56 protein-coding genes (2 of these 56 running past the window's edge) are annotated in these 57,671 nt (G+C 40.0%); 18 read left to right on the top strand and 38 right to left on the bottom strand.

Features of this window, described 5'->3' with window-relative positions:
* On the bottom strand, nt 1-874 hold the 5' portion of the coding sequence (locus tag HUX68_RS14920; RefSeq protein WP_174615553.1) for a LysM peptidoglycan-binding domain-containing protein. It extends 533 nt beyond the left edge of the window; 874 of the gene's 1,407 nt are visible here — the first part of the coding sequence; its start codon is at nt 872-874; the stop codon falls past the left edge of the window.
* Nucleotides 875-956: 82 nt separating this feature from the next.
* Complete coding sequence (gene cypC / locus HUX68_RS14915) at nt 957-2,216, bottom strand: CYP152 family fatty-acid peroxygenase CypC (RefSeq protein WP_281355756.1); 1,260 nt, start codon at nt 2,214-2,216, stop codon at nt 957-959.
* Between the two features lie 181 nt (nt 2,217-2,397).
* Between cypC and HUX68_RS14910 the strand changes: the two genes are divergently transcribed.
* Both HUX68_RS14910 and HUX68_RS14905 read left to right on the top strand, forming a co-directional pair.
* A complete protein-coding gene (locus HUX68_RS14910) occupies nt 2,398-3,537 on the top strand; it encodes a conserved virulence factor C family protein (RefSeq protein ID WP_174615552.1) in 1,140 nt (379 codons plus the stop codon).
* 243 nt (nt 3,538-3,780) lie between these two features.
* Complete coding sequence (locus HUX68_RS14905; protein WP_174615551.1) at nt 3,781-4,335, top strand: hypothetical protein; 555 nt, start codon at nt 3,781-3,783, stop codon at nt 4,333-4,335.
* 16 nt (nt 4,336-4,351) lie between these two features.
* Here the strand turns inward: HUX68_RS14905 and HUX68_RS14900 are convergent, their stop codons facing one another.
* Nucleotides 4,352-4,588 (bottom strand): group-specific protein, encoded by a 237-nt coding sequence (locus HUX68_RS14900; RefSeq protein ID WP_174615550.1) that lies wholly within the window; start codon nt 4,586-4,588, stop codon nt 4,352-4,354.
* Between the two features lie 213 nt (nt 4,589-4,801).
* Here HUX68_RS14900 and HUX68_RS14895 point away from each other — a divergent pair, with 213 nt between their 5' ends.
* Complete coding sequence (locus tag HUX68_RS14895; protein WP_174615549.1) at nt 4,802-5,230, top strand: MarR family winged helix-turn-helix transcriptional regulator; 429 nt, start codon at nt 4,802-4,804, stop codon at nt 5,228-5,230.
* Nucleotides 5,231-5,250: 20 nt separating this feature from the next.
* Nucleotides 5,251-5,850, top strand: coding sequence for an alpha/beta hydrolase (locus HUX68_RS14890; protein WP_174615548.1), 600 nt, complete (start codon nt 5,251-5,253; stop codon nt 5,848-5,850).
* Between the two features lie 440 nt (nt 5,851-6,290).
* On the opposite strand, the gene pseI is transcribed toward HUX68_RS14890, so the two are convergent.
* From pseI to HUX68_RS14810, 16 genes are all read right to left on the bottom strand, one after another.
* Nucleotides 6,291-7,340: a pseudaminic acid synthase gene (gene pseI / locus HUX68_RS14885; RefSeq protein WP_174615547.1), complete on the bottom strand. Its 1,050-nt coding sequence runs from the start codon at nt 7,338-7,340 to the stop codon at nt 6,291-6,293.
* A gap of 68 nt (nt 7,341-7,408) precedes the next feature.
* Nucleotides 7,409-7,966, bottom strand: coding sequence for a UDP-4-amino-4,6-dideoxy-N-acetyl-beta-L-altrosamine N-acetyltransferase (gene pseH / locus HUX68_RS14880; protein ID WP_174615546.1), 558 nt, complete (start codon nt 7,964-7,966; stop codon nt 7,409-7,411).
* Nucleotides 7,963-9,072: a UDP-2,4-diacetamido-2,4,6-trideoxy-beta-L-altropyranose hydrolase gene (gene pseG, locus HUX68_RS14875; protein ID WP_174615545.1), complete on the bottom strand. Its 1,110-nt coding sequence runs from the start codon at nt 9,070-9,072 to the stop codon at nt 7,963-7,965. Before pseG ends, pseH begins: the two co-directional genes overlap by 4 nt.
* 9 nt (nt 9,073-9,081) lie before the next feature.
* Nucleotides 9,082-9,819, bottom strand: a complete 738-nt coding sequence (locus HUX68_RS14870; RefSeq protein ID WP_174615544.1) for a cytidylyltransferase domain-containing protein — start codon at nt 9,817-9,819, stop codon at nt 9,082-9,084.
* Between the two features lie 111 nt (nt 9,820-9,930).
* Nucleotides 9,931-10,716: an SDR family oxidoreductase gene (locus HUX68_RS14865; RefSeq protein WP_174615543.1), complete on the bottom strand. Its 786-nt coding sequence runs from the start codon at nt 10,714-10,716 to the stop codon at nt 9,931-9,933.
* Nucleotides 10,717-10,802: 86 nt separating this feature from the next.
* A complete protein-coding gene (locus HUX68_RS14860) occupies nt 10,803-12,545 on the bottom strand; it encodes an N-acetylneuraminate synthase family protein (RefSeq protein ID WP_174615542.1) in 1,743 nt (580 codons plus the stop codon).
* A 45-nt stretch (nt 12,546-12,590) separates the two neighbouring features.
* Nucleotides 12,591-13,793 carry a UDP-4-amino-4,6-dideoxy-N-acetyl-beta-L-altrosamine transaminase gene (gene pseC, locus HUX68_RS14855; protein ID WP_174615541.1) on the bottom strand — a complete coding sequence of 401 codons (1,203 nt, stop codon included), beginning with the start codon at nt 13,791-13,793 and terminating at the stop codon, nt 12,591-12,593.
* A 14-nt stretch (nt 13,794-13,807) separates the two neighbouring features.
* Nucleotides 13,808-14,752 carry a dTDP-glucose 4,6-dehydratase gene (locus HUX68_RS14850; RefSeq protein WP_174615540.1) on the bottom strand — a complete coding sequence of 315 codons (945 nt, stop codon included), beginning with the start codon at nt 14,750-14,752 and terminating at the stop codon, nt 13,808-13,810.
* Between the two features lie 110 nt (nt 14,753-14,862).
* On the bottom strand, nt 14,863-16,302 hold the full coding sequence (locus tag HUX68_RS14845; protein ID WP_174615539.1) for a hypothetical protein: 1,440 nt from the start codon (nt 16,300-16,302) through the stop codon (nt 14,863-14,865).
* Nucleotides 16,303-16,345: 43 nt separating this feature from the next.
* Nucleotides 16,346-17,242, bottom strand: coding sequence for an aldo/keto reductase (locus HUX68_RS14840; RefSeq protein WP_174615538.1), 897 nt, complete (start codon nt 17,240-17,242; stop codon nt 16,346-16,348).
* An 82-nt stretch (nt 17,243-17,324) separates the two neighbouring features.
* The gene (locus HUX68_RS14835; RefSeq protein ID WP_174615537.1) at nt 17,325-18,908 is read right to left on the bottom strand and encodes a hypothetical protein; all 1,584 of its coding nucleotides are present in this window, start codon (nt 18,906-18,908) and stop codon (nt 17,325-17,327) included.
* 26 nt (nt 18,909-18,934) lie between these two features.
* Nucleotides 18,935-19,933, bottom strand: a complete 999-nt coding sequence (locus tag HUX68_RS14830; RefSeq protein WP_174615536.1) for an SDR family NAD(P)-dependent oxidoreductase — start codon at nt 19,931-19,933, stop codon at nt 18,935-18,937.
* A 220-nt stretch (nt 19,934-20,153) separates the two neighbouring features.
* Nucleotides 20,154-21,407, bottom strand: coding sequence for a surface carbohydrate biosynthesis protein (locus tag HUX68_RS14825; RefSeq protein ID WP_174615535.1), 1,254 nt, complete (start codon nt 21,405-21,407; stop codon nt 20,154-20,156).
* A gap of 48 nt (nt 21,408-21,455) precedes the next feature.
* Nucleotides 21,456-21,773 carry a hypothetical protein gene (locus tag HUX68_RS14820; protein WP_174615534.1) on the bottom strand — a complete coding sequence of 106 codons (318 nt, stop codon included), beginning with the start codon at nt 21,771-21,773 and terminating at the stop codon, nt 21,456-21,458.
* Nucleotides 21,766-22,332, bottom strand: a complete 567-nt coding sequence (locus HUX68_RS14815) for a hypothetical protein (protein ID WP_246206692.1) — start codon at nt 22,330-22,332, stop codon at nt 21,766-21,768. The genes HUX68_RS14820 and HUX68_RS14815 overlap by 8 nt, the downstream gene beginning before the upstream one ends.
* A gap of 68 nt (nt 22,333-22,400) precedes the next feature.
* Nucleotides 22,401-23,078 (bottom strand): BMQ_0737 family morphogenetic spore coat protein, encoded by a 678-nt coding sequence (locus HUX68_RS14810; protein ID WP_174615533.1) that lies wholly within the window; start codon nt 23,076-23,078, stop codon nt 22,401-22,403.
* A 290-nt stretch (nt 23,079-23,368) separates the two neighbouring features.
* On the opposite strand from HUX68_RS14810, the gene HUX68_RS14805 reads away from it, so the two are divergent.
* The 4 genes from HUX68_RS14805 to HUX68_RS14790 all read left to right on the top strand — a co-directional run bounded on the left by HUX68_RS14805 (nt 23,369) and on the right by HUX68_RS14790 (nt 26,295).
* Nucleotides 23,369-24,454: a hypothetical protein gene (locus HUX68_RS14805; RefSeq protein WP_174615532.1), complete on the top strand. Its 1,086-nt coding sequence runs from the start codon at nt 23,369-23,371 to the stop codon at nt 24,452-24,454.
* A gap of 3 nt (nt 24,455-24,457) precedes the next feature.
* Nucleotides 24,458-24,871, top strand: coding sequence for a M67 family metallopeptidase (locus HUX68_RS14800; protein ID WP_174615531.1), 414 nt, complete (start codon nt 24,458-24,460; stop codon nt 24,869-24,871).
* 57 nt (nt 24,872-24,928) lie between these two features.
* Nucleotides 24,929-25,084 (top strand): hypothetical protein, encoded by a 156-nt coding sequence (locus HUX68_RS14795; RefSeq protein ID WP_174615530.1) that lies wholly within the window; start codon nt 24,929-24,931, stop codon nt 25,082-25,084.
* Between the two features lie 404 nt (nt 25,085-25,488).
* On the top strand, nt 25,489-26,295 hold the full coding sequence (locus HUX68_RS14790; protein WP_174615529.1) for a CsxC family protein: 807 nt from the start codon (nt 25,489-25,491) through the stop codon (nt 26,293-26,295).
* 216 nt (nt 26,296-26,511) lie between these two features.
* On the opposite strand, the gene HUX68_RS14785 is transcribed toward HUX68_RS14790, so the two are convergent.
* From HUX68_RS14785 to HUX68_RS14775, 3 genes are all read right to left on the bottom strand, one after another.
* Nucleotides 26,512-27,906, bottom strand: a complete 1,395-nt coding sequence (locus tag HUX68_RS14785; protein WP_174615528.1) for a hypothetical protein — start codon at nt 27,904-27,906, stop codon at nt 26,512-26,514.
* 52 nt (nt 27,907-27,958) lie between these two features.
* The gene (locus tag HUX68_RS14780) at nt 27,959-28,774 is read right to left on the bottom strand and encodes a CsxC family protein (protein WP_174615527.1); all 816 of its coding nucleotides are present in this window, start codon (nt 28,772-28,774) and stop codon (nt 27,959-27,961) included.
* Nucleotides 28,775-29,051: 277 nt separating this feature from the next.
* Complete coding sequence (locus tag HUX68_RS14775) at nt 29,052-29,819, bottom strand: CsxC family protein (protein ID WP_174615526.1); 768 nt, start codon at nt 29,817-29,819, stop codon at nt 29,052-29,054.
* A gap of 192 nt (nt 29,820-30,011) precedes the next feature.
* Between HUX68_RS14775 and HUX68_RS14770 the strand changes: the two genes are divergently transcribed.
* Both HUX68_RS14770 and HUX68_RS14765 read left to right on the top strand, forming a co-directional pair.
* Nucleotides 30,012-31,205 carry a ParM/StbA family protein gene (locus HUX68_RS14770; protein ID WP_174615525.1) on the top strand — a complete coding sequence of 398 codons (1,194 nt, stop codon included), beginning with the start codon at nt 30,012-30,014 and terminating at the stop codon, nt 31,203-31,205.
* 12 nt (nt 31,206-31,217) lie between these two features.
* Nucleotides 31,218-31,592, top strand: a complete 375-nt coding sequence (locus HUX68_RS14765) for a hypothetical protein (RefSeq protein WP_174615524.1) — start codon at nt 31,218-31,220, stop codon at nt 31,590-31,592.
* Between the two features lie 63 nt (nt 31,593-31,655).
* Here the strand turns inward: HUX68_RS14765 and HUX68_RS14760 are convergent, their stop codons facing one another.
* The 5 genes from HUX68_RS14760 to HUX68_RS14740 form a co-directional block, all read right to left on the bottom strand.
* Entirely contained in the window at nt 31,656-32,219 is a 564-nt protein-coding gene (locus HUX68_RS14760) for a CotY/CotZ family spore coat protein (protein ID WP_174615523.1), read from the bottom strand.
* Between the two features lie 306 nt (nt 32,220-32,525).
* A complete protein-coding gene (locus HUX68_RS14755; RefSeq protein ID WP_174615522.1) occupies nt 32,526-33,209 on the bottom strand; it encodes a BMQ_0737 family morphogenetic spore coat protein in 684 nt (227 codons plus the stop codon).
* Between the two features lie 198 nt (nt 33,210-33,407).
* Nucleotides 33,408-34,262: a VOC family protein gene (locus HUX68_RS14750; RefSeq protein WP_174615521.1), complete on the bottom strand. Its 855-nt coding sequence runs from the start codon at nt 34,260-34,262 to the stop codon at nt 33,408-33,410.
* Between the two features lie 138 nt (nt 34,263-34,400).
* On the bottom strand, nt 34,401-35,831 hold the full coding sequence (locus HUX68_RS14745; RefSeq protein WP_174615520.1) for an aldehyde dehydrogenase family protein: 1,431 nt from the start codon (nt 35,829-35,831) through the stop codon (nt 34,401-34,403).
* Nucleotides 35,832-35,843: 12 nt separating this feature from the next.
* Nucleotides 35,844-37,478: an acetolactate synthase large subunit gene (locus HUX68_RS14740; RefSeq protein ID WP_174615519.1), complete on the bottom strand. Its 1,635-nt coding sequence runs from the start codon at nt 37,476-37,478 to the stop codon at nt 35,844-35,846.
* 145 nt (nt 37,479-37,623) lie between these two features.
* Between HUX68_RS14740 and HUX68_RS14735 the strand changes: the two genes are divergently transcribed.
* Together HUX68_RS14735 and HUX68_RS14730 are read left to right on the top strand one after the other, a co-directional pair.
* Nucleotides 37,624-38,385, top strand: a complete 762-nt coding sequence (locus HUX68_RS14735; protein WP_174615518.1) for a DUF3891 family protein — start codon at nt 37,624-37,626, stop codon at nt 38,383-38,385.
* Nucleotides 38,386-38,691: 306 nt separating this feature from the next.
* Nucleotides 38,692-39,471 carry a TerC family protein gene (locus HUX68_RS14730; protein WP_174615517.1) on the top strand — a complete coding sequence of 260 codons (780 nt, stop codon included), beginning with the start codon at nt 38,692-38,694 and terminating at the stop codon, nt 39,469-39,471.
* A 157-nt stretch (nt 39,472-39,628) separates the two neighbouring features.
* Here HUX68_RS14730 and HUX68_RS14725 read toward each other — a convergent pair whose 3' ends face one another.
* From HUX68_RS14725 to HUX68_RS14715, 3 genes are all read right to left on the bottom strand, one after another.
* A complete protein-coding gene (locus HUX68_RS14725) occupies nt 39,629-40,540 on the bottom strand; it encodes an ABC transporter ATP-binding protein (RefSeq protein ID WP_174615516.1) in 912 nt (303 codons plus the stop codon).
* A 14-nt stretch (nt 40,541-40,554) separates the two neighbouring features.
* Nucleotides 40,555-41,118: a TetR/AcrR family transcriptional regulator gene (locus HUX68_RS14720; RefSeq protein WP_246206776.1), complete on the bottom strand. Its 564-nt coding sequence runs from the start codon at nt 41,116-41,118 to the stop codon at nt 40,555-40,557.
* Nucleotides 41,119-41,594: 476 nt separating this feature from the next.
* Nucleotides 41,595-42,233, bottom strand: a complete 639-nt coding sequence (locus HUX68_RS14715) for an endonuclease III domain-containing protein (protein ID WP_174615515.1) — start codon at nt 42,231-42,233, stop codon at nt 41,595-41,597.
* Nucleotides 42,234-42,532: 299 nt separating this feature from the next.
* On the opposite strand from HUX68_RS14715, the gene pdxK reads away from it, so the two are divergent.
* Nucleotides 42,533-43,342: a pyridoxine/pyridoxal/pyridoxamine kinase gene (gene pdxK, locus HUX68_RS14710; protein ID WP_174615514.1), complete on the top strand. Its 810-nt coding sequence runs from the start codon at nt 42,533-42,535 to the stop codon at nt 43,340-43,342.
* 40 nt (nt 43,343-43,382) lie between these two features.
* Here pdxK and HUX68_RS14705 read toward each other — a convergent pair whose 3' ends face one another.
* Entirely contained in the window at nt 43,383-44,054 is a 672-nt protein-coding gene (locus HUX68_RS14705; protein ID WP_174615513.1) for an RluA family pseudouridine synthase, read from the bottom strand.
* A 150-nt stretch (nt 44,055-44,204) separates the two neighbouring features.
* Between HUX68_RS14705 and HUX68_RS14700 the strand changes: the two genes are divergently transcribed.
* Nucleotides 44,205-46,442: a bifunctional 2',3'-cyclic-nucleotide 2'-phosphodiesterase/3'-nucleotidase gene (locus HUX68_RS14700; protein WP_246206691.1), complete on the top strand. Its 2,238-nt coding sequence runs from the start codon at nt 44,205-44,207 to the stop codon at nt 46,440-46,442.
* A 285-nt stretch (nt 46,443-46,727) separates the two neighbouring features.
* On the opposite strand, the gene ytxJ is transcribed toward HUX68_RS14700, so the two are convergent.
* Nucleotides 46,728-47,027 (bottom strand): bacillithiol system redox-active protein YtxJ, encoded by a 300-nt coding sequence (gene ytxJ, locus HUX68_RS14695; protein ID WP_174615512.1) that lies wholly within the window; start codon nt 47,025-47,027, stop codon nt 46,728-46,730.
* A 223-nt stretch (nt 47,028-47,250) separates the two neighbouring features.
* Between ytxJ and HUX68_RS14690 the strand changes: the two genes are divergently transcribed.
* Nucleotides 47,251-48,370 (top strand): IS3 family transposase gene (locus HUX68_RS14690; protein ID WP_174613712.1). Its coding sequence is split into 2 segments (ribosomal slippage): nt 47,251-47,519 and nt 47,518-48,370, totalling 1,122 coding nucleotides; the frame shifts between segments, so codons are not numbered across the junction.
* 142 nt (nt 48,371-48,512) lie between these two features.
* Here HUX68_RS14690 and HUX68_RS14685 read toward each other — a convergent pair.
* From HUX68_RS14685 to HUX68_RS14665, 5 genes are all read right to left on the bottom strand, one after another.
* Nucleotides 48,513-49,124 (bottom strand): NADPH-dependent FMN reductase, encoded by a 612-nt coding sequence (locus HUX68_RS14685; RefSeq protein ID WP_174615511.1) that lies wholly within the window; start codon nt 49,122-49,124, stop codon nt 48,513-48,515.
* A gap of 126 nt (nt 49,125-49,250) precedes the next feature.
* Nucleotides 49,251-50,234, bottom strand: coding sequence for a ring-cleaving dioxygenase (locus HUX68_RS14680; protein WP_174615510.1), 984 nt, complete (start codon nt 50,232-50,234; stop codon nt 49,251-49,253).
* A gap of 222 nt (nt 50,235-50,456) precedes the next feature.
* Nucleotides 50,457-51,932, bottom strand: a complete 1,476-nt coding sequence (locus HUX68_RS14675; protein ID WP_174615509.1) for a spore germination protein — start codon at nt 51,930-51,932, stop codon at nt 50,457-50,459.
* Nucleotides 51,933-51,993: 61 nt separating this feature from the next.
* Entirely contained in the window at nt 51,994-52,524 is a 531-nt protein-coding gene (locus HUX68_RS14670) for a GNAT family N-acetyltransferase (RefSeq protein ID WP_174615508.1), read from the bottom strand.
* 11 nt (nt 52,525-52,535) lie between these two features.
* Nucleotides 52,536-53,204, bottom strand: a complete 669-nt coding sequence (locus tag HUX68_RS14665) for a Type 1 glutamine amidotransferase-like domain-containing protein (protein ID WP_174615507.1) — start codon at nt 53,202-53,204, stop codon at nt 52,536-52,538.
* A 124-nt stretch (nt 53,205-53,328) separates the two neighbouring features.
* Here HUX68_RS14665 and HUX68_RS14660 point away from each other — a divergent pair, with 124 nt between their 5' ends.
* The 3 genes from HUX68_RS14660 (at nt 53,329) to HUX68_RS14650 (ending at nt 56,407) form a co-directional block, all read left to right on the top strand.
* Nucleotides 53,329-53,697, top strand: coding sequence for a thiol-disulfide oxidoreductase DCC family protein (locus HUX68_RS14660; protein ID WP_174615506.1), 369 nt, complete (start codon nt 53,329-53,331; stop codon nt 53,695-53,697).
* Nucleotides 53,698-53,987: 290 nt separating this feature from the next.
* Nucleotides 53,988-55,592 (top strand): ABC transporter permease, encoded by a 1,605-nt coding sequence (locus HUX68_RS14655; RefSeq protein ID WP_246206690.1) that lies wholly within the window; start codon nt 53,988-53,990, stop codon nt 55,590-55,592.
* Nucleotides 55,593-55,618: 26 nt separating this feature from the next.
* Nucleotides 55,619-56,407, top strand: coding sequence for an ABC transporter ATP-binding protein (locus HUX68_RS14650; RefSeq protein WP_174615505.1), 789 nt, complete (start codon nt 55,619-55,621; stop codon nt 56,405-56,407).
* Nucleotides 56,408-56,564: 157 nt separating this feature from the next.
* On the opposite strand, the gene HUX68_RS14645 is transcribed toward HUX68_RS14650, so the two are convergent.
* On the bottom strand, nt 56,565-57,671 hold the 3' portion of the coding sequence (locus HUX68_RS14645) for a PAS domain S-box protein (RefSeq protein WP_174615504.1). Its footprint extends 333 nt past the window's final position; only the last 1,107 of its 1,440 coding nucleotides appear in the window; the start codon falls outside the window, past its right edge; its stop codon occupies nt 56,565-56,567.

The raw sequence follows: 57,671 nt of genomic DNA, 5'->3' as shown, positions 1-57,671 counted from the left end.
GTGCCAGGGCAGTGGAAACCAGATATTCCGGATGCAGGCGTTCAACAACTCTTCGTAAAAAATTATTATAATTCTCCCGGTCTTCCGGATACACATACTCGAAGTCAAAATTAACCCCTGCATATCCTTTTGAGTTCATAATTTCCAGTAAATTAGTGATTAACGTATCCTGCACATCCGGATTCCGTAAAATTGCTGCGGCCAGGTCGGAACTGAACTCTCCTTCCATGAAGTTCGTCACCACAAGCAATGGCGCTGTATTCGTTTCATGTGCCGCTTCCAGAGCTGGTGTCTCCTGTATTGCCTGAAGTGTGCCATCTGCATTTACGTGGTACGAAAATGGTGACAAGTAGGTGAAATTCCGCCCCAGAGCAAGTATAGTTGGCCTGCTTTGTTCACCAAACTGTGTCGTATATGCATTGACCTCGGTTATTGGCCGATCGGGTGCCGGGATTCGGATATTCTGGCCTGGATAAATCAGTCCAGGCTCTGCCATATCATTTGCTTGAAATATCGCGTCAACAGAAGTACCATAACGTTGAGCAATCGACCAAATTGTTTCACCCGGATTAACTGTATGCATAAAATAAGGAAGCTCCAGCATCTGACCGACATAAATAATTCCGGAAGTTATGTTGTTTGCTTCAGCAAGTTCCTGAACGGTCACATCAAACATTGCCGCAATTCGTACTAACGTATCACCGCTCTGAACGACATATTCACGGCCGGGTTCGGGAATAACCAGAGACTGACCGACTACAAGCTGATTGGGATTATCCAAATCATTCGCCAGCGAAACCTGGTTGATGTCCACACCAAACCTTTGGGCAATCAACCAAAGTGTATCACCACTTTTCACTACATATATTTCCATCATTTCTCCTCCAATTTGCATTTCTACATACCATCCTATTCATTGGGTGATTGTCCTAGTAACAAATTGTGGAGAAAAACTTTTACTTTTCATTTATATTTTCTATTATGACTCTGCTTTTGGGAATCGGTGGCATACGTACCCGGCTCAAACTCAAATTTTGCTCAGGTACACGATATGTCATGTGATTCGCCATAAAATCCAGACTCACTTTCATCACTTCGACTGTAATCCATTCCCCGGCACAGCGATGGCCAATATGATAATCACCGCCTCCCTGGGGGATGAAATCAAACGGGTTTCCTTTCCATTCTTTAAAGCGATCAGGCGAAAAGGCAGATGGATTTTTCCAAAGTTCCGGGTCATGATTCGTTCCGTAAATATCAAGCAGTACAAGGGTGCCTTTTTGAAAAAGATGTCCCTGCCAGCTGAAATTATCCCGTACACGCGCACCCAAAAATGGGCCAAATGGATAATATCTGCGGACCTCCTGCACAAAATATTGACGGTAAAGATCACCTGACTGCAGTTCCTCGGCTGATTCCGGGAATTCATGCATTGCCATAGCACCAAACGTTACATACCTGGCTATTGCCACAATTGGACGCAAAATATTAATCAGTTCGACCGCAGCCATCTGTGTGCTCATACGTTTTCCGTTCAGGTTACGGTGCCATGCCATTGCATACAGCGCTGTATCTTCTGAAGGATGCAACTCACCGCTGCGGACCTGTTTAATTATCTTTCGAATCCATTGTTCCGAACGATTTCGTGCAATTCTTCCCTTCCAGTGCCTCGGACCAACAGCACCAAACGCATCAATCATCGCGGAAAGATCCGCTGTCCGCATTTCAAGTTCGTTCGCCCATAATGGAACTCCTGCCCAATTACAGGCTGTCCGGCACATGATCTTCCTCGCTTCATCAAACAACCTGATGTTATCTTTTTGCATCCAATCTTCCAACGCTGCTTCCCATTGCTTTTCTGTTATTGCAATCAAATCCTGAATCCGCTCGCGTGTCATCAAACCCATAAACAACGCTTTTCGGTGCTTATGCATCGCACCATCCATCGTCTGCACACCATTTTTTCCGAACAATGACTGCTGAATCCGGCGCGGTGCCGCACCTTTCCGTTGAAATTTTTCATTATCATAGAAAAGTGCAGCTGCTTCTTCCCCGCCAATACAGATAACCTTTTGTCCCAACAGCCGGGTCCGGAAAATATCCGAGTGAAAACGCCGGCGCCGATTTGGAATATAATGATAACCTTCTTTTAAAAGAGCAAGTGAATTATCCAGTCCTTTTTCATACGGGATACTCATAAAATCAAAACCCTCCATCCGAATATGTCCTCCATATTTCTATTTCCGAAATACCGCTAATTTATTCCTACAATATATAGAATGATTGCGACCTTTTTCAAACATGCACACGTAATTTTAACCGGCGCTTTTCATCCTGCAAAAATACACGGATATGTTAAAATCATCATAACGGAATCCGTTGAAGGAGGAGAGCATAATGAAAATTACGTCTATCGAGCCGACACCCAGTCCATATTCGATGAAAATCAACGTGGATGAACAATTGCCTGACGGAGAAACAGAAAATTATAAAGCTGATGACGAACTGACTACCGCTCCACTATACGTACAAAATCTTTTTAACATAAACGGCGTGAAAGGTCTTTACCGTGTAATTGACTTTCTTGCACTTGAACGTAATCCACGTGTACCATGGGAAGATATTTTACCGGAAGTTCGCCAAGTGCTGGGTTCTGCTGAGAAATCAGTAGATGAAGGTCTAAAGCCGTCTGGTGAAACCAATGACCATTTCGGTGAAATAAAGGTCTTTATTCAAATGTTCCGGAATATCCCGATGCAAGTTAAACTGGAAGATGGAAATCAAGAGCACCGCTTCGGGCTTCCCGACAGATTCATGAACGCCGTAATGGATGCTTCCACTGCTTCAGAGAATATGCTGATGGAGCGCAAATGGGTTGAACAAGGTCCGCGTTATGGGGATGTACAGGAAATTGGTCAGGACGTGGTCAATGAAATCGATGCAAGCTATGACTCAGACCGGATTGCCGAGCTGGTAAAGCTGGCTAAAAACAATACAGCCCTTGATGAACAAAATCCTTCACCATGGAGAAAGGTTACATTGGAAATGTTGGATGCGCCCGACTGGAAGGACCGATACGCCGCATTGGACCGGATGGCCCCGACGATGGAAGACCTGCCTGTATTGGATAAAGCACTTGACGATACAAAGGGATCTGTTCGCAGACTGGCAACTGCGTATTTGGGAATGATTGAAGAAAAGGAAGTACTTCCATATTTATATAAAGCGATGAAAGATAAAGCGGTTAATGTCAGACGTACAGCAGGAGATTGCCTGTCAGATCTAGGCTTTACGGAGGCAATACCGGAAATGATCAGTGCATTAGCGGACAAAAACCGGCTCGTCCGCTGGCGGGCAGCGATGTATTTGTATGAAGTCGGCGACAATACTGCCATCCCAGCGCTTCGCAAAGCATTGAATGACCCTGAATTTGAGGTCCGCATGCAGGTAAAAATGGCGCTTGCCCGTATCGAAGAAGGAGAAGAAGCAAAGGGTTCCATTTGGCATCAGATGACCCAGGCCGCAAAACAAAAATAAACAGATGCTGCCATTTGAATAAATTATTCAGATGGCAGTATTTTTTCGGCATTAGAAACTTGGTTGTCGCCGATCCTTTCAGTGACAACCATAGTTCACCTATGGAGGCAGAAAGGATTTTATGCTTTTATTAAGTGCGCTAAGCCTCAAGACCTATCTGCAAATATTACTCTGGCTGCTTACACTACAGGCAAAACATGCTTATTATGAATATACTAACAAAAAGGCCAGGGGAGATTCATGATGGGAAACAAGAAAATATATTTGCTGCTGACAGACACAGGCACACTATTTACAAGAACAATCAAGCTATACACTCGAAAGCCATATAATCATGCATCTATTGCATTTGACGATAACCTGACAGAGTTGTACAGTTTTGGAAGAAAGGATATACGCAATCCTTTTGCCGGCGGGTTTGTAAAAGAAAATATCCGTGAAGGATTGTTAAGGGAAGCAGATTGCGCGGTCTACAGCCGAACAATTTCCACTGAGCAGTGTAATAGAATAAATGAATACATCCAAAATATCAAAGAACGGGAAGACCAATATCGTTACAATCTGCTTGGATTGTTTGCCGTTATCCTGAGAATTAAATTCAGCAGAGCGAATGCCTTTTTCTGTTCGGAATTCATTGCTAATGTTCTGGCGGAATGTGGGGTTACAACATTCCAAAAGCCGCCATCACTTATAACACCGCATGAGCTGCAGCAAGCTGCGGGATTTCAATTAGTTTACCGGGGCCGGGTGGAAGAATTCTGTACACACTCCAGCCAGAACAATACCGCATTGGTTTAGAGCCCACTGCAGTGCTTTATTCACTCGCACCGATCAGAGCTTTCATTTTTTCATTCCTGTTTCCCTGCTCATTTTCAGATGATAAATCATATTTTTTCAGCAGATGAAATAATTCATTTAACGTATCCTGTGCATGCTCCTTCGTCAAAAAGCTTTGGATTTCGCTGGTTAACCAACTGGGCAGATATGCTTCCTGACTGTTGAGTTTGTTCACGACATCCTCATGTGTATGATCAATATTACATTGTCCCATTACAATCACTCTCCTGGAAAAATTAATCTTATTACCCTCAAAGTACCTGAAGAAATCACGCAAATCAAGCTGCACACTAAAATGTTTTTGACAAAATCCAAGTAGTGCACCAGACATCTGTTAAATAAGGGAGACACTTCTCTTGACTCATTGCATCAAATTTATTATCATTATTTTGAATTCAAAATAATTAACTGAACCGGGGATGGTGCTATGCATGAAAATTTATCGTTGAAGGCTTTTGTTGTACTGATGAAGGCTTCAAAATCAGTTGAAGAAATGATCAGGCAGGATATTAAAAGCTATGGTGTAAGTATAACAGAATTCTCTATTTTAGAGGCTCTTTACCATAAAGGAAGACTGACTGTTAATCAGATTTGTGAGGCTGTGCTTATTAAAAGCGGATCGATGACGTACGTGATTAAAAAACTTGAGGAAAAAGGATTACTTAATCGCAAAGCCTGTGCGGAGGACCGCAGAGTAATTCATGTGTATTTGACAAGTGAAGGGGAAAAGCTGATGGACGATATATTCCCGAAACATCAAAAGGTAATTGAAAATATATTCGGGGTAATTGATTCTGACGAGAAACAATCCATTATCAGCAGCCTGAAACGCGTCGGTCTGCAGGACAAGGACTAATCAAAAGGAGAATGCTAAACATGAAACATATTTTTAAAACAGGTAATGATTCAACTAAACCTACATTTCTGCTGCTTCACGGCACGGGTGGAACCGAAGAGGATTTGTTGCCGCTTGCTGAAGCAATCGACAAAGATGCAAATGTCTTAAGTGTTCGCGGAAATGTTTCGGAAAATGGAATGCCCCGTTTTTTCAAAAGACTGGCAGAAGGTGTATTTGACGAAGAGGATTTAGTCGCACGCACAAAAGAATTACATGCGTTTCTGGACGAAGCTGCTGAAGAATACGACTTTAACCGGAACAATATAGTGGCAATCGGTTATTCCAATGGCGCCAATATTGCGGCAAGCCTGATGTTCCATTATCAGGATGCATTAAAAGGGGCTATTTTGCACCATCCGATGGTTCCGCGCCGTGGTATAGACCTGCCTGATTTATCCGATAAAAATGTCTTTATTGGTGCAGGTACAAACGACCCTATTTGTTCTGCACAGGAATCAGAGGATCTTAAATCGCTTTTGGAAAATGCAGGCGCCAATGTTGAACTGCACTGGGAAAGCAGAGGGCACCAATTGACCCCAGGCGAGGTACAAGCAGCTGCACAATGGTACATGCAATAAAGCAAATACTGCCGTATTATGAGTAGGGGATTGGGACAAAAGTGTTTGGTTAAAAGAAAAAACGAATTAAAAGGTGGACTCAACCGCTCCGGAAATATACTTCGCTTTCACTTTCGAGCATAAGTGCGACATCAGCTTAAGAAAATCACTTTCGCTGTGTCTTCTTTACCGCGGGCGGCTGTTGAGCCCTCCTCGTGCTTACGCACTGCGGGGTCTCACCTAGACCTTTTCTCCCGCAGGAGTCTACGTATATTTCCTCCGCTAGACTCTAAAATTGTTCGTTTTTTAAATTACTTTTTTGATTTGTCCCAACCTCTTTTTGCTTAAACAAACATTTGATCAATCAGATAGGCCCGTAGATGCCGGCATCCAATACGGCAACATGTATAACTCCTTATCTAAAATAATACAAACCAACACCATAATTTATATGCTTATTTTCAAATTATATCCCATGTAACAGGCGTGCCTTTTTCCACATCACAAGCTACTTTTTTGCCCAACAGTATATCATAATATTTTGGAGCAAGCCCGTACCCAGGCCTGATTGCCCGCAAATTTTCTTTCGATAATATATCGCCCGCTTTCATATTTTGCGTTACGTATAAAGAGCGGCGATACTTTTTTGACGATTTCTCCGCATTTGTCACACCATAGTGTACCCCGCCAAGCGATTGCCAGGCACGTTTTGTTTCCGTCACCAGGGCTTCCATTTCGTTTGGTTCCAAAGAAAAACTTGCATCGACCCCGCCATCCGCGCGGGAAAGCGTAAAATGTTTCTCCACAACTGTTCCACCCAATGCAACACTAGCAACCGCTGCACCATTACCCATCGTATGATCTGACAAACCAGCCTGACATTGGAATAGTTCCTTCATATGGGGGATTGTATTAATATTTGTATCAGCCGGAGATGCAGGATACGTACTGGTGCATTTGAGCAGTATCAACTCTTCGCACCCGGCCTCCCTGACAGCATTCACCGATTCTTCTATTTCACTGGCAGTGCACATCCCAGTTGAAATGATAATCGGTTTTTTGGTTTGTGCCACTCTTCTTAATAAGGGCAAATCTGTACATTCAAATGAAGCGATTTTATAAAAGGGGATGTTTAGGGATTCCAGGAAATCGACTGAGGATTCATCAAATGGCGTACTGAATCCGATCATACCTAATTGTCTGCAGCGGTCAAAGATCGGCTGATGCCATTCCCAGGGTGTATATGCTTCTTTGTACAGTTCATACAGCGACTTGCCTCCCCAGCTGCTCTCCGGATCTTTAATAACAAAATCATCCTCGGCTTTATTCAACGTCATCGTATCTGCGGTATACGTTTGTATTTTCAGCGCATGTGCTCCTGCTTCAGCTGCCGCATCCACAATTTTTAATGCACGTTCCAATGATTGATTATGATTCCCGGACATTTCAGCAATGATAAATGGAGGGTGGTTTAATCCAACCGGCCTCCCTCCAAGTTTAATTTCTCTCATGTTCATTCTCCTTTCGCATGCTTATTTAACCTTTCATGAAATTGTATATACAGGTCATTTAGATACAATTAATTCAATTTAATTCCTTTATCTGACAATCCCTTTAAGATAAAAGGTCTGTGCAGTTCATACCAATCTTTTTTAAAAAGACCATAGCTGAAAACATCGTAAAAATTTTCACCTTTTCTAACATGACTCCTGAAATAACCTTCTTCTTTAAACCCTAATTTTTCGTGATACTTTCTGCTGGGCAGATTGTAATCTAATACCTCACCATAAATCTTATTCAATTGTAATGTGTAAAAAGCATGGTCAAACGCAAGTAAGGCCATTAACGTACCTGTTCCCACCTCGGTGTTTTCCTCACCAATATAGAAGCCCCACCTACAATGAGCATGCTGGCGGGTAATGTCATTAAAACAAACTAAACCAACTGGGGTTTCATTGAAAAAATACAACAGATAATGGTCTTTTTCTGATTGCCTTATCTTTTCAAACCAATTTTGATGCTCTTCCATTGTTATAATTTTTTCATTGTACATGTTTTTTCTGATTCGATCCGAATTACGCCAAGAAAGAACTTTACTCAAATACTCTGTAGTTAAATACTCCAGTCTGCCTTTCATTTTTTGTTAACCCTTTCACCTATTTTTTCAACTAATAATCGAATATTGTTTTGTTTACTTTCCATTAGTTCCCTGGATAATTTCTCCATTCGTTTTAGCTGCGCCGAATCATTCAACACGGATTCCAATCCTGACACAACCATACTCTCTGTAACTTGTTCCTTTGTACCCAAATAACGAATAACATGATGTTTATAGAGGGCTTCCGCAATTAATTCCTGGTTTTCTGCTATTGAAATTAATATCGTTGGCAATCCGACAGCACAACGTTCCCATGTAGTCGTTCCTCCTGCACCAATACAGAGATCTGCCTGGTTCATGAGTTCAGCCATATTATTCACTTGACAATGGTACATAAAGTTATCGAATTTGCTGCAGATGGCTTTTATTTCACCTTTGTATGGATTATTACTGCCTGCTATCACATCTGTTACAATATCTGATCTATGAAGACGGCGTATCGCATTCATTGTTTTCATAGTTTCATTGGTTGAATCTACACCGCCAAAAAAGACCAATATTCGTCTAACCTGACCATCCCTGTCTCTTAAACAACTTTTGATATCCTGAAATTCCTTTCGCAACAGGGCATACCTGGGCCCCAAAAACTGCTTGCAATCACTTGGAACTAAAAAAGCATAGCGTCCTTTTAAATGGTTATGAAAATTTTGATCCAATAACAGGTCACAATCATGGTATCTGTCTGCTAAATCATCGATAACCATAATACTGCCGGCATATGAGGATAATTCTCTTTCCCATTCAGCATCAATGCCATAATGATCAATGATCAGCAAATCCACTTGCTCATGTTTTATTCGCTTAATTGTTTGGCTCGCATCTAGCTGCTGAGAAGCTTTTAGCCAATGAGAATGCCTTAACTTACCCATATTACACATTTTGTGTTCATGCAGTTCATCAATGACGGGGAGTCTGATTACCTGGTGACCTCTGGATTCAATATACGCACAAAGGTGACCCGGATGTTCCCGGCATACAAATGTAATGGTTGATTGTTTCGTCAGATAATCAGCTAATGTAAGGCATCTCATAACATGACCTGTTCCTATTTCAGTTGAAGCATCCACACGAAAAACGATATTCATTTGAAACAATCATCCCTTAAACTTTTTTTGTTCGACATGAGCATTTATTGCTAACCAATCTTTTCTTTTTTCCAGTAAACGGATAATATCTTCTAATTCGAAGTCAGGTTTTTGGGGATAAAGTGTTTCCAATATGTTGGCAATAAGCTGAAAATCTTCCTTTGTATCGACCGTCAGACGAAAATTGCTGTGATCCTGTGTATGTTTGACATTTGCTGTTATAAATTTATTTGGATGTGTATACATATATGCTGTAACATGTTCACGATGTAAATCTTTCTTTCCTTCCCTGGACGCCGTTTCCAAACATTCCATTGAAAATACTTCCGTATCCAAACCAAGCGGATACGTTCTTTCGATTGTATTGGATACATAGTCGTACTTAGGTGTAAGCAGTAAAAACTGACTAATTATGTTGTCAATAACATGAGGAGAAATTAATGGACAGTCTGCCGTCAGCCGAACGATAGCATCGGCATCTGATTCTGTGGCCGCTTCGTAAAATCGCGATAATACATCGTTTTCCGAACCGCGATAATAATCAACAGATAGCCGATCACATAAATCAATAATCGGCTGTTCCTGTTGCTTGACTGTTGTGGCAATAATGATTTTATTGATTAATTTTGATCTTTTTACCCTTTCAATCTGATACTCAAGCAATGGTTTCCCCGAGACTTTTTTCATAATTTTTTCCGGCAGTCTTGTTGAGCCCATCCTAGCTTGGATAATCGCTACTATATTCAAGAAATCACCTCACATACTTAGAATTTATTCACTCATTACCAATCAGAGTAGAAGTTTTTTGTAAATAAAAAGCTGGATTTTACTAGACTATCAAAATGATAAATTTCTGCTTTACCATGAAGTCCAACCGCCATCCACCGAAAGATTATGCCCCGTTACATAGCTGGAAGAATCCGAAGCCAAATAGATTATTGCCCCTTGCAGCTCTTCCGGCTTTCCTATCCTGCCAAGCGGAACTTTTTCATTTAATCTTGTTATAAACGCTTTATTTTGCTGCGTATCTTTATTTGGGAATGGACCCGGTGAAATGGAGTTAGCCCGGATACCCCTCCTGCCATAATGGCAGGCCAAGTATCGGGTGAATTGAATCACACCAGCTTTCCCCGCCCCATAATTCGGTGGATTTCCGAAATCGGAATCCCCATATACAGCCGGATCCGGTGAAACAGTTCCATACATAGAAGAAATGTTAATAATGTTGCCACGGCCATATTTCACCATATGCGGTAATATCCATTTTGAGCAAAGAAATACGCTGTTTAAGGTGCCATCAATTCCAAATTTCCATTCATTTGTTGTCATTCGTTCAACACTGCCTGCAACACTAAAATGAGCATTATTAATTAAAACATCTATTGTATTAAATCTGTCAAACAGTTTTTTATATAATTGCTGAATGGACTGTTCATCCGACACATCCACATAGTCCGCAATAATTTCTCCACTGTATTTTTGATTTAATGCTTGTGCCAGTGGTTTACTTTGATTGAGATTCCTGCTTGCGATAACAACATTTGCCCCTTGCTTTGCAAGCCCTTCTGACATAGATGCACCTAAATGCCCGGCACCACCTGTTATAATGATTGTCTTATTTCCCAAGCTGAATAAATCATCCATAAAATCATCCTAATCAAAATTTTTCTAATTAAAAAAGGCATAGTACTCCCGATAATCGACCATGCAGTAGTTCAACTGTTGATAGGTTACAGTTTGAATATTGCTGTATTAGTCTCTGAACCCCACTTCACCTGAACACCGGAGTTAATAGAAGTGATGGATGGATTATTAATTAAATGACTTCGAATTTTATCAAAATATAAAGGCTCCTCCTTAATATTCATTTCCGTGTAGATTCTTTCAAACAGCTCATAATCTTTTGTTTCATCCATCGTTAATCTCCAATTTGGATACCGATATATTTCCGGCAATTCAATTTCATCTGTCTTAAATAAATGCGGGTTATTTTTAAAGTATAAAGAGAGATATTCGGAATACGTTAATGACGGGTCTATTGATATTAACTTTTTCAATGCATTAACGTCATAAACATCTGCTCCGGTCCCGATTGCATGATTACTATTTGGCAACGTTAAATCTGCCCCATTTTGACCGTGTTTATTAATCAAATAATCTATTATTTCGGGAGAAACAGCCGGATTATCTCCAGTTACACGTAATATAATATCTGCGTTGGTTATTTCCGCCACTTTCAACATTCTTTGACCGACATTATCCGGATCGCCTTTAACAACGGATACATTGCCTTCCATATTTATCTCTGTCAAAGGAAGATCCTCTTTTAAATCCGATGTTGCCAGAACTACTCCGTCAGCTTTTGTTGCTGCCAGACAATTCATTAAACACCGTTTTACAGATGGTATTCCATTTATCGGTAATAGAGCTTTTCTTTTTAAACGGGTAGATTTCAACCTGGCAATTACAGCAATAATTATTTTAGGTTTTTTAGAATTCTTCTCACTTAACGGTTCATTTTTACAAATGCCTGTATTTGCCATAAAAGGCAAACCTTTTTCAAATTCATTAGGCATAAAACCCTCTGTTAAATCCGCCCGTTTGTATGAAACCTTATCAAGTGTGATTAATTCATCTGCGGGAATATCCTGCCTGGCAACTACACGTAATGCATCATTTAAATATCTTCTTTGGGTGTCATTGACGGTATGATCACCGTATATAATATCCGCCGACCTTATTTTATCGACCATTTCCTTGAATTCGTGCGGCTCTAACGAAGAATAGTAATCGTGACCCTTTTCTGATCGATTCAACGTAATGTGCTTTTCTATTACATCCGCTCCTAAAAAGCGAGCATACACAGGTATATCGACAGCTGATTTTTTATGGCCATCTTCATGATCGGCAAATCCTATCTTGCAGTTATATTTATTTTTCAGATGTGACAATCTTGCAAGATTAACATCTTCCATTTGCGTCGGGTATCCCTGAAAACCGTACATCAGCATAATAGGCTGTTTTGTTTGCGTTCTAATAAATGCAAGTGCTTCATCGATCTCAGTATCATACCAACCTCCAACACCTAATATAATCGGCTTTTCCAGTTTGCCAATTTCCCTGATTATTAATTTCGACTGAATAATTGATGGCGGAAGTTTTAAACCAGTAATATCTGATTCATATTTTTTTGCAAGACTCATTCCCCAGTCATCAAAAATGTCCGCCCATATATGCATTCCCTGCTTTTTGGCAAGACTGATAACAGAACTCCAATCACTTTCCTTAATAAACAAATCACGATAAGCTTCATACCATTTGTAATCCGGTATGGCCAAATGATTATATTTGAACCATTGGAATTTAATTGCATCTGCTCCTGCTTTGGCTGCTTCCAGAACCAGCTTTTTTAAAATCGACGGGTCACCTTGATGTGCATTAGCAATTTCTGCAATTATTTTAGTATTGGGCATTTGCTTTCCCCCTCTCACTAGTCATCTGAGAAATCACAAGAATTTTCACTCTGAATAATGGCTTATAACTTTTTTCACTGCATTGACTACATCCATTACATCGTTCCCCGTCATAGCAGGAAAAAGAGGTAATGTTATAATCTCTTCATACAGTTTTTCAGAAACAGGGCATATACCTTTGTTATATCCAATCCGCTGATAGTATGGATGGAAATAAACTGGTATATAATGGACGTTCACGCCAATGTTTTCCTTCTGTAGTGCTGCAAAGATTTCCTTACGTCCTGCTGTTAATTTCTCCAAATTCAATCGTATGACAAACAGATGCCAGCTTGAACTGCAATTTCCTTGCCGGTAAGGCACGGTGATCTCTGGAACACCTTGAAAGCCTTTATAATATAAATCCACATATTTTCGTCTTTTCTCAATAAATTGATTCACTTTTCGTAATTGGTTTAGTCCAAGTGCAGCCTGAATATCTGTCATCCGGTAGTTAAATCCAAGTTCTTGCATTTCGTAATACCAGGGACCTTCCGTTTTACCAAGTTTCTGTGGGTCCCTGGTTATTCCATGGCTTCTGAACTGTATTAACTTTTCGTAATATCTTTGATTATTTGTTGTGATCATGCCGCCTTCACCTGTCGTAATATGTTTGACAGGATGAAAACTGAACATGGTCATATCACAAATGGAACCAACATAGTTTTCTTTATAAACAGCACCCAGCGAATGTGCGGCATCACCAATTACGGTAAGTCCATTTTGTTTTGCCAAGGACATAATTTCATCATATGCAGCAGGCCGGCCGGTATAATCTACAGAAATGATTGCTTTTGTTTTTGCAGTCATAAGGGGTTTGATGGATGCAGGGGAAATAGTGTATGTGTTGGGATCTATATCTGCAAACACCGGGGTGCCGCCAACATATAAAACACAATTGGACGTCGCGGCAAAAGTCATTGGAGAAGTAATCACTTCATCATCTTGTTCAATTCCGGCAGCATAACAAGCGGCATGCAATGCAGCGGTTCCACTGGAAAATGCTACAGCGTATTTCGCTCCAACAAAATCTGCAACCGCGTCTTCAAATCGTTTGATGGTTGGTCCAGTCGTAATATAATCGCTTTTTAACACATTCATGACAGCGTTCATGTCGTCATCATTAATCCACTGCTTTCCGTATGGCAAATAGGTTTCTCTTACCGGTTCACCACCATGAAGTGCCAGCAAACCATTCTTTTTTTTCATTCCGTTCCTTCCCTTTATATAAGATTAGTAGATTTTATCCATTCCTCTGTTTTTTGGACCCCCTCCTCCAAACTGTATTTTGGCTCCCATCCCAAAAGATTTTTTGCTTTACTGTAATCACACAGTAATTTAGGTATTTCACTTTGCGGATGAATATGCGTAATGTGTTCAATACGATCTTCATCCCCAGCTGCAAGCTTTGCCAAATCGTTAATACTGATATCGGAACCGAGTCCTGCATTAATAATCTCGCCATTTGTTTTATCTGAATAACCTGATTCAATAATAAAGCGCGCACAATCTTCGACATAAAGCAAATCACGTGTCTGCTTTCCATCTCCATATATTTGCAGTGACTTATCTGCAAGCTTATTTTTTAAAAAGATGGCAACAACTCCCCCCTCACCGCCTGTTTTCTGATATGGTCCATACGTATTAAACGGACGGATGACAGTAACGGGCAGGTTATAGGCGTGAAAGTATGACATCACCATATTTTCTGCAGCCAGTTTTGAACCAGCATATGGGGAAGCCGGTTTAACCGGATTTGTTTCATTAATACCTTCCGCACTCCAGGCACGTTCATATACCATGCATGTACTCATGAATACGAGTTTTACATTATTTTTTCTGCATTGTTCCAAAACATGAAATGTACCAACTACATCGTTATTAAACGTGACCTCAGGATGATCGATACTATCCTGAACATTAATACTTGCTGCAAGATGATAACAAATATCAAATTTTTTGGTGAACAAATGATTCAATATGCGTCTGTCTTTTATATCGCCGGTGATAAACTGCATAAAGTTTTTTTGTTTTTTCAGATCATCCAGATTTTCCTTTCTTCCGTTTGAAAGATCATCCAGCACCCAAACCTGATGTCCATCCTTCAAAAGGCGGTCAACTGTCCACCTTCCAATAAAGCCTGCACCGCCTGTTACAAGAACTTTCATACCATACACCCTTTCAATATTCTGCACAAAATATTTTATTTCCGCCGGCGGAAAATGTTCATACAGAAAAACAAATGAAACAACTTTGCCTTAAAATCCTCATGGCCACCTTAATTACCTGTAAGCGTATTAATTAATTTCTTTAACCGTGCTCCGGACTTACTGAAATCAGGATAAGCATATCTGAGGAAAGCTTCCCTTTTGGTCTTGACATAGTTTTCCCAGACAGGATCATTAAAATATTTAATTATCAATTTCCCTAATTTCTGTGGATCACTTTGAATTAATTTATCCAGACTGTAATAATAATCTGTAGCACCGGGAAGCTTTTTGTGCGTGTTCATAATAAATACAGGTTTATCTGCCAGCATAGCCTCCAGTCCTACTGTTGATGGATACGAAACAACAGCATCCACATTTGGGAATATATCGTATAGATTATAATCCCTGTTGGAATGAACAAATGAAAATTCTTTTGTCAGATCATGGGGACCATTAATTCCTGGACGATCTTTAATCACTATATTTAAAGGTAGTTTCTTTGAAATTGTTTCAATCAACATTCTCCACTTATGAATACTCTCATTTTGAAAAAGAACAATCATCAGTGTTTTTTTTCTCATATCCAGTCCTAATCGTTTATTAAATTGCGATCGCGTAATCTTTGATTGTTCAAATGCCTGATCAAATCTTGGATGACCAATAATTTTAAGGGAATTGTCGGGGATCCCCAACTTTTTATACCAATCTTTTTCATAATTGCCATATACAGCCTCAATGGCTGCAACTTTAGGAAGATAAGCAAACTCACCGCCAATCGTTCCATGCTGCATCGAAATTACGGGAATCCCCTTTTCAGCACCAATTATAGATAATATACGGGGGATACTCCGGTAAGTGTTAGACAATACAATACAAGAGACGGAAACACGGGATAACAAGCGTCTTACTTGTTCCATCCGATGTATCACTTCAATTACTGTTAACACCAAGGCACTTCTGAATTTTTCATTTTTATATACTGGATGCTGCTTATGAACATTTAGAATCTCTGATATCTTTTTTCTTATTTGTATGATTGCTTTTGGAGAAGCGACTGGGTAATTACTTAAAAAATCAGTCGGGATCTTCGTATTCATGTTCATACCCGATCCAGTCTTTTTGTTTTTTCTCCAAGTCTTGGCACCCTCCTGTATTATGATTGATTTTGAAGGTTCGAAATACGCATCGAATGTCTGTTTCGGAAACCGAAATCCACCATTCCAAAAAAACAGCACTCTTCCTTGTTTATTTTTGATCAGAGGTTTTTTAGTATGTGACGCTACTAACTTATCAAATACCTGTTGCACCTGTTTTTGATCCTTTATTTTGTGTTTTAATTGCCGAATAAATGTTGGATCGTGTAACATTTTCCCAATTTCAGCATTTTTCCTTAGAAGCTTATGAAACTGACAAAGGTAAGGTAAAGAAAATCCGTCATATTTCAAATCTCTAAAATCATGAAGAAAATCAAGATATAACGACCAATAATTTCTCACAAACGTTTCCATATTATCCTCCTTTTAACTACTTTAGCGCTCTTATTTGTTCCATTTACCATTTCCGCGGATCTATAATATTTAGATTATTAACCTGAAAATCATGGAAATTGATAGTTTTCTCGCAAAGATTATTAAAAGCTTCAATAAATTCCGTTATATGATTAAGATTATTGATACCAACTACCATTGAATCCAGTTGTTTAATTTGCGATATGAACTTTAAAGCACCTTCCAATTTCGTTAATCCATGGTGGTAAAGAAACGATTCTAATTTTTGGTGGACGGGTTCCAGCGATTTAAGATTGCCGGGCAAAGCTTCAGAACTCGACAATAATACACCTTGCAGGAAAATCGATCTTGCATGAATTTCTATATTTCTTCTTTTCATCTTGTTTAATATATTGGAATGAATTAATCGTTGATCATAAATATTAATTGGTATCTGAAAAACATCAATGTCATAATTTCCCATCAATTTGTTTATTTGATTTTCATCATAAACCGAAACACCTATTTTTTTTATTAAACCCGTATTTTTCCAATCCATTAATAATTGAAACAATCTATTACTGTTTTTCACCAGCAGATCATTGGCATTATGAACAAAAATACCTTTTATATGATTCACTTTAAATTTATTCAATGTTTGACGAAACGTTTTATCAACTAGGTTTAATTCTCTGTTGGTTATTGTGCCGGTATTTAAATAGGGTGTCTTGGAATAAATGGAAAAGAATGAATCTGTAATTAATTCTCCAACTATTTCTTCGCTTTCCCCATAACTGGCTGCAGTATCAATGGTATGAATATTGTGTTGCCTGCAGTATCTTAATATCTTTACTACCTCGTCTTTCGTTGTTCTTCCGTGTCGGTTTGTTACCCCATAATCCATTCCAAATTGTGCCGTACCTATAATAATATTTGAGATACTGGTTAGAATTTTAATCACCTCTTTATCCTTTTCTGCATAAAACACAGCAATTGTTTGATATCAACTGGAAAAGCGGGGCGTTTTCACCCAGGTTACAAAACTAGCTTGTCAGCCTATTAATCAACCTGTTCAATCGCTTTCCGGACATTTCGAAATCAGGATATGCATTTGAAAGAAAGTTATCTCTTGTCTTTTTGGCATAACCAATCCAATTGTTATCACTCAAATAATTTATGATTAATTTACCTAATTTTATAGGGTCGCTTTGAACCAGTTCGTTCAGACCATTATAATAACCTGAATAACCGGGATCACCAATTAAAGATCTATTGGAATAAAAATCCTCAAGCCACTTTTTGATATCTTTTTTACCTGAAATCTGCTCACATAAAATAAATGCCGGTTTATCCGCCAGCATCGCTTCTAAACCCACTGTGGAAGGGTAAGAGGCAACTGCGTCAACATTGGGAAGAACATCATAAAGATGAAGGTCTTTTGTTGAATGGACAAATGGAAACTCTTTCAAAAGCGGGCTATTTCTTCTACCCGGGTAGTCTTTAATCAAAATGTTTACGTCACATCTGTTTGCAATATATTTAATTAACCTTCGCCATTTCTCCAAATCATAATTTTCCCTTACAGCCAGCATCAATGTTTTTTTGTTTGTATCCAGTCCCAATTTTTTGTTAAATACTGAACGTGACTTTATGGGGCCTTTAAATATCTGATCGAATTTTGGGTGACCAATTATTTTCACAGCGTTTTTATGAGCCCCATTTTTTATGAACCAATCTCTCTCAAACTTTCCATATACAGCATCAATTGTGGCAACCTGTGGAAAATATCCTAACTGACTATTGATAACTCCGTGCTGCATACAGATTGTTGGGATTCCGTTTTCCGCTGCAACTATAGCCAGGACTCGATTGATGGAATGGCCGTGGGATATAACGATACAGGAGACGGGTACTTTTTTCAGAAAGTTCTTCACCCGCTCAATATGATCTACTATTTGGTGAATTTGTGTTAAAAAATTGCGTTGAAAATGTTTATTACTGTAAAGTGGGTGCTTAGGATAAGAACGGAACATTATTTTTGCTTTATTTTGAACCTTTTTTACAGCCTTTTCTGTATTAGTGGAATAATTATAAAGATAGTCAATCGGAATATTTTGTGGTCTTTTCGTTTTCTTGGCCTTCATCTGCTGCTTTTCTTTGAAGGACTTCCCTTTTACAGAGATTGTATTTTTCAATCGAACACTGGCTTTTTTCTTCTTTTTCTTTACCGGATGATTTTTGTTCTGTTGGGTATTGATTTTAGCGTTACTTAACAACATTGTTTTCGATGGGTTAAAATAATTATTTAATGCCTCCTTGGGAAAGCGCAAGTGTGAGTCTGTATGCAGCACGACCTTCCCGTGCTTATTTTTATCTAACGGTTTTTTTCGGTGACCGTGAATATATTTATATAATTTCGCTTGAACTTGTTTTTTATCATTCACCTGATTTTTTGACTGACGAATCAACTTTTCATTATATAGATTTTTCCAAACCGCTGGCGCACTATGAATTATGCTAAAACATACACAAAAATATGGTATGGAATAACCGTCATATGTCAGTCCTTTAAAGTCATCTAAAAAATCCAGATAGAATGACCAATAATTTTTTTCAAAATTGTTCATTTCTTCCTCATCCTCTATACTTCTTTTTAAATCAAAGCTGTTTCCTTCAATAATGCACGCAGTTCTTTAAGGTTCATTGACTTTTGACTTTTTGAACTGTATTCTCCCGGAGTTGCTTTCCGGGCATTGCTGTACGATTGATGTCTGCCAGCAATTCCGGATATCACATACATATCGGAAAACTCCCAAGCGACGCGCGATTCATCAGCTGTCATTAACTCTTCATACATCTTTTCGCCGGGTCTCAGGCCTATTACCTCTATCTCTATTTCCTTATGATTCAAATCATAATTTTTACATGTTTCTTCGATGATGGCACCCGCCAGGTCACCGAGTTTTATGACAGGCATTTTAAGCACAAATACCTCTCCGCCCTTTGCCTCTTTTAAGGCTTTTATGGTCAATTGCGAGGCCTGATCGGCTGTCATCATAAATCGGGTCATATTGGTATCAGTAACAGCAATTTTTTTGTTTTTCAAAATCCGTTCTTTAAAAAGGGGGATAACCGATCCTCTTGACCCCATTACATTGCCAAACCGGACACTTGCAAATACCGTTTGTCCTTCTGCTTTGTTATACTCAGCCTGTGAAATTAACCTCTCTGCAATCAGTTTTGTTGCACCATACGTATTCGTAGGCGAGATTGCCTTATCCGAACTGGTAAATACTACTTTTTTTACATTTTGGGAAATAGCAGCTTTAATTACATTATTTGTACCATATACATTTGTCTTAATTGCTTCGTAAGGATTACTCTCACACAAATCAACATGCTTCATTGCAGCCAGAAGAAATACATAGTCAACGTCCTGCATAGCGGACAGCAAACTATCATAATCACGGATATCTCCAATAATGGTATGCAAATTTTCACCGGATTCCAGTCGTAATTGATGCTGTTTATATTCATCACGGCTATATACCTTAATAAGTTCCGGATTTTCTTCCATGATAGATTGGATGATACGTTTCCCTATGGTTCCTGTACCTCCAATGACTAAAATTTTTTTTCCTTTAAAATACACATTAGTTCCTTCCTTCCATACAAAACAATCTGATTTGTTTATTATCAATTAGTTCATCACTTTCTGAGATAGTATATATATATTCAGAAAGAAGTACCCAGTTAAAGACGGCAACCCACGAACCCCTTCTTTAATGCAAATATGCTAAAACAACACAAAAAAAACGAGCTGAAACAGCTCAGTTCAAATCATATTTTATTCAGTTTACGGTTTCTGTTGTTCAATCCATTTCCCTTTCGATCTTAAACAGATTTTTTCCCAGTTTCTTAATATATATTGGACTGACTTCATCTTCTATTTCATCCAGTTTTCCAAAAAAGTTGTATATTTCTTCCTCAGTCAGCGAGAAGCGGCGTTTGCGTTGTTTTTTGTTTTTTATGCTGAATGTTTTCTGGGGCAATGAGAATACTCCAGGTGATTCCGGCAATGAAATTGTACTGCATAAACGCAAAATGGTTTCATACGAATATGTGTCTGCCGACCATTCACAGAAATCGTATAAATCCTTTTCGTAATGATTAAATGATTCCTTATTATCATTTTTTAAAACGGCGGATAAACCGGCAGCAACTTCAGCATTACTGGCAGCTTTCATCCCCAGTTGATTCGGCAGGTTCATTCCCTTTTTCTTGGAGGAAATAGGAACATAGGAGATTAAAGGTTTCCCAAGCAAAAAAGTTTCAATACCGGATGTACATCCGTTGTGTATTACAACCTCAGCAGCCATAAGCCACTTTATAATGTTTCCTTCATGGATAATATAGACATTTTTGTAGTGGGCAAACTCCTTCTGATAGGAGTTGAAATCCTCGCCAGGATGCGGCCTGATAATAAAATTCATTCTCGGATATTTTACAGACATTTCTTTAACGAGCGCCAGAAAATGATAATATAATGCTTTTATATCCTGGAAATAAACATTTTCCTGCTTACCTTTTGGGGTATTATATCGGGTAAATCTCGTGTTGATTAAAACAAACTTTCCATATTTATGAATGATCCCTTCCGCTTCCTTCTGATAGATTCTGCTGAATTTCGGCTTGAGGAGATCGAACCGCAGATTCCCTGTAACAAAGCACTTTTGTTCAAAATCAGGATTGACATCATGAATAACCTTTTTTTGATAATTTCCCCAACAATACTCCTGTTTTACTAGTTGCAGCATATCCCTTCGCATTCGATCCCTTATATATTGTTTCGGTTTTATTAATAACCCTTCTTCATCCAGTTCAACTATTGTATGACCATAATGTTCAGCATTTGTAATAACTCTTTTTCTGACCCCATGAGAATAACCTTTTGAGAAAAAAATGCCCTTTGGATACACTTCCGATGCCATTTCAACCATCACATGGTCTCCCGTCACAACCCGATAGCCTTCTTTAGCTGCATAGTATGCCAAAAGCAGCTTGGCATCTGTTTCCCTAACTTTTACTTCTATGGGCAGATATAACCATCCCTTACTTTTTTTCATTGCATTCAGCCCTTCTCATACGTCTGTGTTTTCGCAGCCTTCACTTTACTAACGTTTTTCTTTTAACGTATTAATAATGTCTTCAAAGGCTGCTTTATTTTGTTCCATTATTGAATCCAGCTCAGGTAAAAAGTCCTCCAATTCGGAGTTTTCCGGTGCCTCATTTCCTTTATTATAAAAATTAGTATTTGAATTCATCAGGATGTGGGCAATTATCATATGAAGTGTATTCCCATCTAAAAATAAGAAACTATTATTTTTCTCATTGCTTGTATCCATTAAGTCCTTCATATTTTCTTCCAGATAATCTTTTAGCAATTGATTAATCAACACATTCTGTTCAAAATCATGTTTACTATTATCCATTTTCCCCCTCCTCACCCAGGGTCCCGCCAATATTTATCTGGTTAAGGGAGCTGATTCCCTCTTCCATCTCATCACCATAGGCAAACCCCATTATACTGCCTGCGTAGGAAGATTCCGGAATCCATTTCACCTGAAAATTTGAAAATGAAAGTGTTTCGTTTGCCTCAAGGATATGTTTATTATTTGGCCTTAGCCAAAATTCCTGCCTGTCCGTATGCTCATTAATTCTCTCCCACCCATTTGTTAGGTTACCTTTACTGGAGTCTTTATATTGATATTTCCCTGAAAAGTTAAAAGGCGAATCTGCTGACAATTTGATACATATATAAGGGTTAACAAGCGGGGTTCCCCCTAAATTCTGTATATGAAAAGAACCAAGTACAAAATTCTCAAAGTCTTTAACATGACGAATATTTAAGGAATATGTAAAATAACTAATAACTTTAAAATCCTGTGATAAATTCATTTCTGATACCAATGTTTTAATCGATTGCAGGTAAGAGGCATTCATTTGCTGTAAACTTGCAATTTTTTCATGTGCATCATTTATTTTTGTCATGAAATAATTCACCTCCAAATAAAATAAAGAGAGGAACAAATTCCTCTCTTTATACCTATGCTGGAAACTTATCCATTATCACCAGTTCCATTATTCGGGAAAACCACTGGGCATTGAGGTGGAATGGTAGGTGCAGGACATGGTGGTATTGGCAATTCCTCTCTTGGCTCACAGAAGTCTGCTACAATCTCAAGGGTCACCTCAAAAACGGATTGTATGCTTTGGCACAAGCGAACTGAGACTGTGACATCAAGTTCATCAGGTTCAGTTGTTGTAGTTCCGTCACAAGCGGCTGTACATACAAAGCACTCTAAATCTGTGTAGGATACTTCAATATCTGTCCCTTCAGGAGCACAAAGAATCACTTGTTCACAGCGAGTAAAGTCAGCACTGCCGATTTCAACAGTTCCTCCGCCAAGCTCCGGAATTACATCTGCAAAAACAGTAACTTCAAAGTTTTTACGGATATTTACCAGCTGCAATGTCACCTGTGTTCCATCGATAACAAATTGCTGATCCGTCCGGTCCAAAATATCAAAAGGATTAGTTTCATCCGGCGCCACCGTACATGTAACGGAATCAAGCACAATATCGCCACACTCTAATGGGGTTCCATCTGGCCCAACCGGCAATACCAAGTCATCCAGAGCAAGATCGAAGGATGCTTCGTTAATAATCCAGTCATACACCTTCTCTGTGTTGATACATAGGAGTTCCTGACCTCCTGTTAAATTTTCTGCTTGCATATCTGCAAACACCTCCGAATAAGATTAATTCTTTCAATGTTAGCCTATGAAAAGATGCATGAAGCCGTATAATGATTTAGCGGAATTATTATGATATTTATTATTTTAGGCAAAATCATTAGCATGCCGCCTCGTGCGATCTAAACATCAAACGCTTTCTTATGCCTAAATTTAATTAACAACGCATATATTGAAGCGAGGTAAAAATTAGTTGTATAGTCCTTGCGCATCTGTCACGAATTGATGTTTCACAAATAGTATATTAATGTGCTGTAAAAGGGTGAATATTAATGTATCAGTACAAACTTTATAACTCGGGAGAAATTACGAGGCTGGAACAGGAATTGGACGTCTACAAGCATATACTGGAAACAATAAAATTGGGCGACATGGTGGAAAATTACCTTAAAACGAACAGCGAGTTTTATGAGTTAAAGTTCGAGTTTCATAAACTAAAAGGAGAAATGAAGTCAATGGAAAAAAATTATCAGGAAACAGTGGAAGAGTATGGCCGGGAAGAACAGGATCTTTCCGAGAGTATTAAAACCATTAATGATTCATTAAGTGAACTAAAACGGGATATGGATACAGTTATGAATTTAGTCGCACAAATACGTTTTGCTGAACTTAGTGAAAAAGTAGACAAAGTTATCCATAAATTGGATAGTGGTTTAACAGACAAGAATGAAATGAAAGGTCTGCAAGAAGAAGTTTCACGGTTAACAGATCAACTTAAACCAGAAACTGCGGAAGCCGATACGCAACAGCAACAATCTGCTGCCCCGAAAAAATCAGAATTCAGACGATTGCAAAGCATGCTTCGGTCACCCCAAAACATCGAGCAGGCATCAAACAAAAAAAAAAATAACATGACACCAATCCAAAATTTTGGAAAACCCGTATCAGGAAGCAAACGAAGATCCACCCAAACAAATTCATTTAATCAGAATGAAAGTAACATCCAGAATATTAATGGAAGAAAAGTGTATCAAAACCCCCAATATGAAATAAATAAAAATATCATTACATCAAAAAATAAACAACAGAAAAACAATGCAGAGGCAAATGAAGGTACATCCGTAAATTCCAGGAACAATAACCCAAATTCCTCCAATAAAAATACGTCATTTGAAACAGAAGAAACCGAAACAAATAATACAGAGAAAGAACATGAAAACAGCATGGAAAACCCCAATACACAAGAAAACCATCAGGAATTCCAGCCACAATCTGAAACGGAGACTGAAAACAGGAATATAGCAGCTGATGTCACAAATAATAATAATGAAGAGGAAAAACATAGCAGTGAAGAGGATAACCAATCAGGCAGCAAAAATGAATCAAACTCTTTCTTTTCCTTTTTCAGGAAAGGTTAATATGTGCTAAAAAAAATAGTTATTCCGCAGACTATCTACAATGAAATGCTGGAACATGGACGCTGGAATTTGCCGAATGAAGCTTGTGGGTTATTAGCGGGAAATGATCATCATGTGCATTCTATCTGGCAGTTAAAGAATGAATGGAAGTCTGTAAAACGTTTTTTTGTAAGTAAAGACAATGTTGATGAAACGATTAAAAAGATTGAATACCGGAAGGAACAAGTCATAGCTGTCTATCATACCCACCCTGTTTCAGCACCTGTTCCTTCTTTTTATGATATCGCTCATCATCCTGATGCAAATATAAAAATGATGATTATCTCTTATAAAAAAAACCCCCCTTCAGCAAAATGCTATACTATCCAAAATTCGGACTGTGAGGAATGCCCCTTTTCAATAGAAACTCTACCATAGCCCAACCCTTTTTACGTATTTCACATTATAATAAACAGTGAAAGGAGTTGAATCTTTTTGAAGGCAAGAAATAATAAAACACAAATAAGTAGGCAAAGGCAGATAAAACCAACTGCAAAACCTGTCGTTATAGATTCATCCAATGTTAAAAGAATAAAGGTAAAACCGGGCGGCTGCAGCGGTGGCTGTGGAAAAGTTGGCAAAATAAAATAGATGAAAACCTCCTATATCCTCCAAATAGGATGCAAGAACGGTCCCGAATCAAAACTATTTCAATGTATGCTGGTATAGACTGTCCGAAATAATGATCGTGTAACAAGCAGATTAATATAACAGTTACTATATATAGTTCTCCTGTTAATCGAGATCTCCATATAATATGTATAAGACCGGGTGAGCGCAGCCCGGTCTTTTCATGCACTTGAGTATTTATAAGCATTCCGGTAATCGGGCTTAACGGCTGTGAGATAATTATACCAGTTTATAGTAATTTATGTTGAAGCCCACGACACAAGTCCACTACATTTAAATTGTTCCAACATAAAGTATATTGAGTCGAAAGAAACTTGTCTTGAATGTAGCTTTTGACTGACAAACCAATTAAGGAGTGGAAATATATGAGGAAGAATACTGGCTGCGGGAACGGACATAAACATTGTCCTCCACTACCAGCTAATGACAAAGTAAAGTCAAAAAGCTTGTTTACGGCCTCTGAGCAGTTTGCTCCCCCTAATACCGAAGAAGCAACAGCTATTCTTGGTGATGTGTTCATTCAAACGTTGACCGAGGCTGATATTTATTTGCCCACGTATGCTAGAGCAGTCAAAAACATTGAGAAAAACGTTTCCTTAACACAATGTAAAGCAATTCCTGTTGTTGGAAATCCAACCAGTGCGAAAATTTTAATAGATGGGATAGTCCACAATAATATTCAATACGTTGAAGATGCCTATGGAGTAGTGAAAGATTATAGTGTTGATGTTCCATTTTCAGCATTTGATCAAATAGACCTCGCTGATGATGTTGATGATCCTTTTGGAATAAACTTCAGTATCAAAGACAATATATTACAACGCAGAGAACTCGCTGACAACGGAATGGCTGCCGATCGTTGTGAATTCGGATCCGTTACGTTTGAAATTAATAATGAACCAATAAGGTGCAAACTGCTGGCATCTCTGGTTAATGAGCTGGATTTGCTCAAACACTTTGATAACTGGGGACGCTTCAACAAAATAACAGAAAAACTGGATATTAACCTTGTCATTAAACTAACTCAAAAACAACAAATTTGGCCAACACCTGCAAATGGAAATAATTGTACTTCGGATAGCGCTGATGGATCATCAGCATCTGACGCGCAAACACCTGCAAATAACTGGGAATCAGTATACAGCAAGTTTAGAAGAATGACTGGTTATTAAAAACGAAGTCTATTAAGCACGTGAAGATAATGCTTAGCAAAAATGAATGTTTTCCAGAAAATAAAATGAAAGGTGTCTCTTGTAACGGAGACATCCTTTCATTTTTTTAACTAAAAATTTTAATGAACGCAGCCCAGGAGCGCCCATAGATGAATAGTTATTTTCGCCGTGCACGTAAGAGGCTTCCATTTCATGCGAAGCTAAGTGGTGAGTAATTCACTGTATACAAACATATTGCTGCTGTAATAGATTTGCCGAAACGTGAGCACTGCCCTCAATATTCAATTCAGCCGCCTCCCCATGGCTATTCGGATCAGTATGCCACACAAATGTAACACCGCACAATTGCTCCTTAACTTTATCCGCAAATGACTGTGAAAACTCATTATGGGTGATAACCTCCTGATCAGAAGATTTAAACGTAAATTCTTTCCTGAAACTGCTGCCAATTTCAGGATTAACCAACCAATCTACGTCAACTGTTTTCTTCCAATCAATAAAAAGCTTCATAGTCTGAAGTTTGGTTGTTTTTTCACTCACATATTCAACATCGGCAATGAGTTTTCCCTTAAAGAAAACAGTATTGGATGGAAGCAGTGCACGGACGTCCAATGATTTTAGTGACCAGTTTACCCTTGATACATTAGCAGCCGGGCATACGAAATCATACGATTCGATAATATCAATATCAAAGTTCACCTCGGCAAGCAGCACGGGAAGTTTTACAACAGTACCTCTTTCCATGACAGTACCATTTTCTTTATCTGAACCAGAATGTTGATTATCGCTTTCATCATTACCTTGTTCAGATGTTAAACGTCTTTCTTGAGAAGAATCAGTCGCTGCATTTGATACGTCCTCTTCAGTTAAAGAGGTCCCATTGCTGTCAATTAGTCCTCCATTGTCATGACTTCCCTCTATAATTGTAGATGATTCGCTTTCCAGAATTGAAATAAACTCATCTGCTAAAGAGCTTTCTTCCTCTTGGTCTGATTCAGAATTATACGCTGCAAAGTTTTCATCCGCATTATCGGACATTTCTTCAGCGATAGAATGACCAGCCCCCGAATCTGATTCTTGATTATTTTCACGTTTTAATACCCCACCGTTTTCAGATGAAGGTGACACCTCATCGTCCGGTAAAGTATATTCGTTTAGCATCGAAGTAAACTCATCTGTAAGCGAACGTTTTTTTTGATTACCGGATAATGTATTATCCTCGGTTAAAGGTTGTGCGGCGGCTGGAGAATCTTGTTTGTCCCCGGGCATCGATGACTTCCCATCTTTATTCTTTTGTTTGCTTCTTGAAGTTTTTCTTCTAGACGAAGAATATCTTTTTCGGCTTTTATTTAACTCACTGGAAGGATTCTTCTCTTCCCCGGATTTTCGTCTCTTCTTTGTTCTTCTTTCAGTATGATTTGTATTCTTTTGAACCCTTTTGTGAGTACCATCAAAACGTTTCATCGATATATCATCCACTTTACGATCAGCTACCTTTGGCGGAGGAAAAAATACAGGCTTATCACGTTTATCGCTAAAGCCGGGAGTATACATTCCTTTTTTGTTTCTGCTCCTGATATTACTGCCGGAAGAATGTCTGTCATATTTCATTACTACTAAAACTCCCCTCCATTAATTGCAATAGTCAATTTACAACAAGCATTTATTCCAGTTCAGATGCAAAGTCGGGTGTACAATCTGCTTCGCCATTATCACCGCACGGCTCATTATGATGATCATTTGTAGTCGAGCATACACGGATTTGCTGAGATTGCAGGACCTTCAAGCAAATATCAAGCACCATTTTTTCCTCAATTGTAGTAAAATAACCTTCGTGGAAAGGGACAGAATTAGGCAAAGGAACTCTATCAACCGCTTCATCCCATTCAATGATTTTACTGGAAAGCAGTTCACCAAAAGGAAGGTCATTATAAAACTGACTGCTCTCCTGATGAAATTGCGAAAGATCGCTGGTCAACAATTCGTCCTTTTCAGGAAAACCAGCAGGCAAACCTTTTGAAACCGCGAAGTCGAATTCCTCACGTTTATTCACTTCCGGCATTACCGGCATGGACAAAAAGTCGTCTATTTCGGTTACACAATCAAATGGAACATCCACTGTGAAAGAATGCAAATCTGATGCTACTGTTTTTGTGGTATTTGCCTCTATTTCGCTGCTTGGACTTGCATATTGGATATTTTTACGGACAAATCCCTTCACAAACAGTTTGTGGCTTGGCAGTAATAATCTGCATTGTGTCAAATTCACTTGCTTTTTTACATCTTTTATTTCCAGCACAGGCTCCGGAAACGTGATGGTTGCATCCAAATTCATCTGCAGGGCAACTTCAGCTAATACTACTGGTACCCTTGATATGATTTTTCCAATGCTTACATTCGGTTTAACTGGCCGATTTTTACATTCGCTTATATTTGACGTTACTTTACATTCGTCCTGTACTTTCTTTGAGTCTGACATTCATATTCCTCCCTAATTCAATCTAGGGTTATATATATGTAGATTTATCAGTCATGTATAGGCAGATATCACGAATTCTGATGTTCCTTTAGACATTAACCCATCTTTAAGTTCCAAGTAGGTCTTCAGGAAAGCGGCAGATTAACCACCGCAAAAATGATGCATATAAATAATATCCAAAATTTTTTCCGTTCAGAACCCGAGATTGCAGGGCCTGTACAGCGACTGTAAAAAAATTACATTATCACCACAAACAAGCGGTGATAATGTATAATGGTTACGCTTCATCCCCCAGACTGACTGTTTGATTTTGCAGCACTCTGACCGTGAGATTAAGGTTTACTTTTTCAACAATGTTGTGGAAATAACCTTCGCCTACAGGACCGGTTCCGAATGCCTGCCTGTCTGTGGATTCATCCCATTCAAGGATTTCGCTGGATACCAGTTCACAAAATGGAAGATTATTATATGCTTGTGTACTGGACTGATGAAATTGTGAGATGTCACTTGATAAAAATTGATCTTTTTCAGGGAAACCTGGTCCTAAATCTTGTGCCCTGAAGAAATCAAATTCATTTCTTGTATTAATCACAGGCAACTGAACCGGTTCTTCCAGTGTTACCGTTGTCATACACTCGAAAGGAACTCTTACGGTTAAAGATTTCAACTCAGACGAGACACATTCTGTATCCCCAGGACAAGGTGACGCATACTGTATATTTTTGCGCACATGCCCCTTAAGAAACAATGGAAAAGGACCAACACTGAATGGGTCTTCCCCATTTGTTACTGGCGGGGTCATAAGCCTGCATTGCACAATTTCCACCCGTTTTTTAATATCTTTAATTTCAAGTACCGGATCCGGAAAGGATATATTCGCAACCAGACTGCTGGTCACCTGGAAATTTCCTAAATTAACAGGAACTCTTATTAATGGATTATCAGTCGGAGATACAACCGGCTCTACCGGGGTATTCTCACACTGTTCAGTTGATGCTGATTGATTAAGGTTTACACAATTTTGTTGTTCATTTTTGTTACTCAATTTATTTCCTCCTTTGTAATTAACCTCACTTTATTCTATGCAGCTATATCTATTAAGAATGGTTCATTATATTAGTGTGAATGTGGATTTTTAATAGAAGTAATCCATCATTTAAATTTATTAATTATAAAATTGGGTACTTGCACAGATTATGTTCCATTTTGCATAGGATTATCTTGGAGGTGGAGGATCATGGACCGGAATAATATTCTTGCTGTAGACATCGGTAACAGCTGGTATAAAGCAATTACATCAGATAAGGGGGAATTGTCCGAATATCAAATACCTAATGCAATTGCGTTATTTGACCGGGAGTTTTACGAAATGCCTTATGATGATGAAGATATTGAACTTGAAGATAATCTGATTGTAGAAGTTAAAAGCCCTGCAGTACTTGATAAGCGGGAAATTTATTATATCGGGAAAGCGGCAACGAAACAAAAAAATGTCAGCCTGACTTCATTTAATAATCAAAAAGCAGATGAGCCACGTACGTTTACATTGCTTTTTGCAATGGCAGCTTTTCATGCATTATCAAGTAATCCAATTGATGAAATCGAGCTGGATTATGAAATCAATCAAATGGCTGTATCACTGCCAACTACACAATATAAGGAAAAAAAGAATGATTTCAAGGAAAAGTTAACCGGAAAACATACTGTCATATTTCATAAAGTTCCCGGTATCGGCGAACCGAAAGAAGTTGTTGTTAACCTGACAATTCAAGATGTGATTATTGGTGCTGAAGGAGCTTGTGCTTACCTGGGTATGACGCGCGATCAGGACTCACTCCTGATTAAGGATGATACACTTGTCCAGGATTCGGCAAAAGGTATAATTATCGGCGATTTAGGCGGGGATTCTGTTGACTTTGTAGGAATAAAAAATAATAAACCTGTTGCATCCATTGAAGGAGAGCCATTTGGCATTAATCAGTTTCTAGATAAAATCATTCAAAAAGTGAGCAAACACGAACTTTACAAATTTGACTCCAGATCGGAACTGGAAGAGAAACTGGCCGCTGGACAATCAGAATGGTATGTCGAACCATTTGCTGGTGTCAAAAAAGACATAAGTAAATATATCATCCCGCAGCTGAGAGCAATGGCAACCAAATACCTTGAGCACTTTGACCGTACACGCAGCAGTTCAAGTGAAATTAAGGAAGCTTCCCGATACATTGCCGTCGGCGGTGCAGCGGACATTGCACAACGACAAATCCAGGAAGCAGCAATCACTTGGAAAGACAGAGGGCGCCCCATTGATTTATTTTACCCGGAAGATATGGAAAAACTGAATGTTCTCGGGCTTATGATTTTAGCCAAAATGAATTTGATTAGAAATGAGCAAGCCAATTTTGATGACTTTGCCGTCACAAATAATTAGAGGGTGATCATCATGTCGAAAGTGTATACCGATTATATGAATGAAACGACATTAACAATTCCCGACACGTTCATTGATGTTAAAACGGGGGAATCTTATTCAGTTTCTGCGAGAACACAGGAACAAATCGCATACCATGCTAAAAACAACACACTGATTCACCTTGTTTTTGCAGCACTGGACCATTATCTGCAATCCCAGCCAATTCGAAATACAGGGCCAAATGAAATTATGCTTGAATTACTGGAAATAAAGAAGATGATGCAACGTGGATATTACAACAAACCCCATTTCAATAATAAAACATCACCAAACAGTAAAACTAATGTAACTGGAAAAATTAATATTAAGGATGCGGAAGATGTTATTGAAGCGTTCGGAGGGTAAAATCTTTATGTAAAAAGGTGAACCACGACATGGTTTACCTTTTTATGTTGCACACGGAATGATTTATAAACGGACAGCATCCAGGCATGTTACTGCGCAGAAACAGGAAAGATCGACTTCTATACAGATCCCCGTTTTCATCAGATCATCAACACACTTATGATCAACCTGCGAACAGAGTGAACATTTATTATTTCCGGCCGTATCATTTAAATCAGATTTGAATGTCAGCAATTCAAGGACAGCACATTCGCCTTTTAAATCCTTAATTTTGAATATATACGTTTCAATGCATTTTAATTTTTTCTTGGAATGACAGGAATAGGAAAAGACTCCTGTACCTTTAAAAGGTTTGCAGCCACAATAAAGAACAATAGGAATTGTATTTTTCCTGGACCTTCTTTTCTTTCCCAGTAAATCGTCAATAGAACCCTCACATGATGCTTTGCAATGATTATGCTGTACTTTTCGTTGCGCCTCTAATATTGCTTCCAAAACATCCCCGACACAATTTTCATAGTGTTTGTTGTGCCCACATCCTGTTGAACAGTGACCACAGCATTTCTTTCTATGATGCGCACCCTTGGACCTATCGTCTTCCAGGTAATCATGGTGATATCTATTCATGTTTTTTCACCCCTTTATAGTTATGTCGGTAATAGTATACGTAAAGAAAACCCGTTACGCTTGATTTGGAAGCCTATCAGATGCAAAAATGGTTAACGATTAATGTGCAATAAGCTGTTTTAATAGATTAAACATATATGTACATATCATGGTGATATGATTGTGGTCTGTGACGTATCGCCAAAAAATACGAACTGCAGTAAGTGCTTTATATCACTGCATTTAGCTTGACCGTTTTTTATCCACCCATAGATAGTAAAGGGAGGGGATCCCCTCCATACTATCTATCTGGTAGTTTATGCAATCTTAACAATTGTCATTATTGGTACCAATATTGTTTGGAAAAACTACCGGGCACTGAGGTGGAATAGTTGGTGCAGGGCACGGAGGGATTGGCAGCTCCTCTCTTGGTTCGCAGAAGTCTGCAACAAGCTCAAGTGTTACCTCAAAAGTTGACTGAATGCTTTGACACAAGCGAACTGTGACAGTAACATCAAGTTCGTCTGCTTCCGTTGTTGTACCAGGATCACATGTTGCTGTGCATACAAAACACTCTAGATCAGTATACGATACATCAATATCTGTTCCTTCTGGTGCACAAAGAACCACTTGTTCACATCTGGTGAAGTCAGCACTGCCGATTTCCACAGTTCCTCCTCCAAGTTCCGGGATGACATTTGCAAAAACCGTAACCTCAAAGTTTTTTTGAATATTGACCAGTTGCAGTGTGACTTGCGCTCCATCGATAACAAATTGCTGATCCGTCCGACTCAAAATAACAATTGGGTCTACTTCGGCCGGTGCAACTGAACATGAAACAGAATCAAGTACAATATCACCGCACTCTAACTGGGTCCCATCAGGTCCAACCGGTAATACCAGGTCGCCTAACGCGAGATCAAAGGTCGCTTCGTTAATAACCCAGTCATACACTTTTTCCGTGTTGATACACAAGAGTTCCTGACCACCTGTTAAATTCTTTGCTTGCATTAGCATACACCTCCAAATAATATATTTTCTTTCATTGGTAATCTATGAATGCATAGGAAAAAGCGTATAATGATTTAGCGGAATTGGCAGGATATTTATCATTTTGGGCAAACAGGCCCTCTGATACGCTGAACATCAATTCTATACTTTCCCGGAAACAGCAAAACCCGTTCTGACAATGTTCAGAACGGGTAATAATTACTCAGATAACACCAAATGAATCGTAGTACCGGAAGGGTCTTTGGTGATATATTTATCAGACTCTTTCTCTACGCTGGCACCACCCTTTTCAAGACGAATGGCGGCCTTTTCTCTTGCTCCCTGATCCGGAAAAACAAGTGTATACCAGTTTAATCCTGCACTGTTTTCAGACGGAGCCGGTGCTCCCCGTCCGTTCCAAACATTCAAACCAATATGATGATGATAATCATTGGTGGACGTAAAAAGTGCTCCAGGATAATTGGTCACAACCTGAAATCCAAGACCATCTTTATAAAATGTTTTAGCCTCTTCCAGGTCCGCGACATGTAAATGAATATGACCCATCACCGTTTCGCCCGGAAGTCCAGCCCATTCTTTTTCACTTTCTGCAAGCAGGCCTTCCGCATCAAGCTGCTCAGTGGCCATGGAAACCTGATCCCCTGTCCATGTCCATTCAACAGCGGGACGATCGTGATAAACTTCAATTCCATTACCATCCGGATCGGATAAATAAAGTGCTTCACTGACATAATGGTCAGCTGCACCAATTCGTATTCCGTTACTGGCAATATGTCTAAGAAATGCAGACAAGTCAGCACGTGTTGGCAACAGAATGGCGAAATGATACAAACCAGCTTTGCGGGCTTCCTTTGGCAACACATTTTCCGGCTGTTCCAATGTCAGGAGGGATGTCATTCCGTCCGCGGTCAAAACAGCTTTCCGTGCCGTCTGATCAAGTACTTTGAACCCGATGATGGACTGATAAAACTCTATCGAGCGATCCAAATCCGTTACGTTAATATTCACTTCCCCGACATATGTCGTCGGTTTTTCAAAAAACTTCCGTTCCATAAAAATTCTCCTCTATATTTAATTATTATTATTCACTAAGTTACTTTATGTAAGTAATTATAAACAATAATGGCGTATAAGTCAATACTAATAGACAACCCGGGTTCAGCTGAAACTCCGGGTTGTCTGTATTTTGCATTAATCGCCAGTCTTAATACTGATAAATTTCATCTCCATCATTTCGCGCATCGCATATTTAACACCTTCCCGGCCAACCCCACTGTCTTTCCATCCGCCGTATGGCATATTATCTATCCGGTAGGTTGGAATGTCGTTAACAATTACACCACCTGTTTCAAGTCGCTCCGCAGCATAAAAAGCCCGCTCAAGACTTGGCGTCATCACACCGGAGTTCAGCCCATAGCGTGAATCATTGGCATCATCAATAGCCTCATCCAGCGTATCAAACGGAAATATGCACACCATTGGACCAAATATTTCATTACGAAATACCTTTGAATCACGATTCACATTTGTCAATACAGTCGGCTCCATAACATTTCCTTGTACACCGCCGCCACACTCAACATTGGCACCTTCCTGCACTGCTTCATCCAGCCAGTTCTGTAGTCGCTCCAGCGATTTCTTTGAAATAACCGCTGTAATGTTGGTTTTTTCATCCATCGGAGACCCGATGACAAGCTGTTTTGTCCGGGTCACAAACCGTTCGAGAAACTCCTCATAAAGTGACTGATGTACATAAATCCGCTGAATCGAGATACACACCTGTCCATTAAACGAAAATGCACCCTGAACACTTCGCTCAATTACTTTATCAATATCCACCCCTTCATCAATAATAAACGGAGAATTGGAACCAAGCTCGAGTGTTAACTTGCGAAAACCTGCCTGCTGTTGTATTGTATGCCCAACTTCCACACTTCCTGTAAACGTCACCTTCTTCACATACGGATGTTTCGTCAGTTCTTCACTCAGGACATCGCCTTTCCCGGGAATAACGTTCAGCACTCCTGCGGGAAGTCCTGCTTCTTTAAAAACTTCTGCAAGAAACAGTGAACTTAACGGTGTCTGCTCAGCAGGCTTGAGCACAATGGAGTTCCCCGCGGCAATCGCTGGCCCAACTTTATGTGCGACAAGATTGAATGGAAAATTGAATGGTGTAATCGCCGTCACGACACCTAATGGGGTTCGCCTGGTATATCCGAATCGGTTCTCTCCCCCTTCTGCTGCATCCATGGGAATACGTTCACCATAATTCCGTTTTGCCTCTTCCGCGGAAAACCGGTATGTCTGGACAGTCCGACTCATTTCCTCCCGGGCGTTGCGGATTGATTTGGCTCCTTCTTTAGCAATAATTTTAGCACACTCATCAGACCGCTCTTCCAGAATCGTGGCTGCTTTGGCGAGTATCCTGGCTCGTGCATGTGCCGGATAATCTCTGAATTTCTGAAATGACCGGTGGGCCTCCACAACCGCTTCAACTGCATCTGCCGGCTCGGCCTGGCCGATTTCCGCCAATTCTTCTTCTGTATGCGGGTTTGTTAATGTCTCATAATCTTTCGGTTCACGCCATTTTCCGCCAATCCATAACTTCCATTTCTTTGTCATCTGCAATACCTCCTACAGGTTACAAATATAATCACCGAGTTGTTCAGTCAGTTCCATGTTCTCCGAGTAATCGACATCCACATCAATCAGGACAATTTCATTACTGGAAAGTGCATCTTCCAATGCAGGCAGCAATTCATCCGAATGCTCAACTTTTACCCCTTTTGCCCCAACACTTTTTGCAAAATCGAGAAAGTCCGGATTCATAAATTCAACTGCATATGTCCGACCGAATTTCTTCAACTGGGTCCACTCAATCAATCCAAACTTGGAATCATTAAAAATGACAACAACAAAAGCCAGTCCCATTCGCTTTGCAGTAACGAGTTCAGCAGCATTCATCATAAAGCTGCCATCTCCGACCACTGTAATAACCGGCTTGTCAGGATCGGCAAGCTTAGCTGCGATTGCACCCGGTATCCCAATCCCCATTGATGCCCAGCCATTTGAAATAATCGTGTGGTTCGGTTTATCAGGCTGATACGTGCGGGCAACCCACAATTTATGTGCACCAACATCTGAAATAACTACTGCTTCACCTTTTTCAGCCTTTTTTATATCGGCAAGTATGCGTTGTGGTTTCACCGGACTGCCCGTGTCATTATCAGAAGCATGCAGTTTTTCCTCAAGCTGCGATTTTAATTCCTTTGCCTTTGACCACAGCTCTTTTTTCTTTACTTTTTCGGACAATTCTTTAAGCGACTCCTTAACATCACCGACCAGCTCTGCTCCAGTCGGATAATAAGCATCCACTTCTGCAGGCATTGTATCCAGGTGGACAATTTTATTCATTGCCTCATCATTCCAATATTTTGGAAGATATTCCACAAAATCATATCCCACCGTAATAATCAGATCTGCCGTATCAAACCCGCAAAGTACATAGTCCTGTTCCTGCACACCAACCGTATAAAGTGTCAGCGGGTGATTGGAAGGCAGAACTCCCTTGGCCATGAATGTATTGGCAACCGGAATATTAGTCTCCTCGGCAAACTTTTGTAAATTTGCCGATGCCTCGTCGCGGATGACTCCATTACCAACAAGAATAATTGGCCGCTCGGCTTTGTTAATCAGCTCAGCCGCCCGTTTTACTTCCGCTTCATCGGGCTGTGAAACAGGAATGGAAGCGACAGGGAGTGGTTCACCACCTGTGTCCGTCATGGCGATATCTTCCGGGAGTTCGATATGCACTGCACCCGGTTTATCAAGAAGAGACGTTTTAAAGGCTTTACGGATGATTTCCGGAATAGTATGTGCCACTTTAATTTGCTGGCTCCACTTGGTAATTTGATCAAACATGCCGACAATATCAACATGCTGATGGGACTCTTTATGAACCCTCTCCAGCCCCGCTTGTCCTGTAATGGCGACAACGGGAGCATAATCAAGATACGCATCACCAACCCCCGTCATCAGATTGGTAGCACCGGGGCCTAATGTTCCGAGGCAAACCCCGGTTTTACCTGTCAGCCTTCCATATACATCAGCCATAAATGCGGCAGCCTGCTCATGAAAAACAACAACAAACTCAATATTCGAATCAGCCAAAGACTCCATTAAATCTGTATTTTCCTCACCCGGCAGACCAAAAATATAGTCGACACCTTCATTTTCCAGACATTTAACAAATAAATCTGATGCTTTCACAAAATTACCACCTTTATACTACGGTTTTTTGCATAGTATTCCGTGTTTGCCAGGGAATATGTACAACTTACAGTCACAACTTTTTTGCATATGGGAAAGTGTGATACGCTTGAACAAATAAATTACATTTGGCAGGTGACAACAAATGATTGTCAGAGAACACGAAAACAAGTTTGTCATGATTGAACAGGATGATCATGCCCACATTTCAGGACAATTACTGCATAATTGGGACAGAAATTTATTTCGTGGTCATCAACTTTGGAAATCAGTGGAATATGCAGTTCAAAACCATGACTATGGATGGAAAAGGATTGATAAACAACCGTTTTGGAATGACGCAAAAAGGGCGCCATATACATTTGTTGATTTTCCCGTCCTTCCCAAAACCGTTTTTTACAAACACGGGATTGAAGAAGTAGTAAAGAAGAACGCCTATGCTGGCCTCTTATGCAGCCGGCATTACACAAACTTTTTACTGGATGATAAATCTGAAGAAGCCAGGGAGTTTGTCGACAGCGAACAGAGACGCCAGGAGCAAATCAGTAAAACGCTTAAAATTGATGACCATTTGTATGATTTTCATTATGAACTTCTTCAGTTTTGTGACAGCCTTTCACTCTATATATGCCTCAATGAACCGGGGGCAGCCAAACCAGATGAACACCCTTTTTTCCGACATGGAATCCCCGCCCCAAGTTTGTTATTTGAACAAAATAAAATGATGGCACGTTGGAAAGATGAAAAAACAATTGAATTAGAGAATTTTCCTTTTTCAGCACCCTTTTCGGTCACGATTAAGTATAAAAATGTTTTAAAAACGACCATTTCGGAAAAAGGATTAAGCAACAGCTTTGATGATGCACCCCTGAAAGAATATAATGTGCTGCTGTCGGAAATAACATAACAGCATGTATAAAAAAATACATCTCACCCAAAATACAGAAAGCAAAGGTACTGTTATAATCACGTTAAAAATATTAGTTGACATATGGCATGGATAGTGGTTAAATTATAGTAGATTTTCAAAGGGGAGTAGCTTTAACAGTGGAGTCGTCATTACAGAGAAACACAAACTCTCGGCTTTACTGGCAACTACGGCGTTGTTAGCAAGACCTTTGCCAATTGTGGTAAAGGTCTGTTTTATTTTTAGAGACTTTTACCACATTATTGGGTAAAGTCTCTATTTTTGTTAAATGAAGGGAGAAAGTTTATGGACTCAGCATTAATTTTGCAATATGCGTGGACATTATTAATATTGATTGGATTGGAAGGTTTACTTTCCGCTGACAATGCGCTCGTTCTGGCAGTAATCGCAAAACATCTGCCTGAGAAACAGAAAAAGCGCGCAATCGATTACGGGATATACATGGCATTTATCTTCCGCTTTGCCGCAATATTTCTAATATCTTTTATTGCCGGTATCTGGCAGGTGCAGGCAATTGGAGCGGCGTATTTAATTTATCTGGGTGGAAAGCATGTTTATAAAGAATACTTCAGTTCAAAAGAAAGTGAAGAAGCAGACCCAAACAAAGCAGGTATGGGATTCTGGCCTACAGTTGCCAAAATTGGTGTTGCTGACGTTGCATTTGCCATTGACTCCATCCTTGCTGCAGTTGCACTTGCGGTAACATTGCCTGTCACTCCATTACCACAATTCGGGGGTATGGATGGCGGTCGGTTTGCTGTCATCGTACTGGCAAGTATTGCCGGGTTGGTTCTAATCAAATTTGCTGCCAACTGGTTTGTAAAATTGCTTGAAAAACGGCCGGGTCTGGAAATGACTGCATACCTGATTGTCGGATGGGTAGGAATTAAACTTGCCGTCATCACCCTTTCACACGAACAAGTCAGCGTATTGCCCGAAGGATTTGCTCACAGCACAGTATGGACCATCTTCTTCTGGACTATTCTGTTAGGCATTGCAATCATCGGCTGGTTTGTATCGGGTAAAACCGGCTCGAAAAAAAGATCTAATGAATCATCATCATAATATGAAGGGTAGCCATAATCAGGCTACCCTTTTAGCTTTTCCACCGTCAATTCAGTTATCTCATCCATCATTTATAAACCAATTTTTGTCGATATTTCCCGGGAAATATCGAACAACCTGGCGAAACCTGCTGAATTTTTAGTCAGTTCCTTCGCCATTAGGAAACACCACCCTTCTCCTCAGAAACTTCCTTCCCTTCATAGTGACGCATAAACAAATCTTCAAGAGTCGGCGGTGCACTCTCCAGTTTCACCACACCAAATTGGCTGACATGTTTGAGAACTGTATCAAGTTTTTCCATATCAACTTGAAAAGAAAGTTCCTGATTTTTTTCTGTAAGATTATGAACTCCCTCCATCGTATCCAATGATGGAACCGGCTCTTTCGTTTGTATGAGCAGATTTGCCCTGGTTAAATGTCGCAGTTCGCTCAATGAACCACTTTCAATGATCTTCCCCTGTCGGATGATGCCGACTGTATCACACAATTTCTCCACTTCAGATAAAATATGACTTGAGAGCAGAATACTTTTTCCTTCACGTTTCACCGCCCCCACACATTCCTGGAAAACACGCTCCATTAACGGATCAAGTCCCGATGTTGGTTCATCCAGAATGTACAAATCAGCATCAGATGAAAAGGCAGCAACAAGCGCAACCTTTTGCCTGTTCCCTTTTGAGTATGTTCGGCATTTCTTGGATGGATCCAAATCAAACTTTTTAATCAGTTCTTCGCGCCTGTTTTTATTGTTGGCGCCCCGAAGCTTTACAAACAAATCGATGACTTCCCCACCGGTAAGATTTGGCCACAGATTCACATCACCGGGAACATAAGCAATCCGCTTATGAATATCGACGGCATCTTTCCAAACATCTTTTCCAAATATTTGCGCCTCCCCGGAAGTTGCCTTTAATATACCAAGCAGGATACGGATAGTCGTGGATTTCCCGGCACCATTCGGACCGATGAATCCATACACTTCACCCGGATTCACATTAATGTCAATTCCATCCAGCGCAGTAAACTTGCCGAACTTCTTCGTTAATCCCTGTGTGCTCAATACAGCCAATCAAATTCCTCCTCTTATTTATAGAAGCTTTTCTTTAATGTATCAAGATAACCGTAAAACTCTTCCCAATATGGTTCAAAGTTAACATCAGTCATCTTTTCTCCTTGTAGACGGGCAATAATTTCGTTCTGATATCCGTCGAGTGCCCACTGGATCAGCTTAAATGCTTTTTCTACATCAACATCCTCTCTGAACAGTGATTTGTCAATGTTTGCATACATGATGTCATAGCCTTGTTGTTTTAAGTTAACATATCGTTTTTCCAGATTCTCCGGTAAATTAGTTTCAGACCTGAAGAAAAATGTCCCCAGAAAATTAAACACACTCGGATTCTCTACAAAACATCTCATTTTTAGGTGTGTCGCCTGCCTGAGACGTTTTATAAAATCTGTTTCATACATGTTTATGACATTTAAATAATCAGTTTTCATTACATCCAGAGAATACTCCACTAAATAGTGATAAAGATCTTTTTTACTGCCAAAATAGTAGAAAAGCATTCCCTTGCCGATTCCGGCATTCTTTATAATTTGATTGGTTGATGCGCGTTCATAACCATTCGCTGCAAATTCATCCAGTGCAGCATTGATAATCCGCTGCTGTTTACCTTCATTGATACTCTTAAATTTTGTTGGAATGACATTTCACTCCTTCTGCTTCAAAATTATTCGGTTCATGCACTGACACCTGCCGAATAATTTTAGACCGTTATGGTCGACTATAAGATAACAGTTTAGACCGTACAGGTCAATAACGTCCAAAAAAAGACTTCAGCAAGATGAAGTCTTCGTTTATTTTTGTGGTTTTAAAAAGATTCTCCATACGGATTTACGCAGTCTGTTTATGCGTGCTTCAGCCATGTACTTACATACATCCCGGTTATAGTACATCATCATCATCCGCCAACCTCCTCTGATTAATTATCGATGGTACTTTCATATTACTGCGGATAGCCTTTTTCGTCGTCGGCTGGGTGACTGAAATTTCGCATTAAAAATACCCTGCTGCTGATGCAGGGCAATTACGACTCCGGATGTAGCACGTCTCAGGCCAATCAGTTTAATCGCTGCTCACCAACTGTATTCAATGGGCATACTTCACAGAGCGGCCGCTTTTTGCATATTTGTTTTGCGTGTTCAACGAGCAAAGCATGATACTCCTGGAATACGTTCAATTCATTTGACATGTGTTTTTCAACCTCGCTCCGAAAACCGTCATACGTTTCGGGCATATCATAACCGAACCGATAAAAAATCCTTCTTGCATATGCATCTGTTACAAATATTGGCTTATCAAATGCATACAGCAGCATAACGTCGGCTGTTTCGCTGCCAATTCCCTTGATATTCAACAGTTCCTGCCGAAGATAATTGCTGTCCATTTGCATTACTTGTCTGACATCATAATCATACCTTCTGAACCATTCAAGAAACGATTTGACTCTTTGTGCTTTTATATTGAAAAACCCACTTGGTCTGATTCGTTCAGCAAGCTCATTTTCGGGCAGATAATCCATTATTTCCGGCTTCAGATAGTCTTTCACTCTGGAGACAGCCTTCTCTGCATTACGCCAATTCGTGTTCTGCACCAGAATGGACCCAATCATCATTTCAAATGCTGTATCAGCCGGCCACCACCCTTGCGGACCATAATGCTCATATAGTTTTTTATAAATGAAATTATAATTGTGCATATAAACCTCCGAAAACTTTACTTGAATTTTACGCTGCCTGAATACCTGCTTTTAAAACATATTGTATCATGAAAACAAAGAATCAAGATGCTCAAATGGAGGTGCCATATGCGCTTACCGGTGAAGGTATGTATCTGTTTAACAGCAATTATTTGTTATATGCATCTATGATTGTTATCTCTTACTACATCCCCTGCTTCAACTCTGCTCGAAAAACCCGTCATGCTTTTTTTCCGTCATCATCTGTTATATTCTAGAATTGGATGAAAAAATATAATTCGCAGTTCGGAGGTATGCATATGTCCATGAAAAAAACATTAACACTCGCCGGATCCGATTCAAGCGGTGGCGCAGGAATACAGGCAGATCTGAAAACATTCCAGGAGCATGGTGTGTATGGCATGACCGCATTGACATCGATTGTCACAATGGACCCAAAAGACAACTGGAGCCATGGGGTATATCCAATTGACGTAAATATTGTTGGAAAACAATTGGACACCATCCTGTCAGTCGGTGTTGATGCCATGAAAACAGGCATGCTTGGTTCCGTTGAAATTATTGAGCTTGGTGCCCGGAAAATCGATGAGTATAAACTCAATAAATTTGTTCTCGATCCTGTAATGGTATGCAAAGGAGAAGATGAAGTACTGCAGCCGGAAAACACGGATGCCATGCGGGAAGTGCTTCTCCCCCGGGCAACGCTTACGACACCAAATCTGTTTGAAGCCGGTCAGCTTGCACAAAATGGTCCAATTAAAACAATGGATGGCATGAAAGAAGCAGCAGTAAAAATTCATGAACTTGGTGCCAAAAATGTCGTCATCAAAGGCGGTAAAGTGTTTGACCATGAAAAAGCGATTGACCTTTTCTATGATGGAACAGACTTTACGATATTGGAAACAGATAAAATTAACACGAGTTACAACCATGGCGCCGGATGTACATTTGCAGCAGCAACTACAGCCAACCTGGCCAATAACTTGTCCGTAAAAGAATCTGTTGCAAAAGCGAAGGAATTTGTTACTGCCGCAATTGCACACGGATGGAAAATGAATGAATATGTCGGTCCTGTCATGCACGGCGCATATAATCAGTTTGAAAAATAACATGGAAAATCCCCGGCAACGTAGTATACCGGGGGTTTTTTTAACGGAACAAACTCCAAGGATAACCTTCCGGCGGGGTAGAAGTGAATTCCATCGTTTCTTTTTTTGTTGGGTGTTCAAGTGACAGTTTATTCGACCATAGCGCTATTTGCTGTCCAGGTTTATTGACATACTGTCCGTATTTTTGATCACCATACAGTGGAAAACCAGATTCAGCTAACTGAACACGTATCTGATGGGATCGTCCTGTTATAAGGTTAATGGACAACATACTCAAGTTATTGTTCACTTCCATCACTTCATAGTCCAACAAAGCTTTTTTAGCGTGCTTTTGCTGTGCGGATACAGCATATACTTTGTTTTCCTGACGATCCTTATATAGAAAATGCTCCAGCCGGGCGTGCTTTTCATGAGGAGTACCACGTACCACAGCTGCATATGTTTTATCAAATCTATTTCGCCGTATGGAATCTGACAGACGGGAGGCAGCTTTTGAAGTCTTTGCAAATACCATGGCACCTCCAACGGGACGGTCGAGGCGATGGACCAGGCCAAGATAGACATTTCCTGGCTTCTGGTAACGTACCTTCAAATCATGTTTCAATAAATTGTGCAGATCGCTGTCACCACTTTGATCTCCCTGCACAGGCATGTTGACTGGTTTTTCCACGACCAACAAATGGTTGTCTTCGTATATTATCGGTATATTCATGCAACAATCGAACTCCTTTATTTCATAACTTTTCCTATCATAACATACCTTCATTGTTCTGGTTCATTGTACCCAGGCTAATCAGCCTATTTATTTTTTCCTAGTTTTCCATTATTCTAAATGTGACAATATTTTGAAAGGGGTTACACTATGTATCGACAAACAATGTGGAAAGTTATCTTCCCATTAATGGCAATTATGCTTATTTTTACCCCGCTTGAAGGAAATACTTCAAGCGCTGCAGAAGATAGCAGCATTGTCAATTTGCGCCTGATGGAGACAACAGATATCCACGTCCATCTGGCAAACTATAACTATTATCAGGACGAACCGACGAATGAATTCGGCCTGGCATTGACAGCAACACGGATTAAAGAGGCCCGCGGCGAGGCTGTGAACAGCATGTTGTTTGATAATGGCGATCTTATTCAGGGAAACCCGCTAGGCGATTATGTTGCCAGAAATGGACTTGAAGAAGGAGAAGTACATCCTGTCTACAAGGCTATGAATTTATTGGATTATGACGCAGCAAACATCGGGAATCATGAATTCAACTATGGGATTGATTTTTTGAAAGAATCAATTGATGATGCGAATTTCCCGTATGTAAATGCCAACGTCTATTATGATGACGGCGATAATGACCCAAGCAACGACCAGCCATTTTTTGATCCCTACAAGATTTTACATAAACAGGTAACGGACACAAATGGTAATACACAGACGGTAGATGTTGGTGTTATTGGTTTTGTTCCTCCACAAATTATGCAGTGGGACCGCTCCAACCTCGAAGGAAAAGTTATAACAAAAGGAATCTATGAATCTGCTAAAAAGTATGTTCCAATTATGCAGGAACAGGGCGCAGACATCATTGTTGCCATTCCGCACTCCGGACTGGGATCAGTCGAATTGCAAGAACGCGAAGAAAATGCAACCTATAACCTGACAGAAATTGAAGGCATCGATGCCATCATGTTTGGCCATGCCCATGAAGCATTTCCGAGTGAAACGTTTGCCGGTATTCCAGGCGTAAACCTGGAAAAAGGCACCATCAATGGAGTCCCTTCTGTTGAAGCCGGCTATTGGGGAAATCATCTGGGAATCATTGATCTGCAGCTTGAAAAAAATGGCGAAGACTGGGATGTGATTGATTCCAGCTCCGAGGTACGCTCCATTTATAATGAAGAAACTGGAGAAGCACTTGTTGAGCCGGACCAGGAAATCCTTGATGCGATATCCGAGGAACATCAGGCAACACTCGACTATATTCGTTCCCAGGTTGGTGAGACTACCGCACCAATTTACAGCTATTTTGCGCTTGTAAAAGATGATCCGTCTGTGCAGATTGTTTCCAATGCACAAAAGTGGTACACCAAACAGGCGGTAACCGGAACGGAATATGAGAATTTGCCAATATTGTCGGCCGCAGCACCATTTAAAGCGGGCGGACGCAGTGGTGCGGGATATTACACATACATTCCGGAAGGCCCGATTGCGATCAAAAATGTAGCAGACCTTTATGTGTACCCGAACACATTAAAAGTTGTAAAATTGACCGGTAAAGAAATTCATCAGTGGCTTGAAATGTCTGCCGGACAGTTTAACCAGATTGACCCGAACATTTCTGAACCACAAGCTTTAGTGGACTTAGGTTTTTCAACTTATAACTTTGATGTAATCGATGGGCTTACGTACGAAATTGATGTTACCGAACCATCCCGATATAACAATGATGGTGAGCTGATTAACCCTAACGCACAACGGATTGTCAATCTGCAATATAATGGTGAGCCAGTTGAGGACAGCCAGGAATTCCTGGTAGCGACAAATAACTACCGGGCAAGCGGCGGCGGTAACTTCCCGAACCTGGATGGCAGTCAAATTGTTCTGTCACCGCAAATTCAGAATAGACAGGTTATCATCCAATATATTCAGGAAAACGGCACGATTGACCCGTCAGCAGATGGAAACTGGTCATTCGCAGCAATAGAAGGTAATCCTGAGCTGATATTCCAATCGTCACCAGATGCACAGGAATTTATCCAATCAGATGGAAATATTTCCTATATTGGTGAAGGTGCTAATGGATTTGCCAAATATGCAATCGACCTTGCTGCTGAAGAACCTGTAACCCTCACATCACTTCAGGAAGATACAGCAGCATATATTGCAGACGGTTCTGTTGAACACCCATTGGCAGTTCAGCTGAAAAACAAGCTGAAACAGGCTGCACATCACATGGATAAAGGACACCAACAGCAGGCTGTAAAAAAAGTGGAAGGATTTTTAAAACATTTAAATAATAAAGCGATGGGGAAATTTATTACAGCCGATGCGAAGGAAGCACTGAATGCCAGTGCAAATGAGCTTTTGGAAAACTGGAAATAATCCTCCATACGAAACCCCCGCGGCGGGATTGCTGCGGGGGTTTTACCATATTAATTCAGCAGTTAACAGCGAATGGTCCGAATAGTTTTGCTTCCGTTCGTCATGAGAAATTTCACAACTGCTGAGATCTTTCATAAGAGAATGTAGATCCCTCCCATTTCAGGCCTCTCCCGATTGGATGCAGTTCTCTCCCATTTCGGGCCAATCTCTCCCGATTGGATACTGTTTTCTCCCATTTGAGTACCAATCTCTCCTATTTGGACCCCGCCATTACTTAATTCGCAACTATGACTGGTTCAAGGCATCTTTTATAGCGTCTACTGTTATTTTCGAATGTGAGGTGTTCCATAATACTTCTTTATCTTTAATCAAAAAAATTTGTGGGGATTCATGTTTAACACTCGTTTTATCAGCAATCTCATTCGAAATATCCCTGCTTTCAATCACTTTGACCATGTACCCATCCAAGTTATCTTCTGCCGAGTCCAAAAATGCATTATATTCCTTAAACGCTCCAGCACTTATTGGGCATGTTGTACTATGCTTGAAAAGCAGAACCGGCTTTTCGGTTGACTCTTCCCACACTTATTCCAGTTCATCTGTTGCCTGAAGTTCTTTTAACTCAACCATTGCAATAACCTCCTTCATAATTTAGATTTTACCTTTATTGTAATTGATTCGGAAACTTTTAACCAATATTAAAAACGGACATCTGTATAAAACAGACATCCGTTTAGTGAAACATTTATGCATTTTATAATGGACCCAAGATTTTAGACACGAAAAAAGGAGATGTTAAGGTAGGTACATGAAACGAAAAAGATACACCCCCGAATTCAAATCTCAAATCGTGTTGGAAATCTTGAAGGAAGAAAAACCAATGAGTCAGATTGCATCGGAACATGGTATACATGTGAACCAGCTGCATAAATGGAAAACGCACTTCCTGCAGGAAATGCCACAGGTGTTTGAGAAGCAAAACAGGGATCAGGAAAAAATCAAAGCAGATTATGAAAAACAGCTGGAAAACCTTTATGCAGAAGTTGGGAAATTGACCACGCAATTGTCGTGGCTCAAAAAAAAATCTGGCATCTACCACGACTAGACGGGAACGCATGGAGATGGTGGAATGGGAAGACGCTGAACTTCCCATCACCCAACAAGCCGAACTGTTGAACTTAAATCGTACCAGTCTTTATTACAAACCGGTTGAGCCTTCACCTGAAGAGGTAGCCATGAAACACCGGATTGATGAGATTTATACGAAATTTCCATATTTCGGATCACGCAAGATTGCTGAAAAATTAAAGGCTGAAGGAGTGAACATCAACCGCAAAAGAGTACAGCGTCACATGCGTGAAATGGGCATTCAAGCAGTTTATCCCGGTCCCAATTTAAGTAAGCGCAATCTGCAGCACCGTGTTTATCCATATCTGCTGAAAGGAATGAATATTACCCGTCCCAATCAAGTCTGGAGCATTGATATTACGTATATTCAATTACAGCATAGCTGGATGTATTTAACAGCTGTTATCGATTGGTATTCCCGTTATATTATCAGTTGGGAATTAGACCAGACACTTGAAATGAGCTTTGTATTGGATACTGTTAAGCGTGCATTAACCATAGAAACACCTGAGATATTCAATAGTGATCAGGGCAGTCACTTTACCAGTCCAAAGTATATTAATCTCTTAAAAGACCATCCATCCGTACAAATCAGTATGGACAGTAAAGGTCGCGCATTGGATAACATCATGATAGAACGTTTTTGGCGAAGCCTCAAGTATGAAGAAGTCTATTTAAAAGATTATGGCACGCCAAGAGAAGCAAGACTAAATATTCGCGACTATATGGGGCTTTATAACTGTGACCGCCCGCATCAGTCATTAGGTTATAAAACACCAGCATCCATTTATTTTCAGTAGGTCATTGCCCCTCCATCTTGGAACGATTATCTTTCCTATGCCAGAACCCGTCAAGGGAAAGTACGCCCTTGACAGAACCTGGCACAGGAAAGGCGTGGTCTACAAGATGGGAAGGGACACAACTAATGACCCCACCTTATTTTTATAAAATTAGTGTCTTGACAATGGGGTCCACTTTATTTACTGTTTCTTTTTCTCTAACTGACTTTAAAGCGCCGCTCCATGCAAGTAACTGATCAAGCATCCCGTTGGCATTCGCTGCATGATAGTCAGCAGGTTTAAACACACTGAAGTTTTCAAAATCTGTCATAAGTGAGAAGGTTACTGCAGTTTGAACATCTGCAACCTGCAGTTCTCCAAAGATAAGACGAAGATTTTCATGTGCACGCGTTCCACCCAGACTGCCGTAGCCGACAAAACCTGCAGCTTTATTAGCAACTTCCGGTTTAAGGTAATCAAGCGCGTTTTTAATCGCTCCGCCTACTGCATGGTTATATTCTGGTACAACGAAAATATAGCCATCAAATGAAGCCATCTTTTCAGACCATGACTGGATTACTGCTTCTGCTTCTTTCTGCTGTGCTTCCGGTACTGCTGCTCCCAGCATTGGCAGGTTATAGTCAGCCAAATCCACCAGCTCATAATTTACGCCATCGTCATTACGATCAGCAGCAAAATCATACATCCAGTTAGCAACTGCCTCCCCATTACGTCCCTGACGAACACTTCCAAGAATAATACCTATGTTTAACATAAAAATTCCTCCCATAATTTATGTTGATTTATTTTAGTTTGAATTCAACATAAATTATCATAGCATGGTTTTCTGGTTATTTCAAGTAAGTTTATATATTTTTTATAACAAAGTTACTAAAAGTAATTAATTATATTCTTTTTCAAATTCGATGGTGCTTCTAACTGTATCAATTGGCCGTACCATCTGCTCAATTTGTTCACGCTTTGGTTCCAGCATCGGCGGCAGCGATAATTTTTCGCCAAGAGTTTCATATGGCTCATCACCCATAAAACCAGGGCCATCTGTTGCAAATTCAAACAATATTTGCGGTGCAACATTTACATACAGCGACTCAAAGAAATGGCGGTTTACATAGCCGGACGTGCGGAAACCAAAACCGTTCATGCGCTCAATCCATTCCTCCAGAACGGACCGGTCCTCTACGCGAAATGCTGAATGGTGTACTGTTCCATAGCCTTGCCGTGCCATTGGCAGTACCGGATTATATTCCACGATAACCCGTGCACCATTGCCGCCTTCCCCTACTTCAAATAAATGGAAGGAGCCTTCCTGATCAATTTCCTTAAATAACAGCACTTTTTCCATCATTTCCTTAAAATAATCAAATTCGGCTATTCGGACGAAAATTGGACCAAGTCCGGTAATGGCGTATTCCAGTGGTATCGGACCGTTCTTCCAAGGCGTACCGGCAGCAACCCCTTCATTATTTTCATCTGAAATAAGCTGATAATTCTGATCATCAAAGTCAACAAAGGAAAGTGTCTTCGTACCAAACTGTTCTTTAATCCCTTTATGCTTCACTTCCAGCCGATCAAATCGTTTCTCCCAATATTCCAGCGCTTCATCGCTCGGTACGCGGAATGATGTTTTGAAAATCTCATTCGTTCCATGACTTCCTTTCGGGATTCCCGGAAAATCAAAAAACGTCATATCTGTACCTGCATTTCCCTCATCATCAGCAAAAAACAGGTGATACGTTTTAATATCATCTTGGTTCACCGTTTTCTTGACCAGACGCATTCCTAATACATAAGTGAAAAACTCATAATTTTTCTCCGCACTGCTCGTAATGGCAGTAACATGGTGCATTCCTTTTATTCCATTCATCGTATTTTCCCTCCATCTATAAAAGTTATCTTCCATTTATTTTGAATTCAAAATAAATATACTGCTAAAAATTCCTTATGTCAACAATTCCGTTTTAGAAACCCCTTCCCCATCATCTTGGGTAATTGCTTAGTTGCACCTATGCAAATAGAAAGACTTTTTCTTTCTATTTGCAAAAAAACACGCCAAAAGCTTATAGAATAGCTTTTAGCGTGTTTAAAATTACTTGCGGTCCGGATCTTCCGGATGCAATGCAGTGGGACGTCTGTTTTTTAACGGCATTGGTGCCCGCAGCACAACATCCCGCATGGCGCGGAACGAAAACGGGATAAATGGCCACAGGTAAGGCATATTAAATGATTTTAACCGTGCAAGAGCGACCACCCATAACGCAACGCCTATTATGAATCCGTACAGGCCGAATATGGCTGTTACCCCCAGCAGAAACAGCCGATATATCCGATTTGCCAATGCAAATTCGTACGATGGTGTTGCAAATGTTCCAATCGCCACAAACGAAATATACAGAATGACCTCATTCGTGAACAGTCCTACTGCAACCGCGATCTGACCAATGATGACCGCCGACACCAAACCAAGCGCCGTGGCCATCGCGGACGGTGTATGGATGGTCGCCATTCGCAGCATGTCCATTCCGAGTTCCACAAGGATAAGCTGTAAGATTAATGGAACTGCAATCGATTCTTTAGGTCCGAGAAAGCCAAGTGCCGCTGGCAGAAACTCCTGGTTTTCTACAAAGAAAAACCAGAGTGGTGTCAAAAAAATCGACATTATTACGGCAAAAAACCGGACAAACCGGAAATATGCGCCTACAATCGGACGCTGCCTGTACTCTTCAGCGTGCTGAAGATGATGCCAAAATGTCGCAGGAGTAATCAACACACTCGGTGAACCATCAACCATCACGAGCACATGACCTTCATACAGATGCACAGCAGCTGTATCAGGGCGCTCTGTATAGCGAACCGTCGGATATGGGTTCCAGCTTCGACCCACTAAGAATTCTTCCAGTGTTTTGTCAGCCATCGGAAGACCGTCCGTATCAATCGCTTTCAACGAATTTTTCAGATGCTCCACAGTTTCCGGATCGGCAATATCCTTAATATACGATACAACAATATCAGTTTGTGATCGTCTCCCAATTGACATATACTCCATTCGGAGTGACGGATCGCGAACACGTCTTCTGGTCAGTGCAGTATTAAACACAACGGTTTCCACAAAGCCGTCACGCGGTCCTCTTGTTACACGTTCCAAATCAGGCTCGGATGGACTTCTGACTGGATATGTACGCGCATCAATTATGATAATTTTATCGATACCATCCACTACTAGTGCGGCACCGCCGCTCAACACCCAGAATAATGATTTGTTTAAATCATCTTCCGTGGAAATTTCAATATAAGGGAGGTATGTTTTTATTAATTTAACCAGCGGATCCGGCTCCAGTTGTTCCGGTTCAAGATCCGCCAGCAAAGTCATCAGTCTATTCAGTATCTTGTCCTTGGCAAACCCGTCCAGTAGAAACATCGACATATCCCGACCAGCATAGTGCAGATCAAGGTGGAGAGCATCAAAACTCTCGCCGATGCCCATTTGTTTTTTCATATAATCGACATTATCCGAATATTCATTAAAAACCGGTTGTTTCGATTTTCTATACCCTTTGTAACCCATACGTCGCCCTCCTCCATACCATTCTTTACCAATATGGAAGGAGGTTATACCTAATAAATGATTATCTGCATTTTTTTGCCATAATCAGCTGCAAATTATCATCTGACAGCACAGGAGCATCATATCCGATGACTTCCCAACCTTTCTTCTTATACAGCCTAATGGCGGGAGTATTGTCGACATTGGTCGTCAATACCGACGTCGTGTTTAATGCCTGTCCAAGCAGCGCATCATGAAGCTTGCTCCCAACGCCTCTATTTCTTGCTGATGCAGCGACAGCCAGCTCAACAAACTCAAAACAATCCGATAACCAGAATTTCGTTTGTTCTGCAGATAACTGATCTTCCAATTTTCCTCGATAAAATTGCTCCGGCCTGCTTTCATATCCATAAGCAAAACCAATCAATTCTGCATCGCCATTCATTGCTTTCACCCCAACAAACCCAGGGTATGTCATATGCTTATGTAACGTGCTCCTGAATTGTTCAAGGTCAACAGACGTATAATCAAATCCTGTGAAAACAGCACAATTCAGTTTTAGCATTTCATCAAGCATTGGATCATTTTCATCAAAGGACCTTATGTCCATCATATTCTCACATCCTAATTGATTCTTTTTAGTAATCCGTTTTCAATACTGTAAACACCACCGCCTTCCGCATCTATATACTCTCCATCCCGCAAATAAATGGCTGTTTTTTCATCAATACCAAAATTTAACCGGTTTGGAAATGTACGAACTGCATTTTTTAAATGAGGCTCATCATTCCACTGGCTGAAATGGACTGCAAGAAGCACACCCTGAATCAGACCCATCCCCATCCGGTGTTGAAGCACACCTTCTGTATTATCATTCGGGGAAATAACACATCGATCCGGACTGATTAATGCACCGGCGGAAAAACCTGCAATTGGCACACCGATTTCATATTTCGCTTTGATTGCACCAGCAACTTCCGTATCCGCAATATAATCCGCATACAAATTCGTATCGCCCCCGCCAATTAGAATACCTGCGCTTTGTTTAATAGACTCACAGATTTCTCTGACAGAAGTGGAAAGAAGCGGTAAACAATTGAAGCTGTGTACTCCTTTATCCTTTAACGGCTGTGTGAAAACAGGCATATATTCACGCCAGTCCATCCCTTCCCGCTCGATAAAAAGTATGGAAACCGGACCTTTCCTTTTCATGATAATCCCAGAAAACCTTTCCGCCATTCCGGGCGTAAAAGGCGGACCGCTTCCAAACAGAAACAGATGTTTATTCACCATAATTACCCCTCCATTTTTTAGTTTAAATTTAATTAATAAGGGAACATTCATGTTATATCAGGATAGATGAAACATTACAGCCTCTTTATAACCATCTTAACTGCGAAGAAAGGAGAAAATATTCTTGAATAAACATATTGTGTTTTTTGATGCTGAATGCCCTTTGTGCCGAACAGTGAAGGCAGTGCTAAAGAGACTGGACTGGTTTGACACTATTTTTTGGCATCCTGTCCAGGAAGTGAGTGAATCAATAAAAACAAGAGTCAATGAATATAAAAATATGTATGATGAAATCTATATGTTTACGGTGGACAAACAGGTGCTGACAGGATTTAATACGATACGAAAGATTCTCTCTTTACTGCCTGCCACCATTCCATTGGCATTATTGTGCTATATTCCGTTTGTCAAAAAGATTGGTGATCCTGCGTACCGCTTTGTTTCAATTCACCGTTATAAATGGTTTGGAAGAGTGCCGTATAAAAAGTCGTGAACTGGCAGGTGGTGTTCAATACCTTTCAAATACTTCTTAAAGCAAGCTTCAATAACCCCAAATTCTTCACCACGTTTTTTTGGTTTACCGGCCACACTGCATCACTTTCAACACTTCCCCATAAATATACTACTAATATTATAATCTTAAATTATAAAAATGCTCCAATATTAATCTTAATTTACCTGACCTTCGAATAAATAACAAATAATGGATACAATTTTCCCGATCAAATGATACAATTGTTGTAAGATTAAAAATGAATTCCCAATCATAAGGGGGAAACGATTTTGCGTAACGGTTTATTCACAGGAACTGCCAGCATAATGAAACTTCTTTTTCGGCAACAGCGGACTAAAATACTGCTTTGGCTTACGGCGTTTACTGTCATCATTTTGGCGACTGCTTTAGCCTATCCTGACGTTTACCCCAACGAACAGGCGAGAACATCATTCGCAATGACCATGAATAATCCGTTGATGGAAGCAATGGTTGGTCCGGGGTATGAAACGAACGAATACTTAACAACTATTACTACACTTTTTGCGCAGGAAACGCTGCTTTTCACAGCAATTATTGTGGCGGTTATGAACATCCTGCTGATTGGCAGAAGCACCCGGGCAGATGAAGAAGACGGGCTGATGGAATATGTACAATCACTTCCAGTGGGTCGGCTGACATACTTAACCGCCGCGATGATTGTTACTATAACTGTAAATATTATGCTGGCAGTCTTACTCGGAATCGGACTTTATATGACTGATGTGGAAGGAGCGGATCTGGAAAGTTCATTATTATACGGTGCTGTTCTTGGGGCGGCCGGTTTGGTTTTCGCAGCTGTTACGTCACTAATGGCACAACTTACAGAGACATCAAGGGGCACAACAATGTTTTCATTTGCCGTTTTAATAGCAGCATATCTTGTTCGCGCAGCCGGTGATGTCAGCAATCATACACTATCATTCTTTTCATCGCTGGGCTGGACTGTCAGAACAGACGTATTTATGAGCAATAATTGGTGGCCGGTATGGGTTTCATTGCTTACCGTTATTGTCATTTTCTCAGCTGCCTTTTATTTGAATGCAATCCGTGATCTGGGATCAGGATTCATCCCGCAAAAGCCCGGCCGGAAACACGCACCAGCTTTATTAACAACAACTTTTGGCTTTGCATGGAATCAACAGCGGGTCAACATAATTTCTTGGATGGTTATTTTATTCATTTTCAGTGCATCATTCGGTTATATTTTAGATGATCTGGAGACTTATTTTGCTGATGTTCCGTTCATGGAACAGCTTCTTGATAAAGGCTCCAACCTAACACAACAGTTTATTTCCATTTTAATTGCCATCATGTCATTAATCAGTGCTGTGCCACCAGTCATGACCATTATGGCAATAAAAAATGAAGAAACAAAAGATCGGGTGGAAAATTTTTATAGCCGTGCCGTTTCCCGAATCCGTCTATTGGGAAGTTATTTACTTTTAGCCATATTCGTAAGCATTATGATGCAAGGATTGATTGGCATCGGTTTATGGTCCGCAAGTACGGCTGTAATGGATCAGCCGCTGGATTTCAGCAATACCATAAAGTCCGCTTTCGTTTACCTTGCTGCTATCTGGTGTTTGCTGGGATTAACGGTTTTTCTGATTGGCTTCATCCCAAAGGTAAGCGGATTCGTTTGGCTTTATCTCGCATACGGATTTATTATCGTTTACCTTGGAGATATACTCGACCTTCCGGATTGGGTGAACCACATGTCCGTATTTGAGTTTGTTCCGGAACTGCCTGCAGCAGATATGAATATGACGCACATATTCATAATGATCGGGAGCGCTTGTTTCTTAACAGTTGCAGGATTCCTTGGTTACAAGAAGCGGGATATTCGGGGGTAAATATTTAAAGTAAAAGGAGCATATATATGTTAATCGAAATGAACGATGTAAGTCTTATTCAAAATCAAAAATCAATTATTCAACACATGAACTGGAAGGTGGAGGATGGACAGCATTGGGCAATTCTCGGATTAAACGGTGCCGGCAAAACGACGCTGCTGAATCTGGTATGCGGGTATCTTTTTCCGACTAAAGGGAGCATGAACGTGCTTGGAAAGCAATTTGGAAAGTATCCGCTAAATGATTTAAGAAAGGAAATAGGCTGGGTCAGTACTTCTTTACTAGAAAAAATGAAGTATCATGAGGACTCAACCGGCCTCCAGATTGTTTTGAGCGGTAAATTTGCAACCATCGGATTATATGACACACCAACAGACGCGGATGTGGAAAAGGCGACAAAAATAATGGATCAAACGGGCATTCAAAAGTTGCGTAACCAGTCCTATCTGGATATGTCACAGGGAGAAAAGCAACGAATATTAATCGCAAGAGCATTCATGGCTTCACCAAAAATGTTGATATTGGATGAACCATGTGCCGGTTTGGATTTCCTTTCAAAAGAACAGCTGCTCAAAACGATTGAGCAAATGGCAGCTCAAAATAGAACAACACTTATTTATGTCACCCATCATGTTGATGAAATACTGCCTGTTTTTTCACACACTATGCTGCTGAAAGAGGGAAGTGTCTTCTCAGCGGGAAGGACCGAAAACCAGCTTACCTCCGAAAGAATGTCACAATTTTCCGGTTCTTCGGTACATATCAGTGAAAAAAACAATCGTTATATGCTTAACATCCCTGAAAATGCGATATGATTTACACTTGTGTTTATTTATAAAAATGACTCACACAATTATAAATGCTTTCGCCGGGTTAGATCGGCAATTGCCTGAAAAGTACGAGGCTTTGAACCCGGCTCTGTGTTATTTTTCAACGTACTCAGGTGCTGAAATCTGCAAAGCAGCTCCAATACTACAACGCCTTGGCTAATGGTAAATGAACATCTACAACCGTGCCTTCAAAACTGCTGTCAATCTCCATAAAACCTTTATGATTTTCGATTATCTGCTCACAAATCATTATACCCAAACCCGTTCCATCTTCCTTTGTTGAAAAAAATGGTTCCCCTATTTTCCTTAGTAGATGATCCGGTATACCATAACCTTGATCCTCAATTCTAACCACAATGGTATCTGCATTATATTTTTTTAAAGTGACGGAAATCGTTCCACCATTTGACATGGCTTCAATTGCATTTTTTAGAAGATTGATGAACACCTGTTTAAGTTGGTTTCCATCACAATTTATGTACGGTATATCCGATTCGATGCTTTTCTCTATTTTAATGTTATTCAGTTTAGCCTGTGACTCAATTAAGGAAATGACTTGCTCTATAAGAATCTTAAGATCTCTTTCCGAAAATTTTGCCCCTTGTGGTCTTGCAAGTACCAACAGTTCACCTAAAAGTTCTTCAATACGATTTAGCTCTGAGAAAATTACTTCCGCATATTCTTTGTTACCCGTTCCGTTACTTTCCATAATCTGAAGAAATCCTTTAATTGCAGTTAACGGGTTTCTAACTTCATGGGCAATTCCAGCGGCCAATTGTCCAGCAACCGTCAGTTTTTCAAACTTTACCATAAGTTCTTCTGTTTTTTTCTTTTTATTTGCATCTTTCATGACTACCAATACCGATTGATCACCTTCATGGTAAGCAGGAAGTAATCTTACTTGTACATCAATAACCTCTCCAGTTACTCCCATTATCTCCCCATCTATTTCATTCATTACTTTCCCATTTTTTGTCCTTTCAAGCGACTCTCTAAACCAACCCCAATCTTTTGGGGCGATAATTTCATTACAATTGATCCCGATAACTTCATCTTTATTTTTTGCTCCTAAGAGTTTAACCCCGGTTGTATTTACAAAAATACATTCGCCATCATTTGAAAATATGATAATTGCATAAGGTGATTCCTCAATCAAACTTTCATATCTTTTTTCACCCTCTATCACCTTTTCTTCAGCCAGTTTCCAATCAGTTATATCTTGAACCTGGCTAATAAAATACGAGGGATG

The organism is Virgibacillus ihumii, from assembly GCF_902726655.1.
Taxonomy (GTDB): Bacteria; Bacillota; Bacilli; order Bacillales; family Amphibacillaceae; genus Lentibacillus; species Lentibacillus ihumii.
The sequence above is the reverse complement of the archived record's forward strand: the minus strand, read 5'-3'. Positions and strand labels throughout refer to the sequence as shown.

What these genes read in the sequence shown, in the direction of transcription:
- cypC (WP_281355756.1), bottom strand. Translation starts at nt 2,216, where the DNA reads ATGGAGGGTTTTGATTTTATGAGTATCCCGTATGAAAAAGGACTGGAT.
- HUX68_RS14910 (WP_174615552.1), top strand. Translation starts at nt 2,398, where the DNA reads ATGAAAATTACGTCTATCGAGCCGACACCCAGTCCATATTCGATGAAA.
- HUX68_RS14905 (WP_174615551.1), top strand. Translation starts at nt 3,781, where the DNA reads ATGGGAAACAAGAAAATATATTTGCTGCTGACAGACACAGGCACACTA.
- HUX68_RS14900 (WP_174615550.1), bottom strand. Translation starts at nt 4,588, where the DNA reads ATGGGACAATGTAATATTGATCATACACATGAGGATGTCGTGAACAAA.
- HUX68_RS14895 (WP_174615549.1), top strand. Translation starts at nt 4,802, where the DNA reads ATGCATGAAAATTTATCGTTGAAGGCTTTTGTTGTACTGATGAAGGCT.
- HUX68_RS14890 (WP_174615548.1), top strand. Translation starts at nt 5,251, where the DNA reads ATGAAACATATTTTTAAAACAGGTAATGATTCAACTAAACCTACATTT.
- pseI (WP_174615547.1), bottom strand. Translation starts at nt 7,340, where the DNA reads ATGAGAGAAATTAAACTTGGAGGGAGGCCGGTTGGATTAAACCACCCT.
- pseH (WP_174615546.1), bottom strand. Translation starts at nt 7,966, where the DNA reads ATGAAAGGCAGACTGGAGTATTTAACTACAGAGTATTTGAGTAAAGTT.
- pseG (WP_174615545.1), bottom strand. Translation starts at nt 9,072, where the DNA reads ATGAATATCGTTTTTCGTGTGGATGCTTCAACTGAAATAGGAACAGGT.
- HUX68_RS14865 (WP_174615543.1), bottom strand. Translation starts at nt 10,716, where the DNA reads ATGGATGATTTATTCAGCTTGGGAAATAAGACAATCATTATAACAGGT.
- HUX68_RS14860 (WP_174615542.1), bottom strand. Translation starts at nt 12,545, where the DNA reads ATGCCCAATACTAAAATAATTGCAGAAATTGCTAATGCACATCAAGGT.
- pseC (WP_174615541.1), bottom strand. Translation starts at nt 13,793, where the DNA reads ATGAAAAAAAAGAATGGTTTGCTGGCACTTCATGGTGGTGAACCGGTA.
- HUX68_RS14850 (WP_174615540.1), bottom strand. Translation starts at nt 14,752, where the DNA reads ATGAAAGTTCTTGTAACAGGCGGTGCAGGCTTTATTGGAAGGTGGACA.
- HUX68_RS14845 (WP_174615539.1), bottom strand. Translation starts at nt 16,302, where the DNA reads ATGGAAACGTTTGTGAGAAATTATTGGTCGTTATATCTTGATTTTCTT.
- HUX68_RS14835 (WP_174615537.1), bottom strand. Translation starts at nt 18,908, where the DNA reads ATGAACAATTTTGAAAAAAATTATTGGTCATTCTATCTGGATTTTTTA.
- HUX68_RS14825 (WP_174615535.1), bottom strand. Translation starts at nt 21,407, where the DNA reads ATGAAAAAAAGTAAGGGATGGTTATATCTGCCCATAGAAGTAAAAGTT.
- HUX68_RS14820 (WP_174615534.1), bottom strand. Translation starts at nt 21,773, where the DNA reads ATGGATAATAGTAAACATGATTTTGAACAGAATGTGTTGATTAATCAA.
- HUX68_RS14815 (WP_246206692.1), bottom strand. Translation starts at nt 22,332, where the DNA reads ATGACAAAAATAAATGATGCACATGAAAAAATTGCAAGTTTACAGCAA.
- HUX68_RS14810 (WP_174615533.1), bottom strand. Translation starts at nt 23,078, where the DNA reads ATGCAAGCAGAAAATTTAACAGGAGGTCAGGAACTCCTATGTATCAAC.
- HUX68_RS14805 (WP_174615532.1), top strand. Translation starts at nt 23,369, where the DNA reads ATGTATCAGTACAAACTTTATAACTCGGGAGAAATTACGAGGCTGGAA.
- HUX68_RS14790 (WP_174615529.1), top strand. Translation starts at nt 25,489, where the DNA reads ATGAGGAAGAATACTGGCTGCGGGAACGGACATAAACATTGTCCTCCA.
- HUX68_RS14785 (WP_174615528.1), bottom strand. Translation starts at nt 27,906, where the DNA reads ATGAAATATGACAGACATTCTTCCGGCAGTAATATCAGGAGCAGAAAC.
- HUX68_RS14780 (WP_174615527.1), bottom strand. Translation starts at nt 28,774, where the DNA reads ATGTCAGACTCAAAGAAAGTACAGGACGAATGTAAAGTAACGTCAAAT.
- HUX68_RS14770 (WP_174615525.1), top strand. Translation starts at nt 30,012, where the DNA reads ATGGACCGGAATAATATTCTTGCTGTAGACATCGGTAACAGCTGGTAT.
- HUX68_RS14765 (WP_174615524.1), top strand. Translation starts at nt 31,218, where the DNA reads ATGTCGAAAGTGTATACCGATTATATGAATGAAACGACATTAACAATT.
- HUX68_RS14760 (WP_174615523.1), bottom strand. Translation starts at nt 32,219, where the DNA reads ATGAATAGATATCACCATGATTACCTGGAAGACGATAGGTCCAAGGGT.
- HUX68_RS14755 (WP_174615522.1), bottom strand. Translation starts at nt 33,209, where the DNA reads ATGCAAGCAAAGAATTTAACAGGTGGTCAGGAACTCTTGTGTATCAAC.
- HUX68_RS14750 (WP_174615521.1), bottom strand. Translation starts at nt 34,262, where the DNA reads ATGGAACGGAAGTTTTTTGAAAAACCGACGACATATGTCGGGGAAGTG.
- HUX68_RS14745 (WP_174615520.1), bottom strand. Translation starts at nt 35,831, where the DNA reads ATGACAAAGAAATGGAAGTTATGGATTGGCGGAAAATGGCGTGAACCG.
- HUX68_RS14735 (WP_174615518.1), top strand. Translation starts at nt 37,624, where the DNA reads ATGATTGTCAGAGAACACGAAAACAAGTTTGTCATGATTGAACAGGAT.
- HUX68_RS14730 (WP_174615517.1), top strand. Translation starts at nt 38,692, where the DNA reads ATGGACTCAGCATTAATTTTGCAATATGCGTGGACATTATTAATATTG.
- HUX68_RS14715 (WP_174615515.1), bottom strand. Translation starts at nt 42,233, where the DNA reads ATGCACAATTATAATTTCATTTATAAAAAACTATATGAGCATTATGGT.
- pdxK (WP_174615514.1), top strand. Translation starts at nt 42,533, where the DNA reads ATGTCCATGAAAAAAACATTAACACTCGCCGGATCCGATTCAAGCGGT.
- HUX68_RS14705 (WP_174615513.1), bottom strand. Translation starts at nt 44,054, where the DNA reads ATGAATATACCGATAATATACGAAGACAACCATTTGTTGGTCGTGGAA.
- HUX68_RS14700 (WP_246206691.1), top strand. Translation starts at nt 44,205, where the DNA reads ATGTATCGACAAACAATGTGGAAAGTTATCTTCCCATTAATGGCAATT.
- HUX68_RS14685 (WP_174615511.1), bottom strand. Translation starts at nt 49,124, where the DNA reads ATGTTAAACATAGGTATTATTCTTGGAAGTGTTCGTCAGGGACGTAAT.
- HUX68_RS14680 (WP_174615510.1), bottom strand. Translation starts at nt 50,234, where the DNA reads ATGAATGGAATAAAAGGAATGCACCATGTTACTGCCATTACGAGCAGT.
- HUX68_RS14675 (WP_174615509.1), bottom strand. Translation starts at nt 51,932, where the DNA reads ATGGGTTACAAAGGGTATAGAAAATCGAAACAACCGGTTTTTAATGAA.
- HUX68_RS14670 (WP_174615508.1), bottom strand. Translation starts at nt 52,524, where the DNA reads ATGATGGACATAAGGTCCTTTGATGAAAATGATCCAATGCTTGATGAA.
- HUX68_RS14665 (WP_174615507.1), bottom strand. Translation starts at nt 53,204, where the DNA reads ATGGTGAATAAACATCTGTTTCTGTTTGGAAGCGGTCCGCCTTTTACG.
- HUX68_RS14650 (WP_174615505.1), top strand. Translation starts at nt 55,619, where the DNA reads ATGTTAATCGAAATGAACGATGTAAGTCTTATTCAAAATCAAAAATCA.